General features: G+C 47.4%; 33 protein-coding genes and 7 pseudogenes. 14 read left to right on the forward strand and 26 right to left on the reverse strand.

The genetic code is table 11. The features are described from left to right. Positions 1 to 77: 77 nt before the first annotated feature. A pseudogene (locus tag RTW80_RS13380) lies at positions 78 to 800 on the reverse strand (SbmA/BacA-like family transporter); the annotation flags it as partial. Positions 801 to 1002: 202 nt separating this feature from the next. Here RTW80_RS13380 and RTW80_RS13385 point away from each other — a divergent pair. Beyond that, the gene (locus tag RTW80_RS13385; protein WP_120795387.1) at positions 1003 to 1125 is read left to right on the forward strand and encodes a protein YneP; all 123 of its coding nucleotides are present in this window, start codon (positions 1003 to 1005) and stop codon (positions 1123 to 1125) included. Here RTW80_RS13385 and RTW80_RS13390 read toward each other — a convergent pair. The 15 genes and pseudogenes from RTW80_RS13390 to lsrR form a co-directional block, all read right to left on the reverse strand. Continuing rightward, complete coding sequence (locus tag RTW80_RS13390; protein ID WP_001301030.1) at positions 1091 to 2248, reverse strand: anaerobic sulfatase maturase; 1158 nt, start codon at positions 2246 to 2248, stop codon at positions 1091 to 1093. The genes RTW80_RS13385 and RTW80_RS13390 overlap by 35 nt on opposite strands. Positions 2249 to 2299: 51 nt before the next feature. Continuing rightward, positions 2300 to 3982 carry a sulfatase-like hydrolase/transferase gene (locus RTW80_RS13395; protein WP_001515303.1) on the reverse strand — a complete coding sequence of 561 codons (1683 nt, stop codon included), beginning with the start codon at positions 3980 to 3982 and terminating at the stop codon, positions 2300 to 2302. Positions 3983 to 4383: 401 nt separating this feature from the next. Beyond that, positions 4384 to 5145, reverse strand: a complete 762-nt coding sequence (gene ydeO / locus RTW80_RS13400; protein WP_000060493.1) for an acid stress response transcriptional regulator YdeO — start codon at positions 5143 to 5145, stop codon at positions 4384 to 4386. 74 nt (positions 5146 to 5219) lie between these two features. Further along, on the reverse strand, positions 5220 to 5417 hold the full coding sequence (gene safA, locus RTW80_RS13405) for a two-component system connector SafA (protein WP_000543384.1): 198 nt from the start codon (positions 5415 to 5417) through the stop codon (positions 5220 to 5222). Between the two features lie 247 nt (positions 5418 to 5664). After that, positions 5665 to 7944 (reverse strand): acid resistance putative oxidoreductase YdeP, encoded by a 2280-nt coding sequence (gene ydeP / locus RTW80_RS13410; RefSeq protein ID WP_063119182.1) that lies wholly within the window; start codon positions 7942 to 7944, stop codon positions 5665 to 5667. Between the two features lie 333 nt (positions 7945 to 8277). Next, positions 8278 to 9192: a fimbrial protein gene (locus tag RTW80_RS13415; RefSeq protein WP_000520676.1), complete on the reverse strand. Its 915-nt coding sequence runs from the start codon at positions 9190 to 9192 to the stop codon at positions 8278 to 8280. A gap of 58 nt (positions 9193 to 9250) precedes the next feature. Continuing rightward, positions 9251 to 9754 carry a fimbrial protein gene (locus tag RTW80_RS13420; protein ID WP_000825452.1) on the reverse strand — a complete coding sequence of 168 codons (504 nt, stop codon included), beginning with the start codon at positions 9752 to 9754 and terminating at the stop codon, positions 9251 to 9253. A 12-nt stretch (positions 9755 to 9766) separates the two neighbouring features. Then, positions 9767 to 10297 carry a fimbrial protein gene (locus RTW80_RS13425; RefSeq protein ID WP_000876763.1) on the reverse strand — a complete coding sequence of 177 codons (531 nt, stop codon included), beginning with the start codon at positions 10295 to 10297 and terminating at the stop codon, positions 9767 to 9769. 13 nt (positions 10298 to 10310) lie between these two features. Next, positions 10311 to 11537 (reverse strand): annotated as a pseudogene (locus tag RTW80_RS13430) (fimbria/pilus outer membrane usher protein); the annotation flags it as partial. Between the two features lie 254 nt (positions 11538 to 11791). Continuing rightward, a pseudogene (locus RTW80_RS13435) lies at positions 11792 to 12000 on the reverse strand (helix-turn-helix domain-containing protein); the annotation flags it as partial. A gap of 311 nt (positions 12001 to 12311) precedes the next feature. Further along, entirely contained in the window at positions 12312 to 13634 is a 1323-nt protein-coding gene (gene hipA / locus RTW80_RS13440) for a type II toxin-antitoxin system serine/threonine protein kinase toxin HipA (protein WP_001125439.1), read from the reverse strand. After that, a complete protein-coding gene (hipB, locus tag RTW80_RS13445) occupies positions 13634 to 13900 on the reverse strand; it encodes a type II toxin-antitoxin system antitoxin HipB (RefSeq protein ID WP_001301023.1) in 267 nt (88 codons plus the stop codon). The genes hipA and hipB overlap by 1 nt, the downstream gene beginning before the upstream one ends. Positions 13901 to 14122: 222 nt before the next feature. After that, positions 14123 to 19542: pseudogene (locus tag RTW80_RS13450) on the reverse strand (ECSE_1600 family autotransporter). A 530-nt stretch (positions 19543 to 20072) separates the two neighbouring features. Continuing rightward, positions 20073 to 21665, reverse strand: a complete 1593-nt coding sequence (gene lsrK, locus RTW80_RS13455; RefSeq protein WP_000113144.1) for an autoinducer-2 kinase — start codon at positions 21663 to 21665, stop codon at positions 20073 to 20075. A gap of 78 nt (positions 21666 to 21743) precedes the next feature. Further along, entirely contained in the window at positions 21744 to 22697 is a 954-nt protein-coding gene (lsrR, locus tag RTW80_RS13460) for a transcriptional regulator LsrR (protein WP_000154352.1), read from the reverse strand. A 248-nt stretch (positions 22698 to 22945) separates the two neighbouring features. On the opposite strand from lsrR, the gene lsrA reads away from it, so the two are divergent. Genes lsrA through tam form a run of 7 tightly spaced genes read left to right on the forward strand, consistent with a single transcriptional unit; the run spans position 22946 to position 29560 of the window. After that, a complete protein-coding gene (lsrA, locus tag RTW80_RS13465; protein WP_106735811.1) occupies positions 22946 to 24481 on the forward strand; it encodes an autoinducer 2 ABC transporter ATP-binding protein LsrA in 1536 nt (511 codons plus the stop codon). Then, the gene (gene lsrC, locus RTW80_RS13470; protein ID WP_000911192.1) at positions 24475 to 25503 is read left to right on the forward strand and encodes an autoinducer 2 ABC transporter permease LsrC; all 1029 of its coding nucleotides are present in this window, start codon (positions 24475 to 24477) and stop codon (positions 25501 to 25503) included. Before lsrA ends, lsrC begins: the two co-directional genes overlap by 7 nt. Then, positions 25503 to 26495, forward strand: coding sequence for an autoinducer 2 ABC transporter permease LsrD (gene lsrD / locus RTW80_RS13475; protein ID WP_032247818.1), 993 nt, complete (start codon positions 25503 to 25505; stop codon positions 26493 to 26495). Before lsrC ends, lsrD begins: the two co-directional genes overlap by 1 nt. Positions 26496 to 26506: 11 nt before the next feature. Then, positions 26507 to 27529 (forward strand): autoinducer 2 ABC transporter substrate-binding protein LsrB, encoded by a 1023-nt coding sequence (gene lsrB, locus RTW80_RS13480; protein ID WP_063119179.1) that lies wholly within the window; start codon positions 26507 to 26509, stop codon positions 27527 to 27529. 26 nt (positions 27530 to 27555) lie between these two features. Continuing rightward, complete coding sequence (gene lsrF / locus RTW80_RS13485; protein WP_000774189.1) at positions 27556 to 28431, forward strand: 3-hydroxy-5-phosphonooxypentane-2,4-dione thiolase; 876 nt, start codon at positions 27556 to 27558, stop codon at positions 28429 to 28431. A gap of 23 nt (positions 28432 to 28454) precedes the next feature. After that, positions 28455 to 28745, forward strand: a complete 291-nt coding sequence (gene lsrG / locus RTW80_RS13490) for a (4S)-4-hydroxy-5-phosphonooxypentane-2,3-dione isomerase (RefSeq protein WP_000558527.1) — start codon at positions 28455 to 28457, stop codon at positions 28743 to 28745. 56 nt (positions 28746 to 28801) lie between these two features. After that, the gene (gene tam, locus RTW80_RS13495) at positions 28802 to 29560 is read left to right on the forward strand and encodes a trans-aconitate 2-methyltransferase (protein WP_001286597.1); all 759 of its coding nucleotides are present in this window, start codon (positions 28802 to 28804) and stop codon (positions 29558 to 29560) included. A gap of 3 nt (positions 29561 to 29563) precedes the next feature. On the opposite strand, the gene RTW80_RS13500 is transcribed toward tam, so the two are convergent. From RTW80_RS13500 to sad, 6 genes and pseudogenes are all read right to left on the reverse strand, one after another. Further along, positions 29564 to 30478 (reverse strand): bestrophin family protein, encoded by a 915-nt coding sequence (locus RTW80_RS13500; RefSeq protein ID WP_000637082.1) that lies wholly within the window; start codon positions 30476 to 30478, stop codon positions 29564 to 29566. A gap of 206 nt (positions 30479 to 30684) precedes the next feature. Then, the gene (gene uxaB / locus RTW80_RS13505) at positions 30685 to 32136 is read right to left on the reverse strand and encodes a tagaturonate reductase (protein ID WP_032247816.1); all 1452 of its coding nucleotides are present in this window, start codon (positions 32134 to 32136) and stop codon (positions 30685 to 30687) included. A gap of 226 nt (positions 32137 to 32362) precedes the next feature. Beyond that, positions 32363 to 33349 (reverse strand): annotated as a pseudogene (locus tag RTW80_RS13510) (GGDEF domain-containing protein); the annotation flags it as partial. A 72-nt stretch (positions 33350 to 33421) separates the two neighbouring features. Then, positions 33422 to 33781: a DUF4186 domain-containing protein gene (locus RTW80_RS13515; protein WP_001191019.1), complete on the reverse strand. Its 360-nt coding sequence runs from the start codon at positions 33779 to 33781 to the stop codon at positions 33422 to 33424. Next, positions 33781 to 34707, reverse strand: a complete 927-nt coding sequence (gene glsB, locus RTW80_RS13520; RefSeq protein ID WP_000257409.1) for a glutaminase B — start codon at positions 34705 to 34707, stop codon at positions 33781 to 33783. Before glsB ends, RTW80_RS13515 begins: the two co-directional genes overlap by 1 nt. Before the next feature lie 63 nt (positions 34708 to 34770). Then, positions 34771 to 36159: a succinate-semialdehyde dehydrogenase gene (gene sad / locus RTW80_RS13525; protein ID WP_001338596.1), complete on the reverse strand. Its 1389-nt coding sequence runs from the start codon at positions 36157 to 36159 to the stop codon at positions 34771 to 34773. Positions 36160 to 36259: 100 nt separating this feature from the next. On the opposite strand from sad, the gene ptrR reads away from it, so the two are divergent. From ptrR to ydeA, 3 genes and pseudogenes are all read left to right on the forward strand, one after another. Then, the gene (gene ptrR / locus RTW80_RS13530; RefSeq protein WP_000366502.1) at positions 36260 to 37141 is read left to right on the forward strand and encodes a putrescine utilization regulator PtrR; all 882 of its coding nucleotides are present in this window, start codon (positions 36260 to 36262) and stop codon (positions 37139 to 37141) included. A 77-nt stretch (positions 37142 to 37218) separates the two neighbouring features. Then, positions 37219 to 38335, forward strand: a pseudogene (gene yneK / locus RTW80_RS13535) (putative protein YneK). Between the two features lie 149 nt (positions 38336 to 38484). Continuing rightward, complete coding sequence (ydeA, locus tag RTW80_RS13540; RefSeq protein WP_000210799.1) at positions 38485 to 39675, forward strand: L-arabinose MFS transporter; 1191 nt, start codon at positions 38485 to 38487, stop codon at positions 39673 to 39675. 24 nt (positions 39676 to 39699) lie between these two features. Here ydeA and marC read toward each other — a convergent pair whose 3' ends face one another. Continuing rightward, the gene (gene marC, locus RTW80_RS13545; RefSeq protein WP_000885024.1) at positions 39700 to 40365 is read right to left on the reverse strand and encodes an NAAT family transporter MarC; all 666 of its coding nucleotides are present in this window, start codon (positions 40363 to 40365) and stop codon (positions 39700 to 39702) included. Positions 40366 to 40575: 210 nt separating this feature from the next. Here marC and marR point away from each other — a divergent pair, with 210 nt between their 5' ends. The 3 genes from marR to marB are packed head-to-tail and all read left to right on the forward strand — an operon-like array spanning position 40576 to position 41663. Beyond that, entirely contained in the window at positions 40576 to 41010 is a 435-nt protein-coding gene (marR, locus tag RTW80_RS13550; RefSeq protein WP_000843419.1) for a multiple antibiotic resistance transcriptional regulator MarR, read from the forward strand. Between the two features lie 19 nt (positions 41011 to 41029). Next, positions 41030 to 41413: an MDR efflux pump AcrAB transcriptional activator MarA gene (gene marA / locus RTW80_RS13555; RefSeq protein ID WP_000091199.1), complete on the forward strand. Its 384-nt coding sequence runs from the start codon at positions 41030 to 41032 to the stop codon at positions 41411 to 41413. 31 nt (positions 41414 to 41444) lie between these two features. Continuing rightward, positions 41445 to 41663 carry a multiple antibiotic resistance protein MarB gene (marB, locus tag RTW80_RS13560; RefSeq protein WP_000803522.1) on the forward strand — a complete coding sequence of 73 codons (219 nt, stop codon included), beginning with the start codon at positions 41445 to 41447 and terminating at the stop codon, positions 41661 to 41663. A gap of 56 nt (positions 41664 to 41719) precedes the next feature. Here the strand turns inward: marB and RTW80_RS13565 are convergent, their stop codons facing one another. The 3 genes and pseudogenes from RTW80_RS13565 to RTW80_RS31370 all read right to left on the reverse strand — a co-directional run. After that, positions 41720 to 43159: a 6-phospho-beta-glucosidase gene (locus RTW80_RS13565; protein WP_001741702.1), complete on the reverse strand. Its 1440-nt coding sequence runs from the start codon at positions 43157 to 43159 to the stop codon at positions 41720 to 41722. A gap of 24 nt (positions 43160 to 43183) precedes the next feature. Beyond that, positions 43184 to 43980, reverse strand: a pseudogene (locus RTW80_RS13570) (carbohydrate porin); the annotation flags it as partial. A gap of 17 nt (positions 43981 to 43997) precedes the next feature. Next, positions 43998 to 44057 (reverse strand): IS1 family transposase (locus RTW80_RS31370; RefSeq protein WP_071528444.1); only part of this gene is annotated, 60 nt, incomplete at its 5' end.

Here is a 44057-nt window from a genome sequence, read left to right on the forward strand (position 1 = left end):
GCTGATAGAAACAGAAGCCACTGGAGCACCTCAAAAACACCATCATACACTAAATCAGTAAGTTGGCAGCATCACCCTGCCTGTTTATTATGCTGCACAAGATTAGTTCGAAATGTCGCTTCGCTACGTTGTTTTTCCACATTAAGCGGACGAATACGTTTACCCACCTTATGGGTAAAAAAAGTTCCACCGATCACAATGAGCACGACGGTATAGACCATATACCCCTGGATATTCCATTCTGTTCCACCAACAGTGAATGAGAGCGTACCCGCGCTTTGCCAAAGAATAACGGTAAAGGTGATCAGCATGCTAAGTGACTGGATGAAGCCAAATGAAAGACTGAGCGTTTTGCTGATCAGTAAGAGAATGTCTTCAGCGATACGTTGGTCAGGGTTATCTGTATTTTTATGCTCGCCGTAGATCTGCGTGAAGTAGTAGTTTTTATCTGCAAACCACCGATTAAGGTAGTAATCTGTTAACCATTCGCGCCAGCGAATAGTCAGCAGTTTAATTAACCATGTTTTGTTTACGGATATTAATACAAAGATCCCCAGCAGGGCAGGGAACCAAAGGACAAGCTGCCAAAGCTTATCGGTTTCTTTCTGGCTTAGCGCATTGAAAAAATCATTATTCCAGTCGTTTAACCAGACCTGAATTTTAACCACGCCAAGGATCATTGCGAGGATAATAATGATTAACAACACTGAAGTTTTATTATTCTTACGCAGCCAAAAGGGCTTCAACAGACAGAGATACTTTGCTATCAACATACGAAGCGTAATGGGAATGGTTATCATTAGCGAAAATTGATTGTGCCATCCAATGACTATCTATGGCAATGATTTACTGATGAAATTTATTTAAGTATCATTTAACAATATGAAATATAAAGGAATATTTCATTTTCAGTGGTTATGGTTATGCTATTGATAATCAAGGATATTGCTAATGCCCTGATGCATACCACGTAAGCCAGGATTTTCGCAAGGGAAGATGATGATGACGAAACACCCGACAGGAATTTATGTCGGGTGCCTTGTTAAGGTCATAAGAAGGAGGCTAAGAATGGAGTTAAAAGAGAGCGTTATTAATTATTCTCCATTTGTTTTGCAACATCCATAATGTGGTAAAGCGGTACTCTGTTCTTAGCTAACTCTACCATGGCGTTCATATAAGGTACCATGGTTGAAAAAAGGATTTTATAACCTTCGCAAAAATAAGAAACAGTCTCATTGTTTACTTTAGTAATACGATGCTTAGGACAACCGCCATTGCAGATAGGTTTATATGCACATTGCTGACATTTCGCTGGAATCCGTTTTTTTTGCGCTGTCAGTTGTACACTGTTCATCGTTTTGAGTTCAGATTTATTAATGTTTCCAATTTTGTACTGTGGATAGACAAAATGGTCGCATTCGTAAATGTCTCCATTACTTTCAACAACCAGATTATCCTTGCAGGACTCCTGGAAAATACAACTGGTATGCCCATTCCCCAAAAAACGGCTGACAAAGCTTTCAAACTGACGGATGAAAATTTCACCCACATCGTTTTTAACCCATTGCATAAAAATGGTTGACATAAACTTGCCATAAGCCGTGGGAGGCACAGAAAAATCAATGATACGGAATGTGTTCTCACTATGACCACTGAAATCAATATTCGGCGTCCCGGTTTCTAGCAATTCGATAAATTGCATATGTTTACTGCCGATAGATTTTAAAAAATGATAAACCTCAAGAGGGTAATGGACATTAACGTTATTAATGACGGTTAACGTATTAAACTCTACTTGATATGATTTCAGACGCTCGATGGCTGCTATCACTTTTGCAAAAGTACCATTACCTGAATTACTGCGTCTGTAACGGTCATGTAGCTCCTGGGGTCCATCGATCGAGATACCAACCAGAAACTCATGTTCTTTGAGAAAGGCACACCATTCATTATTCAATAAAATGCCATTCGTTTGTAATGCATTAAAAATACGTTTTTGGCCTGCATAGCGTTGTTGATAGTGAATAACTTTACGGAAAAAATCCAGGCCAGCCAGAGTGGGTTCACCGCCTTGCCAGGTAAAATAGACCTGATTGCCAGACGCTGCGATATATTGTTTGATGAACTCTTTCAGAGTGCTGTCATCCATCCATTTTTCATGAGTAAACTGCGACTCTTTTTCAAGGTAAAAACAGTAATCACATTTGAGATTACATTGAAAACTGGAGGGCTTGGCTGTAACGTGCATCGCTATCTCGCTCAATAAGGCGGCGGAAAATTCCGCCGCATGAAGGTTTAGTTATTTCGCTTCGCTTAGTGCTTTCTTGATATTGTTAAACTTCTCCTGATTTACCTCGCTAAGCGGTGGCTGGCTGCTGTCGATAAACTCTCTTACCACGCCTTGCATCTCTTTAACGACCTGCGGATTGGCGGCGGCAAGGTTATCTTTTTGCTGTAGATCCGTCAGTTTGTATAGACCTAACTGATTGTTTTCTACTGTATAGACAAGCGAATAATCGTTATTTCTCACCGTATAAGAGAATTGGCTTAAGTCCTCAGTGTTGGGGTTATGCGGGTAATCGTCTGACTGATGACGGACAAATTTGTGGTAATTATCCCAGAATGGAATATTTTCCTCATCAAACCAGTGAGAATAAGAGGTTATCCAGGTCAGATTTTTATGTGGCTCGCCTTGTTTCTTATCTTGCAACCAGGGCAGCAAGGAAACGCCATCCAGCTTAAGGTCTTTTGGAATGCTGATATCGGCTGCATCAAGAGCTGTCGGGTAGAAATCCATTGCGGAAATCAGCTTGTCATAATTACCGGGTTGAAGTTTTCCTTTCCACCACATAAACATTGGGGTGTGAGTACCGCCAGGATAGGTCTGACTCTTATAGCCTTTTTGCGCCCCGTTCAGCGGCAGAGGACCATCGATAACCGCACCATTATCGGAGGTAAAGAGAATAATTGTATTGTCATACTGTCCGTTTTTCTTCAGTTGTTCGAGAATGCGTTTTACACCCTGATCAACAGAATAAACGGAAGCGTAGTAGTTATCTGCCGTTTGACTACCGGTATTAAATTGCTTCTGATATTGCTCCGGTGCAGGATTATCATTTGGCAGGTGCGGAGCATTATAAGCCAGGTAAAGCATAAAAGGCTGGTCAAGTGTTTTGGCACGATCAACAACGCCAATTGCCTCATCGGTTAACTGATCGCTGATATAACCTTTTGCGGGGACACGTTCACGATTTTGGAACAGTGAAGGGGAGTTGTAATATGCCGTTCCTGCAGCGTGGAATCCCATAAAGTAATCAAAGCCACGGTTTTGAGGTTGCCATTCTTCCGCAGAAAATGTGGTGAAGTTGTCATGATAGTCACGTGTTTGTTTATCTTCCGGTACCGGCACATTACTGATTTTTGACAAGTGCCATTTACCTACTGCTGCAGTGTAATAACCATGATTCTGGAATAATTCAGGCAAGAAAGTTTCTGTTAGCGGAATACCATCCTGAGCATCGGTATTGGAATAGACACCAAAGCGGGCGGGAGCTCGACCGGTCATTATTGCGGCACGGGAGGGGCCGGAAACACCGTGTGCCACATAGCCGTTAGTAAACCGTACGCCTTCATCCATTAATGAAAGGAGCGTCGGCGTTGATTTTTGTGCAGCTTCAATGGCTTTATCTATCCCTATTTTGTAGGTATCGACAACTTCACGATTTTCCATTGTTTTTGGGTCAAAAGATCCCTTATCAAAAGGAAGTTGTCCATAACCAAGATCATCCATGGTTAGTACGATAATATTTGGCTTTCCTTTGGTACTGTATTCAGTCGGCGTAAAGTCTGAGAAAGCAACGTTTGTTTTGGTTGCTTTCAGCTTTACATCATCTGCCGCATGAGCAGCAAATGCAGCCATACCAGATGCCAGTATCAAAGATATCGAGGTACTTACGACACTTTTCTTTAATGCAGACTTCATAAATGTTCCTCTTCTTATTGTACTTAATTCCGAAGTAATTTTACGAAGAGAAATAAGTGGATGTAAGTGAAGTTAGTCACATAAAGAGATAGCAGATTTAGCTAAAAAAAGGGAAATAACAGTCCATAAAGCGTTGACATTACTTTCTGTTCTATTAAGTAATTTCTCGCCGATAAACAACTAATTTATTGATATTTAATAAATTATTGCATTTTACTGACAAAATGCCGAATTGAGATCATAAATAATCATGCAACAGGTTATGCAAGTGCATAAATATGTGATGGATGTCACTTATTTATTTCAATAAATATATCGCCTAAAAACAACGCGGGGCAGGGAATGGCTGCCCCATATAATTCTTACGTAGCGTGCGTGGTTGACTACTCGTTAGCAAATAATCAAATAGCTAAAGCACTCATCGTGTTGCCCGTATTCATACCCGTGTGACTTTGACAACGGTACTCCTTAGAAACTCTCTTCGGACTGTTGCCGAAATGTTTGCGGAACGCATAAATAAAATAAGATGTACTGGCATAACCACATTGTTCGGCAATTTTATTGACTGAACCTTCTACGCGTATCAAATTTTTTGCGTGCTGCATTCTGGCATCTAATAGAATCTGTGAGAATGTCGTTTGCTCTTGCTTTAGTTTTTTCTTCAACAGGCTTTCACTGATGTACAGGCAGTCACAAATATCTTTCAGCTTCCATGGGTGCGCCAGCTTCATGTTGACAATATTTCTCACTTTTCCGGAAACGGATAGCACACCGTTAGTTAATAGTGTAATGAAACCTTTGCATGCGGCAAAAATAGACAGGCAAGAAAAAAGCAAAAGTTCTGAAAAATTATGATGATTGCGTTCTTCCGAGTTGAGATAAGCAATCATTTCATTAAGCAATCCAGTCGGTACATTTGAAGCACGTAAAAACTTCGCAGGAACAGGCACCGTCACTGTCTGGATGTTAGTGCATTGTAGATATTTTTTAATGGTATTTTCAGTAAATCCGATCTCTTTAAAATGCCGCTCATAAGGTTCAAAATGCGTACGAACAGCGTTATCTACCATCAGGATCTCGCCGTCAGAGAAGGCGTAATCTTTATCTAAAATGTTAGCGTTGAAGGCATGATGAATAAATATAACAGAACAAACGAGCGACATTTTATCTCCTTAAAACAATAAAGTTTTTATCGATACTTTTTTAACATTTCATATTTATAATTTGCTGTTTGTTTTCAGCCTTGCAAACTATTGATAATGAAATGTGTAAGATCTCTTGCAATGCGACCCATTTCTGAAATACTCAGCTGATCAATTGCCGAAAAAATGGCTATCAACGTAAGTGTCAGTAATAAGACAACCACAATTGCAGACATGATTTCTTTATAGTTGTCTCTTTGCGTGATTTTGTTTTTCACTGTGGTCGCATGCATTTCAAATATGTTTATTTAGCGGATAACGTTAAAAATCGTTAATCAGTATGCTTAATATAACAGGCTGGAGAAAAGAGGAAATAGGACTGGTGCTTCAGTACTGAGCGGAGTTTCTTACAGCTGTAGGCAGAAGTTTATATCTTATAGTATGTAGTTTAATTTAATCCATGTGAGCAAATTGCGAAATAATAGTCAATGAGGAATTCTTCTGCTGTGCGGATGACAGCAGAAGAAATGAGAAGAGGCATTAATTTGATGGTTCTAATTCAACCGGAATACTTTTATAGCCAGGAATGCCACTTAATGGATCGTGGTTATCAAGTGTTATCATGTGATTCGATTCTGGAAAATAGGTCACCAGTGAGCGGTCAGCCATAGGGTAAATGACCACTTTTAATCTATCCATGCGGCGTGAGCTGCGCTTACCGTCTGGCGTAAGCGCAATAAGATTAACTCTTTCGCCGTTTTTTACACGGCAAATTTTAGCTTGTTTAGCACTCATAAAGACCACATCTCGTTGACCGAATACCCCTCGATAGCGATCATCCATACCATAAATCGTCGTGTTGTACTGATCGTGGCTGCGTACTGTCGCCATGACCAGCTTACTGTTAAACGCTGAAGATGGATCTTCTAACAGCCCTTTGCTGGTAATGAAATTAGCCTTACCTGACGGCGTCATCCAGCGCCTTTCAGCAGCTGCATTTATCAGGTGAAAACCACCGGGATGACGGATGCGCTGGTTATAGTCGGCGAACTCTGGCAGCACAGCTTCAATGTCATTGCGAATGCGATCATAATCTTCCACCAGATACTCCCAGGCTACCACGCTCTGGGGTAGTGCTGCCTGCGCGATTCCCGCGACCACTGCACACTCTGATTTCAGCATTACACCGGCGGGTTTTAACACGCCACGCGAGGCATGAATCATCGACATTGAATCCTCAACGGTTACCGCCTGCGCACCGTTTTTTTGCATGTCAATCTCGCTACGTCCCAGGACCGGCAGAATATAGCTATGCCGTGCGGTCAACAGATGAGAGCGGTTAAGCTTAGTGGCTACGTGTACCGCCAAATCTAATTGCGTTAACGGTACAGCGCTCGCTTCCCGATCTGGCATTGCCAGCGCAAAATTGCCCCCCATGCAGATCAATGCTCGAGCCTGCCCCGTACATATTGCTTGCATGCTGGCAATTGCAGCATGTCCAGGTGCATGAGGTGGGGTGAAGCCATAGCGCTCACCCAGACGAGCCAGAAACTCTGCAGACGGTTTCTCGGTGATACCGACGGTTCGGTCGCCCTGTACATTAGAGTGTCCACGTAGTGGGCAGATACCCGCACCAGGCTTGCCAATGTTACCTTTCATCAACAGCAGATTGACCAGTTGCTGTACGTTCTGGGTACCATGTTCGTGCTGAGTGATCCCCATTCCGTAACAGATAATGGTGCGTTCGGCAGCGGCATATGCGTCAGCCAGTTCGGCGATTTGTGTCTGACTTAGTCCAGAAATACGTTCGATATCTTTCCACTCGGAATTGAGAACGTCACGGCGTAGCTCGTCAAAGCCGACGGTATGCGTTTGAATAAACTCGTCATCAAGCAATGAAGGCCGACCTGCGGCGCTTGCAGCATCATCGCGCTCAATTAACAGGCGCATCATCCCCTTGAGCAACGCCATATCGCCACCAATGCGCACGTTATAGTAGGCACTGGCCAACTGAGTCTCAGAGTTCGTCAGCATTTCAAACGGGTTTTGCGGTGCGGTAAATCGCTCCAGGCCACGTTCCTGTAGAGGATTGATGGCGATCATTTTCGCTCCCCGTTTCACTAAAGCGCGCAACGAAGTCAGCATGCGAGGGTGGTTTGTACCAGGGTTATGCCCAATGCAAATGACTAAATCGCACTTCTCAAAGTCTTCCAGCAACACGGTCCCTTTACCTACACCGATACTCGCTGCCAAACCCACGCTTGTCGGTTCATGGCACATGTTGGAGCAGTCGGGAAAGTTATTGCTCCCGTATTCACGGGCAAAAAGCTGATAAAGAAAGGCAGCTTCATTGGAAGTGCGGCCCGAAGTATAGAATTCAACCTGATTGGGATCACTATAGCTTTGAAGGCGTGCGCCAATTTCGTCGAAAGCTTGTTGCCAGCTTAATGGCTTGTAACAGTCGCTGACGGCATCATATTTCAAAGGCTGAGTGAGTCGCCCCGCAGCCTCAAGCTCGTGGTCTCCCCAGGTAAGTAATGATTGAACCGTATTCTCAGCAAAGAAAGAGGCGTTTACCTGCTTATCCGTGACTTCCCAGGCGATTGCTTTTGCGCCGTTTTCACAAATGTCGAATGACGCACTGTGCTTAGGATCTGGCCATGCACAACCCGGACAGTCAAAGCCCTCTGGCTTATTCATGTCAAACATGGCAATAACATCCTGGCGTATATCCATCTGCTTACGTACTGCATTCGCTACGGATTTAACAGCACCCCAACCACCTGCAGCACCCTGGTAGGATTCAATTTTTTTCTTCATCTACTTATCCTGTGTGGAAATGAATTATTAGGATTTGTAATAGCGATGATGCACAGTACATACAAAGGGATTATCGCCAACATGGATATATAAGAGTAGGGGACTACTCTCTTTCTATTTTTAATCTATTATCGTTAAACAATAGATTAAATACGATAAGTTAAGCATCATCTCTCATAGTGTTTAAATTAACATATTTTTCAATATAAAAAATAAGACTCTGGCTTCAATTGTGCGCGGATTTTCTTACAGGTGTAGGCTAATAGCCTTCACAAAATAATTATCCGCGCAATTTTCGTGAATGGAGCGCATAGACTAAGGTCAAAATCACAATTATTCATAGATAAAAGTGACACCAATGACTGACTGGACGGTTCCGGCTGAAACCTTGTTTCCTGTTTGTCCATAGGTTGCGCTTAAACCCAGAGGTACTTTGCTTTTATTTACTGTCCCCAGGGAGACATTTTCTCCCGTAGCCAGTATTTTTCCATTACGCATTAGAGTGACACCCACTCCCGATGCTTTTGTTGCATCAGGTGCTGTGTTAGCAAACACTTGTCGGCTACTGTCAGTGGTGGCACCCGAAAGATAAAATGAGAGCTTTTGTTCGCTTGAGCAATATACGCCAAGGGGTATTTCTGCGCTTCCAGGAAAGTCCGGGAGATCCACGGTGACATTACGACTATCAACGGTGCAGCCGCCTGTTGGCATAACAACATTGTTATTTGAAATAATATTCCACGTAAAATTACGCGGATTTCCGCTTCCTAATGTTGCAATTTTATACATATGAATACGGGCAATGACTTCCCCCGCTTTTATGACAACTCCACCGGCCGCCCCAACTGGGGTAATATAGAGTTTTAACGGTAATGGCATCGGTGTCTTATCACCAATATCCAATACGTTGGTATTTGTCGTCAACGGGAAGGGGTAGGTCACATTATTCCAGTACAGCGATCCTTTATATGACTGTAGGGAGCCTGCGAAAGCTGAGCCTTGTACCAGGTTTATATGATCAGTGTCGTACCAGCCGCCGTAATCATTCCAGCAACTTATATGCTGAGACAAGTCTACAACCAGATTCTGGCCCGGCTGTATTACAGGGTCGAGATTAACATAAACAGAGGTTGTACCTGCTCCAATACTTGACCCGCCATCGACATTACAACTGAAGGCAAAAACTTTGCCTGCCATTAATAGAAGATAAATACCGAACAGGACCTTTATACTGATTGTTTTACCCATGATATATCCTAAGGTTAAAAATTGATTTAAAAAGAAGGCTAAGAAAATCGAATCGACGTTATTGCCAGGTGTAGATCACATTGATTAGCGCCTCGATCGTTCCCTGGCTTGCGTTTCCATTCACCGTGATAGCTCTTGCCTTAAGTGGAAACTGTGCATTACGAGTGATCTCATCAACAATAACCGTTTTGCTATCGCCATTTTTTAACGCAGCATCCTGGTCATCCCTCAGCTCTATCTGAATATTTTCGGCAGTACCTTCATTTTTGTAATAACCCGTATTGTCAGTTGAACCTGTCACGATTGCCGTCACTGCACTTGTTTCAACCGGACAATCGGTTAATGACAAAGTAATATTGTGCCAGCCAGATGCAGAACCAGGTTGTTGCAGATTGCGCGTATAAAGATCCCCGAGATTAACGTTAGCTTCTTTGGTTTGAATAGTGCAGGGTTTAGCGACTACCCGACCATTAACAGTGATAGTGACATCGGCGGCCTGGAGAGTTGCTGTGAATAACGCGCAAAACGTAGCTAACAGGAACCTCTTGTGAAGTCTTTTCATATCTGACTCTGATTATTGAAATTCAAGGGTAAAGGTTGCCGAAGCCCTCACCAGTCCCGGATTGACGGACTTCTGAGTTGACTTCAGACGAGCGGAGTAAGGCAAAATATTGTTCTGTTCTGGTACCAGTGGGATCCACTGCATCCCGGCATGAAGATCATTCAGTTTCACCGGACGCATATTTGCGTCCAATATTTCTATACCCAAACCGGAGGCCGTATTGCTTCCTTCATCCAGTTTCAACAAAGTATTATTTTCTGCATCCTCAATACCGTTAAATGCAACCCGAACCCCCGTTGTCCCTTTGCTGCATTCACTTAACGTAATCTGAAAAGGGACGGCTGGACTTGTGCTACCGGTCGTTGGAAATTGTCTGGCACTGTTTTTTTGGAGATCTACGGTAAAATTAAGCGAATCCGATGAGACTGTGCAGCCATAATCGAGGACGCGCCCGCTAATTTTAATAACGCTATCTGCGGATAAAGCAGAATAGGTGGTTAACCCCAGACATAAACCGAGGAAAATAATGTTATTGTATTTCATAATCTATTGTTCCTTAGCGACAGATTGCTGTCTGCTGGTTCAGTAAGGTACCAGGAGAAACTTCAGGAAGCTTGTACTCGACAATACAGTTTGAGTTTTTATCTTTGCCCCATGAAACCTGTAATTGCCCTGACTGTGGAAGTCCAGTCAGATAAACCTGACCATTTTCCGCGACAATGCTGCCATTTTTATTCTCTCCGTGTGTGACAATTGCACCGAATGGAACGCTCTTATTACCGTACTTCAACGTCATTAATACTTTCCCGCCGATTTGTGCATTAAATGTTGCTCTGGCAATAGCACTGTGAGTTGGGATGACAGTGACCACGGTTTCATCCAGTTCAACATTATCTGCAAGGGAATTCGCGTTAAGAGCAACACGGTTTTCTCTATATTCTGTCGCAAATGGTAATATGGCATAGCCACGCCAGTCGGTATGAATTCCGGTCTGGTTCTCTATTTTGACATTATCAGCACCAGGAGCCTTAACCAGAACCATTGTGTCGCCCAGCGGCTGTCCAAAGGTGATGCCATCAGCATGAGCAATAATCCCACCACTCATTCCGTAATAAATCTGGCTGCTGTCACCACTCCGACTGTAACCGACATTAGTATTACCATAAGCTCCACGATAATTAAGAGAACTGTAACCACTGGTGCCAGACGATGTATTACCTCCGTGGGTGTTACCGACCTGAACGCTATAATTCAGGTTATTATCCGGCAGCAGAGTGCCATAAACCCCCGATAGATTGGTCATGCCGCCTTTCAAATCGTTTGACATACTGTAACTGGCGTTTGAATTACGAAATGCCGACTGACTGTCTGTACGCATCCAATGACTGAAGGGAACATTAAGCGTAAAAGCGAGTAAATGATCCCGATCGTTTTGCCATATATTATTGGAATAGCTGTAATTCAGCGAAGTCGTAATATCACCAAACGGCACATTTAATCCAAATGATATTTGCTGGTCGCTGCGTGACGTGTTCCAGTAACTTTGGCGACTGGCACTGAAAAATGTCGTACCGTAATTTCCAAGCTGCTGAGAGATGCTTATTTGTTCCTGACCACGCTTACTGTAGAACAGATTAAAATAATCAATAAATTGTGTCTGCTCATTGGTGTCTCCGGTAGGAGGCTTGACGGTGTAACCACTCATTCGACTGTAGGCACTGTCGGATAAGTTATAAAAACCTTGCGTAGAATAGCGATATCCTGCGACCTGGATATTGGTTCCACAACAAGTTTATTGCTGCACTTGTTGAAGAGAGTATTTGCAAAAACATTTTATGTCGCTAAATAACATGACGATTTCATTATGCATGTTATTTATAAACCGTGACTAAACAGAATATTATTGCGAACAAGGGAAGTGTCAGGAAAGGTCAAGAGCTACCAATGGTTAATATGGCTATAAATCATTAGCTATGGTTAATGTTTGCTTGCTGAAACTAACACCGAATTGCTCTAAACAGATAAGTGCAGGGTTTATTAAAGCTGTCCGACAGACTTTCTTAACCTGGTAATATCTCTCTTGGGTGACTCTCCAAACATCCGCGAATATTCCCGACTGAAATGGGATAGCTTTCGTAACCGACAGCATAGGCTGCTGTGGTGACATCGTAATGTTCATTCAGCATCGGTCTCCTGACTTCATTGAGACGTAGCCATTTCTGATACCGGAGTGGACTCATTCCCGCTTGATCCGTCCTTAAATAAGTAACAGCACCCTCTGGTGTTTTCGTATGCAGTGTCTATGCGACAGACACTGCGCTCTTAGCATGGGGCAGGGAATAACCAGGCTATTTCTCCATGCACAGGCCAATTATGAAAGAGGAGAGGCTTAAGTTCTTGAACCCTGAACGAATAACGACTACCAGAAAAGCACTTCGCATCACTCAGACATGATTTAACATAATATACATTATGCGCACCAATATAAACCAAGGAAGAATCCAGTCGTTGGCGGTCATGATTGTCATGCTCATTAACAATGACCAAACCCCATATCTCACTTACTACCGTATTCTCGGCTTAACCGTCCATGCAACCTCAACACATTGCTTTCAACTGCCGTCACCACGTTCTCCGGAAAATCTGTCGGTAATGAAGTCTTCACGTTATCCAGTGCTGCTGGAATCATTCTGGCAAAGTCACTCAGGATTTCATGCATCTGCACTTCCGGGAATCTCAGCACCTTTGCTGTCGCCAAAAAATGTCGCGGATAAATTTTATCGATTGCCGTTTTTTTGCCTTTGGATGCGTTAAGCCCCATTGCCAGTTTGAGATCGCTGATGTGTATTCCCGTACCGCCAAGGACCGGAAATGCTGAAATGATGTCGTAAAATGGCGTGAGTCGATAACTGCCGCCAGCCTGAATAAATACGGAGAAGTTTTTTGCATGACCGTCCGTTGCGCCAATCAACCACTGGAAGACCTGGAATTTCATAAAATCATAGCGATCTTTCAGCGCCTCGCTGGACCCCATCAAAAAAGCCATGATCCGCGCGATGCCTGGGCCTCCATCTGATTCATATTTCACCGATGAAGGTAAACCGAATGTCTGACACATATCCTCCTGTGGCAAGCGAAGTAAAACCGTTCGCTCAGCATTCCAACGCCTGTCAAAACGTTCGACCGCTAACGCGCGCACATTTCCCGCTTTAATGATTTCTGCGTCCGGAACATTCAACCCAAGTTCTTTCGCCAGCAGCAGACAGTAATACTCATTATCAACGCTTTGGCTGAGATCGAGCGTCGCATTGGGCTGCCTGATTTCGCCAATCGGTAATTTAATGATGTGCGTCGTCGGCGTTATTCCTTTCGGAATGCACCAGTCATTGCCTATTCTGAGCAGTGCTGTCTTCTCCTGTGCGCCAGCAACCGAGATGCGAAAGTCATTTTCTTCTCTAATCATGCCTAGCGGGATATCTGCTTTATAAGCCGTTAATACTTCTTCAAGTCTGGCTTCAGTAAGCTTTTCCCATGCCATTATCGGATGCGTTACGGTTTCGTCTTCGGGTATTAACGTCACGGCACCAACGCTGTCTCGCCCTATTTCTGACAATAAATCAAACGGTTGTCTGGATTTGGCATGATAACGTTTAACGATCCGGTCACGTACAATCGGGCTATCGGGTAACAGGTTATCGAAGAAGTTAAATACGGCATCAGAGGTGATATTCCCCCTCTGCAATGGCAGCGAAAGTGACAACGGTCTGGCATAACGGCTTGCTAACCACTCCGGTGCATACTTAAAGGTGTGCGCGCCGTTGGCTAACTTCGTTAACTCGCCTACCCGCTGGTTGTTCATCCAAGTGACAAGTTTAGGCATTACCACTCCAGATTTTGCTGTTCTGTTGATTCTGGCGAGGCATTTTTCGCGTCGCATAGCGTCATTGAGAGTTCAAGCGACTGTAAAATCTTAAAAAATGTCGTGAGCGTGGTATTGTCAGGGTTGTTTTCGAAATTGGAAATCGTCGCCTGCTTAATACCAATTTTTTTCGCCAGCTCGCTCTGCGTCCAGCCATTTTGCTGGCGAACCAGTTTCATTGCATTCGCCAATTGCGTTGGGCTATAGATCTTCTGAAAGCTCATCATGTCATACGTCCACAGCAAGTTTATCCGCTTAAGGGGATATTATAAGTTTTATCCTTTAGTGAGGATAAGTCAATCTGGAAACACATCTTATCCGCTCTACGGGATAAACGCTGCGATATCCGCGATCGCGGATAAAAAGGAGGATTTAAATAAGGCGTTGATGCGCCGTTTGAAGTCGGCAATATTAAGCCGCATGCCATCTCGACATGCGGCTTATACGGTTTACCAGCTATATTTCACTCCCAGCATGCCCTGAGTATCGCTATAGCCTTTATCACCTAGTTGCACACCGACATTCCCCCACAGGCTAAGGTTGTTATTTACTTTCGCCTCAACCCCGGTACGTACTTCACCGAGATTACGCGCACCTTCACGGCCTACGGTTTGACCATTCATCTTCACGGCGTAGACTTTGCTATTGTTGATCCAGTTCGCTTCAATGTAAGGCTGGAACTCACGCTGTTTACCATCGTCACGCTGGTGATGGCTATTCAGGTAGGTTTTCACCCCAAGTCGCGTTTGCACATTTCCGTCGCCTTCCGTTTCAATGCGCGTTCCGTCTTTCCGGGTATGGTCGGAATCTTTCACACCCATCCAGGTGATTTGCGCCTGTGGCTGGACGTACCAGGTATTCAGCGTCCCTTCGCTGCCGCTAAATGTTCCCGCTTCAAAGGTATACCCACCCTCAACAGAGGCCGTCACACCGCGAGAATCATAGTCGTCAGCAGAACGGTTATCGGAACTGACGCTGTTATCAAACCAGTTATACAGCGCCCAGCTGTCAACATAAGCGCCGGTCTTATTCGCATCGTTCTGATACCAGGTCGCGTACAGCCCAGCGCTGTAACCGCTGATGCGCCCATCCGATTTATAACCCACACGATTACTCTGAGTATTACTGTGCTGATTGGCGTAGCCTGCCATCACGCCAAGATGCCAGCGATCCTGCGCGTTGCTACTCCACTGCGCCAAATCGCCGCCTAGCTGCAATACATAGCGGTTAGCCTGAGTATTTAGCTGACCGTCACCGGCCCTTGAACGTTCATGCCCTCCGACATGACGCATCCACATACTGCTTGCCGACCCCTGAGAATGCAGTGAATCTGTATACTGCGGCTCACCCAGACGGTCGTGTAAACGATGGCTAAACAGCGAGTTGGCTGCGGCAATGTTGCTGATATAGCTTCCGGCCTCCGGGCGATAAACTGATGGGCCTTCCGGATCCACAACAGGGGGATTATTGATGGGATCGGGTGTATCCGCTGGCGTTACGCCGTCCCATTTACTGGTCAGATACCAGTTTTTCTCGTCATTCCCCTTCCCTTTAGCCAGCGTGTAGACGTAAGCCCCAGCTTCGACAGTTCCGGTGGTCAGCGCGAAGTTACCTGCAGAATTACCGCCAACCTCAATGAGTTCAATACCGTTGACCGTTTGTGCACCGACGCCGCCAATGTTATCAACCCGAACGCGAGTGTTCCCTTGGGTATCGCCTTTCACGTTCATCTTATCGGTGGGCGAATTATCGCCGCCCAGCGTCGCGTTGAACGTCATCAGGCCATTGTTTCCGGTATAGTTGCCGTTAACGGTCAGTACATTCCCCGGTTTCCCCCCTTCGCTATTCATTTGAACCGTGCCGCCATTCTCCAGGTTGCCGCTGATAGTGGTTTTAGCGACACGCAGTGCCCCCCCAGGCATAACGTTCATATCACCTGCAGTGGTGACATTTCCCGACATCACACCGCTGTTATGGATATTAATGTGTTGACTTGCCATATTAATGGCAGAGTCGGAACCGAAAGCAATTTCCCCCCCCACGATATCCGTCGTACCCTGATACGCCGCGGAATCGTTGTTAAGAGTCAGGATCCCGGTACCCAGTTTTGTCACATCACCGCTACCGCTGATACTGTGCGTCATCGCCCAGCTACGCTCAGTGGAGATGGTGAGCAGGCCATTATTGATAACGGAAGCATCACCCAGGTTTTTCTGCTCGTTGACGCTGAGCGCGCTGCCTGTATCAATGTTGAATTGCCCCACAAAGCGGCTATTATCGCCATCCAGCTCTACATCTGTCCTGGCGGTTGCGCTCACGATACCCTTCCCGCTTATGCTATTGCGCAGTTCGCCAGTCACGTTTTTTAGCGTTAACAGACCGTCATTGGCAATATTTCCTCTGCCTAACCCCTGCGTATTATCGAGGCTGACTTCCGCATTTGGGCTAATGCTGGTTAACGCATTGTAGCGTGCATTAAGCCCCTCGATAGCCAGCGTTCCCCCTGTAACATTCAGGTTTCCGCCACCTGTCAGTTCACCCTGACTGATCCCACCTTTATTTACCGTCAGCGCCCCCTCTTTGAACAAAACAGTCGAACCCATCTGCCCGGTGAATGTCTCTACCGTCTGCGTCGATCCATTAAGATCGACGATGGCCGCGTTGCTGATGTTCAGTTCCCGGGTGTTGCCAAGTGCACCATCCGCATCGGTACGTAATGTCCCCATCTGAACGTAGGTTGCCCCCTGATAGTCGTTCTGACCGTTGGAAAGCGAAACCTGTCGCACCGTATTGATTGCCAGATCCCCTTCACCACCGATTTTTGCCGACATATCGGCCGTTGCGCCATAGGCTCCGCCATGTTCGGCTAACGTCAGCTTTTGCCCACCATGGATGTTCAGCGCTTTCAGCCCATAGTTAACGTACAAATCATCACCTGGTGCGGTCGTGAGGCGGAATCCATAATCACCCTCGGCGACCACCGTTCCGTTTTGCGCAATGTGTAACGTTTTGTCCGCTTCCACCTCGTCGCCCTGTAAATCACGTAACGTTAATGAGCCACCCGACCCAATAACCGTTTGCGCCTTCACCAGTTGAACGCCGACATGGCTATCATCGTGTTCCAGCAAATTGAGCGTCGTCAGAGGGTTATTCGCCATGGGATCATTCCACGGTTTAGGCACGTCGATAAGCACGTCGCCCGTCCCGTTTACCTGATAGTTACGGCCTTTCCAGGTGTAGTCACCCGCGCCGACAACCAGCGTATCGACGCTGATATATCCCTCTGCAAGCGTCGCAGCAGGAATATCCGTATCGAAAATGAGCGTACCGCCATTCATGGCCAGTCCACCAATGGATTGCTCTCCCACGTTTACCGATGTGGTATTTTCACTGTCAGACTGCAACATCGCGTGAGTAAGCGCAGCGGTGTTGTCGCGTTCCAGAGTGAAGGTACTGTCTTTCAGTTGGGCAACACCGGCGAATTCAGTCCCTGTTGCATGGGTAAAGCCAAATATCTTGTCGGAGGATGACAGCTGCACTCGCATCAAACCATCGCCTTTGAGCGCATTGGTCAGCTTGTAATCTCCTGCACTGTTCGTTGATGCGAGAATGTCGAGCGTACCGGGGCTTGCAATGGTGACTTCACTCGAACCCATGCCCGTTACCCCATCTGCCGTATGAGACGCAATGGTCAGGAGGCCGTCATTGACCAGCGTTTTACCGCTATAAGTATTCCCTGCATTGAACACCGTATGGCCTGCATCATGGATCACTTTTCCGTCTTTATCGTCACCCGTAATCAGCATATCGACCTGGTAGCCGGCATCACTGTTATTAGTATGATTAAAGACAAAAACACCTTCGCCAGAACCAAACTCTACTTTCGTCGCGTTGGTTATATACCCGGCATCTGCCGCCGCCTCACCGTGAGCTGCACCAATGTTTAGCGTTCCTACAGCAGGTTCAAAAACACCTAAGTAAACTTCTCCACCTTCGACATTCAGCGTGCCGCTATTCGTCAGGGTTAACGTACCCGTACCAGATGTCCCTACGTACATATTGAATGTTTCAAGAAGAGAGTTCTGCCCATCCACCCTCACGTCGCCCTTACTTTTGTCATTGAGAGCTATCTGTGTATCACGCGCTTTAACTATACCTCCGGTGGTAATATTCAGTTCACCCGTGCCTAATACACCGACTTGTAGCAATTGGGCGTTAGTAGAAGACGTCTTTAAATTCCAGAGACTATCCGTTGAAATATTAACTATTCCCTTACCGGAGGCATTTCCTCCGATAAATCCATAGCCCGTTGAATTAAGGGTGGCGCCATTACTGACATTTACGATGCCGCTACCAAAATTACCGACATTGATACCCACAGTATCGAACGATGATGTCGCATCCATCAGGTTCAATGTGCCGATACCGCTTGCTTTATCACCCAAAAAGTAATATTTTGCGATACGAACTTACCGCCATCGCTAATATTGAGGTTTCCGACGCCCGCAACACCAATGGTGGTATAGACATTCTTATTGACCTCCCACATTCCCCCCGTGGTGATGCTGACATTCCCGACGCCGGTTTCTCCATAACCGAGTGAACTTCCTCCGTTGCTGACAACAAGCCCCTGATTACTGATATTCATTTCGCCGTGGCCGTCATAACCAAGATTAGTTCCGAGATTAGTGATAACGGAGTTCTTATCCTTAACAGTAATGTTGCCTGTGCCTGTTTCTTTCATCCCCGCAGTGATAATTCCCGAATCTACTTTGCCTTCACTCGAGACATTAAGTTCACCGTCGCCAGCATCACCGATATAGATATAGCGGAAAGCTTCGCCCGTTCCGAGGAAATTCCAATGCCCTTTATCGGTCACGTTGACGACACCGTGGGAACCGTCCTGAACGCCCACCAATGAATATTCTTTGTTATTAATCAGTCCATTATTGGAAATATTGACTGTGCCATTACCGAAATATCCATTATAGAGTCTGCGTACCGTGATGACAGAGTCTTGATCCTGCACATTCAGGGTTCCGATACCGGTGGCATTGCCACCGATAATCGTATTTTCAGCCGTAACCAGCCCCCCCTCGCGAATAGTCGCCTCCCCAGTTCCTTGATTACCAATTTGAAATTCAATTGAGGAATCATTATTTTTTATTAGCCACTCGCCACCCTTTTCAACGACAACCTGGCCATTACTGCCCGCCTGATAGCCTAAAATGGCGACGATTGAACTCGTGACGTAACCCTTATCCGTAATATTTAATGAACCTGTGCCATAGCTACCTATTTCGAATAATTCGGTCGTCAAAACCGAGTCCTCTCCCTCAACATTAACCGTCCCGACGCCTGCAGTTTGAGTACCTAATCTTAAATAGCCTCCATCGACGTGACCCTTCTGTTTAATATTCAGCGTCCCCGTTCCGGATTGACCCACATTTAAAGGCCTTGCATTATTTCCGCTATCATACAATCGCCAGGTGCCACCCAAAACATTAACGGTACCCTCCGAATCCTCATTACCGCCAATGACGCTGGTAGTAATAGTGGTTAAGGCGGCATTACCGCCAGCCAAAATATTAAGCACTCCAGTGCCATACCAGCCAACCAGGTAGGCATCATAAGCAACATCAGTATCAATATTGGTAATCTGACCATTATCAACTTCCAGACTCGCACCAGACACTGAACCGCTTAGTGCCAGCAAAACACCCAGCGTCAATCTACTGAATTTCGTTGTCAGTCCAGAGGATTTACGCAAATTAACCGTTGATGTTTTACCTACCCTGCGAGTTAATTCAGAGCAGGCCTGAAATACCTGTAGAGTGCAATTCCATATCACGCGATAGATTCTATTCATATAAACGCTCCATATACAAACAATACAGCCACGAAAGAGATGAGTCGTCAGACATTAAAAATGAAACTTATTAAATTGTCAGAGGTCTGTATTGAGTGTTAGTTGGAGGTGCGAAGGTGTCAATTTGGCTAATTTGCTAATGCTTTCGAATTGATAGATTAAAAATTGCATAGTTCTTATTTTATTTAAAAATGAATCATGAGTTATTGCTGCTTAATAAGAATACTGTTTCCTTCAATAAGAAAATTATCATCATCATATTTAACAAAGAATAGCACTAATTGCTAAAAACCAAGGTTTATTAAACCCCTTCTTCATCCATTAGTGCCTTTAGGAATTTTCGTTATAAAATAAGGGTTATGCTTAATGCTTTAAGAAAAATAGCAATTTCCCCTTGAATATATTACTGGTGATGGAAGGATGAATCTGGAAGCTGGCATTTAACAAGCCAGTTCTAAAAGAAGGGAAATAAGAATAACTATACTCAAAAACTAACAGCCACGGTCATCATGATGTGGCTGTCAATGAAACTATAACCCAGGCGCTTTCCATAACGACGTCGTCAGTCCATGATCAACCAGCCCCAGCTGATCCTGATAAACTGCCTGCCACTTATCGCGTGAATCCTGATAAAGTTCATGCTTTTCCGGGGCTGGTGTGTGCGTCCGTTCCCAGCGAACCAGCCGTTCTCCGGTTTCTGCCATTGATGAAAAAATTCCGGCACCGACGCCAGCTGCAATGGCACATCCTAATGCAGTGGCTTCTTTGACCACCGGAATATTGACGGGTAATCCCGAGACATCAGCGAGAATTTGACTCCATAATTTCCCTTTTGAACCTCCGCCTGCAAAGACTAACGATGAAGGATGAATATTCGAAAAATCAGCAATTTGCTGCAAGTTACACGCTGAAACAATCGCCGCATTTTCTTCCAGCGCACGGAACAATGTCGCTTTGTTACATTTATCCGGGTCAATGGACAAATTAATAAAGGAAGGCGCAGCGTGATACCAGGTTTTAAAGCGCATTCTGTCGGAGAAGATCGGCATTACGCCCCACGACCCAGGCGGCACCCGACTGGCCATCTCTTCCAGCAGCGTATAGGTGTCGATGCCTAAACGTTCGGCAATCAATTTTTCTTCGGCACAGAAAGCATCGCGGAACCAGCGCATGGTGAGTCCGGTAAAAAAGCTTATAGATTCAGCTTGTACCATGCCAGGAATTACATGGGGATTAACGCGCACGTTCATTTCTGGGTCTGTCACCGGCGCGGCTAAGTTTACAACTTGCTGCCAGAATGTGCCGCCAAGAACCGCGGTTTGTGCCGGACGCACAACGCCTAACCCCAGGCAACCAAGCTGCACGTCGCCTCCTCCAACGACCACAGGAGTGCCCGCCTTCAGACCGCAGAGTTCCGCCGCTTGTGAACTTACCACGCCCAGCAATGTGCCGGTTTCTTTGACAGGAGAAAGAATATCGGCACGCAGGCCAGCCATATCCAGCAATGCAGGTTTCCAGTCACGGGTGGTTAGATCAAGAAGTCCCGTGGTGCCAGCGTTAGAGGGATCCACCGCAAGTTCGCCGCTGAGCATATAGGCCAGCCAGTCGCTGATCATGGTGATGGTTGATGCCTGACGGTAAATATCGGAACGATGGTGCGCCAGCCAAAGTAATCTGGGGATGGCACTTAAAGCCAGTGTTTGTCCGGTCGCGCGATAAACTTCGTTTTCAAAGGTATTGTTGTGCAGTTCTTTAAGTTCGCTAACTTCGCGCGCCGCTCTGGCATCCACATTGGCGCAGGCCCAGATCGGTGTTCCTTCATTGTTATATAAAACAATGCCTTCACGCATCGAACATGCCGAAACGGCAGCGATATACTCCGGGGCTATGCCGGCGTTGTGCAACGCCTGGCGCATACACTCACACGCCAGTTGCCAGTTTTTGTTGAGATCAAATTCCATAGAACCAGGAACGTCCGGTACTGCCAGATGCCGCCACTCCGCCTGTCCCACTGCTATTTGATTGCCTTCCAGGTCGAATATCACAGCCCGAATACTTCCGGTGCCTGCATCCAGCGCCATCAGGTAGTACTTTGATTCTGAAGGGGTAAAGAGTCGAGCCATTAGATTATCCTCGGCTTATGCGTTCTGTCTGTTCCTCTATACGTTCTCCATTATTCCCGGTAATAAGGTCATGCAAATTTAACTACGTAAAATCGCCGCTGCTGTGTCCTGATCGGTAACCAGTGCGTTGATATAACCGCCTTTCATTGCAGCGGCAATTGCTTCGGCTTTATTTTCTCCCCCTGCCACGCCAACCCGGACGGGTATGGTCTTCAGCGCGCTTAAAGGTAAGCCAATCAGTTCGTTATGTATTTTGATATCCGTGACAACGTCACCTTTTGCATCAAAAAAGTAGCCTAAAATGTCGCCAACCGCCCCTTTTCGGCCAATCATTAACTGTTCGCCCTGGCTGATATAACCGGAGCGAATGATCGTCGCGTCGTCTTGTTGACTCACGGCCCCAATGCCGACAATCGCCACATCCGCTGCTTGCGCGGCTAGCAGAACATCTTTGACGCAATTTTCATTTTTTAGCGTACGGGCAATGTCAGCGGAGGATGCCCGCAACGGAGCCGGAATAATATTCACACTGCACGCCGCGTTAAGCTGCCCGATACCCGTCATATAAGAACCGACGCCACCGGAGAGCGTGACCAGGCGAATTTGCTGTGACGAAATAAAACCACTTAAGCGTTGCAGCGTATTCATGGTTGCCTCGCCAAAACCAATCGCCAGCATCTGTTGTGGTTGAAGTAAACTCATCAACATATGCGCCGCGCCTATCCCTAGTCGCCCGCCGACATCAGCATCCGCAAGCCCAGGGATCACCCGGACATGTTGCAGCGAAAACTGACGACGTAATTGAGTTTCATATTCCAGACAGCCTTCAAAGCGAGAATTAATCTGTACGCGAATAATGCCGGACTGATGCCCTTTCTCCAGCAATCGCGATACTTTCAAACGTGTCAGGCCGAGACGATCGCTGATCTCACTCTGGGTCAGCCCGTCGTGGTAGTAAAACCACGCGATCCGCGCGACCTGTTCTTCTTCACACATTCCCTGTTCTGAAATTACCGAATCGTTGATTGTCATAATTCATTCTTCACTTTGAACATATTTAAATCTTTAATGCAATTGTTCAGTTCTTGCGCATTTATATCTGTGATGGCAACCACAGTTTGACTCTACGAGTATGAACAAACGCAACCGTGAAAATCAAAATAGCATAAATTGTGATCTATTCGTCGGAAATATGTGCAATGTCCACCTAAGGTTATGAACAAATTAAAAGCAGAAATACATTTGTTCAAAACTCACCTGCAAAACTGAACGGGGGAAATATGCAAACGAGTGATACCCGCGCGTTACCGCTACTTTGCGCCCGCTCGGTTTATAAACAGTATTCAGGGGTCAATGTCCTGAAAGGCATCGATTTTACGTTGCATCAGGGGGAGGTCCACGCCCTGCTCGGCGGCAATGGTGCCGGTAAATCGACGTTAATGAAGATTATTGCCGGTATTACCCCTGCTGATAGCGGTACGCTGGAGATTGGGGGCAACAACTACGCCAGATTAACGCCAGTTCATGCTCATCAGCTGGGTATTTATCTCGTTCCCCAGGAACCGCTGCTTTTCCCAAGCCTGTCGATAAAAGAAAACATCCTGTTTGGGCTGGCAAAAAAACAGCTCTCCATGCAGAAAATGAAGAACTTGCTGGCGGCGCTGGGCTGCCAGTTTGATCTGCATAGTCTGGCAGGATCGCTGGATGTCGCCGATCGCCAAATGGTGGAAATCCTCCGCGGGCTGATGCGCGACTCGCGGATTCTGATCCTCGATGAACCTACCGCCTCGCTTACCCCTGCGGAAACCGAACGCTTGTTTACTCGCTTGCAAGAGCTGCTTGCTACTGGCGTGGGTATTGTTTTTATCTCGCATAAGCTGCCGGAAATTCGCCAGATTGCCGATCGAATTAGCGTGATGCGCGACGGAACCATCGCCTTAAGCGGCAAAACCAGCGAACTGTCTACCGACGACATTATTCAGGCCATCACGCCAGTGGTACGGGAAAAATCGCTCTCTGCCAGCCAAAAATTATGGCTGGAGTTACCTGGTAACCACCCACAACATGCCGCCGGAACGCCGGTGCTGACACTGGAAAATCTGACTGGCGAAGGCTTCAGGAATGTCAGCCTGACGCTCAATGCCGGAGAAATTCTGGGCCTGGCTGGGCTGGTGGGAGCCGGACGCACAGAACTGGCCGAGACGCTCTATGGTCTGCGTACTTTGCGTGGCGGACGCATTATGCTGAATGGTAACGAGATCAATAAATTATCCACTGGAGAACGTTTACTGCGCGGTCTGGTTTATCTGCCGGAAGATCGCCAGTCATCAGGACTGAATCTCGATGCTTCGCTGGCCTGGAATGTCTGCGCCCTTACTCATAACCTTCGTGGATTCTGGGCGAAAACCGCGAAAGATAATGCCACCCTGGAACGATATCGTCGGGCGCTGAATATTAAATTTAACCAACCGGAACAAGCTGCACGGACATTATCCGGTGGCAACCAGCAAAAAATCCTCATTGCCAAATGCCTGGAAGCCTCGCCGCAAGTATTGATTGTCGATGAGCCGACGCGCGGCGTGGATGTCTCGGCGCGTAATGATATCTACCAACTGTTGCGCAGCATCGCCGCACAGAATGTGGCTGTGCTGCTTATCTCCTCCGACCTGGAAGAGATCGAACTGATGGCAGATCGCGTGTATGTGATGCATCAGGGCGAAATTGCCCACTCTGCACTGACCGGGCGCGATATTAATGTCGAGACTATTATGCGCGTTGCCTTCGGCGATAGTCAGCGTCAGGAGGCGTCATGCTGAAGTTTATTCAGAACAACCGTGAAATCACGGCACTGCTGGCGGTGGTGCTGCTGTTTGTATTACCCGGTTTTCTCGACCGCCAGTATTTAAGTGTGCAAACGCTGACCATGGTTTATAGCAGCGCGCAAATCCTGATCCTGCTGGCAATGGGCGCGACGCTGGTAATGCTTACGCGCAATATTGATGTTTCAGTGGGTTCGATTACCGGAATGTGCGCGGTGCTGTTGGGGATGTTACTGAACGCAGGATATTCACTACCTGTTGCCTGTGTCACGACTTTACTGCTTGGTTTGCTCGCGGGATTTTTCAACGGTGTCCTGGTCGCGTGGCTAAAGATTCCTGCCATTGTTGCCACCCTTGGCACGTTAGGGTTGTACAGAGGCATCATGTTGCTGTGGACTGGCGGTAAATGGATTGAAGGGTTACCCGCCGAACTGAAACAGCTCTCCGCACCGCTGCTGTTTGGCGTTTCCGCGATTGGTTGGTTGACGATAATTCTGGTGGCATTTATGGCCTGGCTGCTGGCGAAGACGGCGTTTGGACGCAGTTTTTATGCCACGGGCGATAATTTACAGGGCGCTCGTCAACTGGGCGTTCGTACGGAAGCCATTCGCATTGTGGCATTTTCGTTGAACGGCTGCATGGCGGCACTGGCGGGAATTGTGTTTGCTTCGCAGATTGGTTTTATCCCCAACCAGACCGGTACCGGGCTGGAGATGAAAGCAATTGCAGCCTGCGTGCTGGGCGGCATTAGTTTGCTCGGCGGTTCCGGTGCGATCATCGGTGCGGTACTCGGCGCATGGTTCCTGACGCAGATCGATAGCGTACTGGTGCTGTTGCGCATTCCGGCATGGTGGAACGATTTTATCGCGGGCCTCGTGCTGCTGGCGGTGCTGGTGTTTGATGGACGCCTGCGTTGTGCGCTGGAACGTAATCTACGGCGGCAAAAATATGCCCGCTTTATGACGCCACCGCCATCCGTTAAACCCGCTTCGTCAGGTAAAAAACGGGAGGCCGCATAATGCGTATTCGCTACGGTTGGGAACTGGCTCTTGCCGCACTGCTCGTTATTGAGATTGTCGCATTTGGTGCAATTAACCCGCGGATGTTAGATCTCAATATGTTGCTGTTCAGCACCAGTGACTTTATCTGCATTGGCATTGTCGCCCTACCGCTGACGATGGTGATTGTCAGTGGCGGGATCGATATTTCGTTTGGTTCGACCATCGGCCTCTGCGCCATTGCATTGGGCGTACTGTTTCAAAGTGGTGTGCCGATGCCGCTGGCGATACTCCTGACCTTACAGCTCGGCGCATTGTGCGGGCTGATCAACGCCGGATTAATTATCTATACCAAAGTTAACCCGCTGGTGATTACGCTTGGCACGCTGTATCTGTTTGCCGGAAGCGCTCTGCTGCTTTCCGGTATGGCCGGAGCGACGGGGTACGAAGGTATTGGTGGATTCCCGATGGCGTTTACAGATTTCGCTAACCTGGATGTGCTGGGACTCCCCGTTCCGCTGATTATCTTCCTGATATGTCTCCTCGTTTTCTGGCTCTGGCTGCATAAAACCCATGCCGGACGTAATGTGTTTTTGATTGGGCAAAGCCCGCGCGTGGCGCTTTATAGCGCGATTCCAGTTAACCGCACCTTATGTGCGCTCTATGCCATGACGGGGCTGGCGTCTGCGGTCGCCGCTGTGCTGCTGGTATCGTATTTTGGTTCAGCACGTTCCGATCTCGGTGCGTCGTTTCTGATGCCCGCCATCACCGCCGTGGTGCTTGGCGGTGCCAATATTTATGGTGGTTCCGGTTCCATTATCGGCACCGCCATTGCGGTTTTATTAGTGGGATATTTGCAACAAGGTTTGCAAATGGCAGGAGTGCCAAATCAGGTGTCCAGCGCCCTTTCCGGTGCGCTACTTATCGTCGTTGTCGTAGGTCGTTCCGTTAGCCTGCATCGCCAGCAAATTAAAGAGTGGCTGGCGCGTCGGGCCAATAACCCATTGCCATAAAGGATATCTTCATGACACTTCATCGCTTTAAGAAAATCGCCTTACTTAGCGTTCTTGGCATTGCCGCAATCTCTATGAATGTGCAGGCCGCAGAGCGTATTGCATTTATTCCCAAACTGGTTGGCGTGGGATTTTTTACCAGCGGTGGCAACGGCGCACAACAAGCGGGTAAAGAGCTGGGCGTTGATGTGACCTACGACGGGCCGACAGAACCCAGTGTTTCTGGTCAGGTACAGTTGATTAATAACTTCGTCAATCAAGGTTATAACGCCATTATCGTTTCTGCGATTTCGCCTGATGGCTTGTGTCCGGCACTGAAACGCGCCATGCAACGTGGTGTGAGAGTGCTGACCTGGGACTCTGATACTAAACCGGAGTGCCGCTCTTACTACATTAATCAGGGAACGCCCGCCCAGTTGGGAGGTATGTTGGTGGATATGGCGGCGCGTCAGGTGAATAAAGACAAAGCCAAAGTCGCGTTTTTCTACTCAAGCCCCACCGTTACGGACCAAAACCAGTGGGTGAAAGAAGCGAAAGCGAAAATCGCCAAAGAGCATCCTGGCTGGGAAATTGTCACTACGCAGTTTGGCTATAACGATGCCACTAAATCATTACAAACCGCAGAAGGAATATTAAAAGCGTATAGCGATCTCGACGCCATTATCGCCCCCGATGCCAACGCCCTGCCCGCTGCCGCACAAGCCGCAGAAAACTTGAAAAATGACAAAGTAGCGATTGTCGGATTCAGTACGCCAAACGTGATGCGTCCATATGTGGAACGCGGCACGGTGAAAGAATTTGGCCTGTGGGATGTGGTTCAGCAAGGCAAAATTTCAGTGTATGTCGCGGATGCATTATTGAAAAAAGGATCAATGAAAACGGGCGACAAGCTGGATATCCAGGGCGTAGGTCAGGTTGAAGTCTCGCCAAATAGCGTTCAGGGCTATGACTACGAAGCGGATGGTAATGGCATCGTACTGTTACCGGAGCGCGTGATATTCAACAAAGAGAATATCGGCAAATACGATTTCTGATGTGCATTACTTAACCGGAGTAAGTTATGGCAGATTTAGACGATATTAAAGATGGTAAAGATTTTCGTACCGATCAACCGCAACAAAATATCCCTTTTACCCTGAAAGGTTGCGGTGCGCTGGATTGGGGAATGCAGTCACGCTTATCGCGGATATTTAATCCGAAAACGGGTAATACCGTGATGCTGGCCTTTGATCATGGTTATTTTCAGGGGCCGACTACCGGACTTGAACGCATTGATATAAATATCGCCCCGCTGTTTGAACATGCCGATGTATTAATGTGTACGCGCGGCATTTTGCGCAGCGTAGTTCCCCCAGCGACCAATAAGCCGGTGGTACTGAGGGCGTCAGGTGCGAACTCTATTCTGGCGGAATTAAGTAATGAAGCCGTGGCGTTATCGATGGATGATGCCGTGCGCCTGAACAGTTGCGCGGTGGCGGCGCAGGTTTATATCGGCAGCGAATATGAACATCAGTCGATCAAAAATATTATTCAGCTGGTTGATGCCGGAATGAAAGTGGGAATGCCGACCATGGCCGTGACTGGCGTGGGCAAAGATATGGTGCGCGATCAGCGTTATTTCTCGCTCGCGACTCGAATCGCCGCTGAAATGGGGGCGCAAATTATCAAAACCTATTATGTCGAAAAAGGTTTTGAACGGATTGTTGCCGGATGTCCGGTACCCATTGTTATTGCTGGCGGTAAAAAATTACCGGAGCGCGAGGCGCTGGAAATGTGCTGGCAGGCTATCGATCAGGGCGCTTCTGGTGTGGATATGGGGCGTAATATTTTCCAGTCTGACCATCCGGTGGCGATGATGAAAGCCGTACAGGCGGTGGTTCACCATAACGAAACGGCTGATCGAGCATATGAACTCTATCTGAGTGAAAAACAGTAACTGCGGATCTAAGGAGAAGAATTATGCACGTCACACTGGTTGAAATTAACGTTCATGAAGACAAGGTTGACGAGTTTATCGAAGTTTTTCGCCAGAACCACCTGGGCTCTGTACAGGAAGAAGGCAATTTGCGCTTCGATGTCTTACAGGACCCGGAAGTGAATTCGCGCTTTTATATCTACGAAGCCTATAAAGATGAAGACGCAGTGGCGTTCCATAAAACCACGCCCCACTACAAAACCTGTGTCGCGAAACTGGAATCTTTAATGACCGGGCCGCGTAAAAAACGTCTGTTCAATGGTTTGATGCCGTGAGGCGAATTTATCAATTTTATCTACAATTGGGGTAACGCGCTGACGGGAGTAAAAAAATGTCTGACTGGAACCCCTCTTTATATTTGCACTTTTCCGCTGAACGATCGCGTCCGGCGGTGGAGCTGCTTGCCAGAGTGCCGCTGGAAAATGTCGAATATGTTGCCGATCTTGGCTGTGGCCCAGGTAACAGCACCGCCCTTCTACAACAACGTTGGCCTGCGGCCAGGATAACAGGCATCGACTCGTCTCCGGCGATGATTGCTGAAGCGCGCAGTGCTTTGCCAGACTGCCAGTTCGTGGAAGCAGACATCCGCAACTGGCAACCGGTACAGGCACTCGATCTGATTTTTGCTAATGCCTCACTGCAATGGCTGCCCGACCACTACGAATTGTTTCCTCATCTGGTTTCTTTACTTAATCCGCAGGGCGTGCTGGCAGTACAGATGCCAGATAACTGGCTGGAGCCGACCCATGTGCTCATGCGCGAAGTTGCCTGGGAACAAAACTACCCGGATCGCGGGCGTGAGCCGTTGGCTGGCGTTCATGCTTACTACGATATTTTGAGCGAAGCCGGATGTGAGGTCGATATCTGGCGAACCACCTACTATCACCAGATGCCGTCACACCAGGCGATTATCGATTGGGTGACTGCCACTGGATTACGTCCGTGGTTACAGGATCTGACCGAGAGCGAACAGCAGCTTTTTCTTAAGCGCTACCATCAGATGCTGGAAGAGCAGTATCCACTGCAAGAGAACGGACAGATACTGCTGGCATTTCCGCGTCTGTTTATTGTTGCCCGGCGTATGGAGTAAATATCACGTCAGCTGGTAATGACGATCGGGAAGAATTTTTGCTGGAATTTCGGCTTCATCGTTCATCTGTAACAGGTCAATTTCAATAGCGTTGCAGATGGCATCCAGTGGTAAATCATTGTTTTCAGTACCGAACGGATCTTCCAGTTCTTCCGCCAGACAATCCAGCGAAATAAAAGTGTAGGAAATCAGCACAGAGATAAAAGGCGTCATGTAATGCAGGTCCACGACCAGCGCGAACGGCAGCATGATACAAAACAGATAAACGGTACGATGCAAAATCAGGGTGTAGGCAAAGGGAATTGGCGTGTAGGCAATGCGCTCACAGCCTGCCAGAACCGCTGAAATATCATTAAGCCGATCGTTGAGGCTAATAAACAGGATATCTGAAAGCTGCCCATTGCGGCGCTGAACCGCCAACCACTCCCCCATTATTAACAAGATACGGTTAGCTGGAGAGTTCGAAGCCAGTACAGGCTGAAGATCTTCAGTCTTGAGATAATGAGCCAGCACTTCCGCCTGTGGCTGTTTGCGTAATGTCATGCGTAAACAGTGGGCGAAGGCGATTTGCAACCGGGCAAACTCCCTTACACTTGCCGAATCCGGCAATGTCGTTTTTACCTCGCGCAGTAACGACCGTGAGGCAATCATCAACTGCCCCCAAAGTTTTCGCGCTTCAACGTAACGGGCGTACCCGGCATTATTACGAAAACCAAGAAAAATGGCGATGGCGACACCGAGAATGCTGAACGGTGCGAGGGTGAATTTGATGCCCAGATGCGTGTACCAGGGCAGCATGAAAATAACAGCGATAGAAAAGAGAAAATTGAGTAGTAAGCGCGATGATATCTTGGATAATACTGAGCCGTGCCAGACAAAAATACGGCGCAGCCAGTGTTGTTGTGGACGAACAATCATGGTTATCTTCAGGCGTGAAAAAGTCGCCCTATTAAACGTGATTACGATTACATTCTCAAGACGCTACTTACAAATTACCTACAAGCTTACAACATTAACAGGCGCTGCATGTGGCATCTGTTAATGATAAAGGCACATAGGATGTTGTAACTAATATAGTGAAATAAGAAACCCGGTCGAAACCGGGTTCAGAAGTAACGGTGTTATTAGCACAACGGACGTACAGCTTCGCGCATCCCTTTTTCAAGAATCGCATCCAGGTCATTAGCAACCTGCTCGACCAGACCAGGCACTTGCGTCAGGTCCTGCTCCCAGTGGTCTTTTTCTGCCAAAACAATCGCTACCAGTTCCTGGGTGCCGATAACACGGTCACGATGCTGGCTCCAGAGTTGCTGATAACGTTCCAGCCAGTGTGCATCGTCCTGTACCGGATATGTTTCTCCGTTACGCTCACCGCGATAGAAGGCAATCAATGCCGCTAATGCGAAAGTAAGGCGCGCCGGAAGTGTGCCTTTTGCCTTCTGCCCTGCCAGCAGCTGCGGCAGGATGCGAGTGCGGAACTTGGTCATACCGTTGAGCGCGATAGACAGCAGCTGATGCTTAATGTACGGGTTACGGAAACGCCCGGTGACTGCACTGGCGAAAGATTCCAGTTCATCACGAGGCAAATCCAGTACCGGAATAATTTCTTCGTAGATAGCTTTTTCAACGAATGCGCAAATTTCAGCATCGTTCATCGCTTCACCTACGGTATCCAGCCCTGCCTGGAACGCCACCGGCACCAGCGCGGTGTGCGCACCGTTGAGGATTGCCACTTTGCGTTCTTTGTACGGTTTAATATCGTCAACAATCAGCACGTTGAGCGGATATTTGTCCAGACGCAGTTCAGTCGCTAAGAATTTCGGTCCCTGAATCACAAACAGGTAAAAGTGTTCAGCGGTGTCGAGAAAACCATCGTGATAACCCAGTTCTTCTTCCAGTTTAGCCACTTCATCGCGCGGATAACCGGTAACGATACGGTCCACCAGCGTAGAACAGAAGCTGTTAGCCTGATCCAGCCATTGAATAAATGCTTCTGGCAGTGCCCACTCTTGCGCATAGCGCAGCACCAGTTCACGCAACGCGTCGCCATTGTAGTCAATCAACTCACACGGAATGATGATCCAACCTTTATCCAGCGCACCGTTGAAATGGCTAAAGCGTTCGAACAGCAGACGGGTCAGTTTTGCCGGATAGCTTACCGCTGGCGCGTCATCGAATTTATCGCCCGCATGGTAGCTGATACCCGCTTCGGTGGTGTTAGAGAAAACAAAGCGCATTTCCGGGTTGTGCGCCAGTTTCAGGAATTCATCGTATTCACTGTAGACGCTGATTTCACGATTAACCGAGCGAATCAGACGCGCGTCGCTGACCGCTTCCCCCTTCTCATTCAGGCCACGGATAATGGTGGTGTACAGACCATCCTGCGTGCTCAGTGACGGCGGGAATGAAGTTTCAATCGGACGAACAACGACCACGCCAGAATTCAGATCGGTGTGCTCATTCAGGAGATCGATTTGCCAGTCAACAAAGGCGCGCAGGAAGTTACCTTCACCAAACTGAATGATACGTTCTGGATACTGTGCACCGGGAAAATCGCGACGATTTAGTGTTTTCACAATGGGTTCCCTTCTGATTAGTCATACAACCTGTTTGAATTGGTACGACAGGTTAGCAAACTTTAATACGCCGAACCCCTGTTTTGATCAACTCCTGATGATTAATGAGCAGTTTTATGAGAAAAGTGTGGCGCGGATCATGGTTTAATCGAGGAAAAACGCCTTTTCCTGGATCATAAAGTGGTAGAACACATTGCATTCAAATCGCGCGTAATGAATAAAGATGTCAGACAACTTCCTCACCGTAACGCATAGTGCTGGTACGGTTGCGCCCATCTTTCTTCGAGCGATACAGACACGTATCGGCTTCGACCATCAATTTATTAAAGTCATCGGTCAGCGTTCGGTACGATGCGCGACCACTACCGACGCCAATACTTACCGTGAGATAAAGCGTTTTTTGTTGCCAGGTGAATGGTTGCAGTTCAACGCCTTTACGGATTTTTTCCGCCATTAGCAGACCATCGACAGGATTCACCGACGGCACTGCAACAGCAAATTCTTCGCCGCCCATTCGCGCCACCAGCCCCTTATCACCGACAATCTTCTGAATATGCCGGGCAAACACGCTTAACACTTTATCGCCACATTCATGTCCATAGTTATCGTTAATGCTTTTGAAATAGTCGATATCAAGCAGCATGACAGTCAGATGTTGTGTCTGTTTCAGCGATGGACTTTTCAGCGCCTCATAAAGACCGGACCGTGAGTAAACCTGAGTCAGAAAATCAAAGTCGGCTCGCAGCGCAACTTGCTTCATTAGCGAATTGATCGCTGCCACGCTAAAAGAAACCATAATTGGGCATATCGCCATCGTGGCAATACCGAGACGTGCGGAGAACATTTGCGGAATGGAGAACGGCGAACCGACCGAGATATCAATCACCGAATTTGCCACCAGTACGATTTCCACCGCACCGGTGACAAAGGTCAACAGACATGTTACCTGCGGCGTATAGCGCACTGCACACCAGATTAATGCAGGCAGCGGGAACGCCAGACTCCCCGCTCCGCCAATGACTACCGAGGCAATAACCGACACAATAAGCGCGATGGCGGGCATCATCTGTTCTGCTTTAAAGCGCGGCAGCACTCCAGGAATAGCCAACGTCAGCATACAAGGCACGATCAACACGCCCGTTGAGAATTGCTCACTGAACCAGTCCGCAAGCAAAGGCCAGAAATCCAGACTATCAATACTGACCGAACCAAGATAGCATGTTCGCTGACAGCGGCGGCAAATAAAGGTACCCTGGGAATGCTATTTTGTCGTTTTCCGCAATTCTCATGGCTGATTCATCTGTACAACCAGCCAGTGATAGATTACCGCCACGATATAACGTTGTTGTTCTTCGCTTAACGAAACACCCTGCGGAATGTTATGCCACTTAGCCAGACAACCGCGACAGCAGGTCGCGGTGGCGTGCTGAGCGATAAACACCGGATGCCCGCGCATGGGGGTTTGCTTACCGTCATTAACCGGTAATGCCGCAGCAAGACGTTTAGCGACAAAATCCGCCGCATGTTGTTCGATGACTGGCGCGCCTTTCTCCAGACAATACTGACGCTCTTTCATGCCCAAACGAAAGCGAGAGCGAAATTTTGAACGGGATAAACGCGCGAAGAGTGGATCGAGAGACTGCATTAATAAACCGAACGCCCTAACTGTTTCGTTAATTGTTCAAGAACGGCGATACCCGCAAGCGAGTTACCTGCATCATCCAGTTCCGGACTCCAGACTGCGATGGCCATTTCATGCGGAACAATCGCCACAATACCGCCCCCAACGCCAGATTTCGCCGGTAGTCCCACCCGCCAGGCAAACTCCCCCGCGTTCTGGTACATACCACTGGTCGCCATCAGCGCGTTAATTTGCCGCGCCTGCATTGGCGTCACCACTGGTTCATCAATATGAATAGCTTTCCCCTGATTAGCCAGAAAGACAAACGTCCGGGCCAGCTCTACACAGCTCATTTTCAGAGCGCAGTAATGAAAGTAGTTTTGCAGAACGGTTGTCACGTCATGATGGAAATTGCCAAACGACTTCATCAGCCAGGCGATAGCCGCATTTCGCGCGGAATGTTCAAATTCGGAACGCGCTACCACCGTATCGTAGGAAATATCAGACACACCGCTTAAGCCGCGCACGACTTCCAGCATACGTTGCCGTGGTGCGCTTAATCGCCCTTGCAACATATCGCAGACCACCAGCGCACCGGCATTAATGAACGGATTACGCGGTATACCCTGCTCCATTTCCAGTTGCACTAAGGAATTGAACGGTGATCCAGACGGATCTTTGCCGACGCGTTGCCAGATTTCCTCTTCGGAGTAATGACGCATGGCGACAACGAGACTCAGCACTTTGGAAATAGACTGAATGGAAAAACGTTCTTGCGCGTCTCCGGCCTGAAAAAGCTGTCCGTCAACGGTACAGATAGCAATCCCCAATCGGGAACCGTCTACTGTAGCCAGCGCCGGAATATAATCCGCGACTTTACCCTGACCAATGAGCGGCCGCACTTGCCGCAAGATGTTTTCTAAAATTGCATTATCCATGGCGACTGCCACTTTCTACTCCTGGACCGCAGGTCTGAAAAGACCTGCGAGTATATCAGAGCTGAATATGTCGCGTCAGATCCGGTCTTTCCACACCGTCTGGATATTACAGAATTCGTGTAAGCCGAAATGGGAAAGCTCACGACCAAAGCCACTCTTTTTCACGCCACCAAAGGCCACTCGCGCGTCGCTGGCACAATAACCATTGATAAACACCCCACCGCATTCCAGACGTGCCGCCATATGTCTGGCCTGTGTTTCGTCAGTGGTAAAAATGGTCGCTGAAAGGCCGAACTCACTATCATTAGCCAGTTCCAGTGCATGTTCTGCATCTTTCGCAATGGTGATTGCCGCAACGGGGCCAAACATTTCTTCCCGAAACGCGGTCATTTCTGGGGTAACATTCGCCAGAACCGTTGGCGGATAGTAGTTACCTGCCCCAGCCATCTTTTCCCCGCCCAGTAACAAACGCGCACCCTGCGCCAGGGTTTTCTCCACCTGATGATGCAGCTCATCACGTAAATCAAAACGAGCCATTGGTCCGAGAGCGTTCTCTTCGTCACGGGGATCGCCCATTTTCAAGGCTGCCGCAGCTGCCACAAAACGTTCGGTAAATGCCGAAGCAATTCCCTCTTCGATAATAAAGCGTTTTGCCGCTGCACATACCTGTCCGGTATTCTGATAACGTCCGGCTACCGCCGCTTTCACCGCCAGTTCCAGATCGGCATCGTTAAGCACAATAAACGGATCCGAACCGCCCAGTTCCAGTACGCATTTTTTCAGTGCCGCTCCAGCCTGTGCGCCAATAGCCGCTCCCGCACGAACACTTCCGGTCACCGTGACAGCAGCAATGCGCGAGTCTTTAATCATCTGACTGACACCGTCGTTGTCGGCATTCAGCCAGCCATATACGCCTTGTGGGATACCCGCATCTTTAAACACCTGGGCAATGAGCTGTGCACAGCCCATCACATTCGGCGCATGTTTAAGTAAGTAGCCGTTACCTGCAAGAATGATGGGAACAGCGCCACGCATCACCTGCCATAACGGAAAATTCCACGGCATAATCGCCAGAATCGTCCCCAACGGTCGATACTCAATAACCGCCTGCTGATTTTCCACCAGCGTAGGTTCCGCCTTCAGCATTGCCGGACCATGTTCTGCATACCAGTCACACAAATTCGCCGATTTCGCCACTTCAGCGCGCGCCTGGTTGATTGGTTTGCCCATTTCGCGGGTGATCATTTGCGCCATTTCTTCGCTACGAGCGCGCAGAGCCTTACCGATATCACGCAGTTTTTCAGCACGATAATCTATATTTGTCTCGCGCCAGTCGCGAAAGCCTGCTGCCGCCAGCTGAAGTGCGTTTTCGATATCGTCAGCGCCAGCCCACGGCAGCACAGAAAGTTGTTCACCCGTGGCAGGATTTATCGAAATTGCATGAGTTGCCGGAGTAATGGTCATCGGGGTATCTCCTTTATGAGTCATGGTATGAAGATACGCAGATTTACTCTTGCTTTAAAATGAATAATATTAAGCCACTTATTCACGAATCGAGAATGCTATGGATCTGACCCAACTGGAGATGTTCAACGCGGTTGCCGAAGCTGGCAGCATAACCCAGGCTGCAGCAAAAGTGCATCGCGTGCCGTCGAATCTCACTACCCGTCTGCGCCAGCTGGAAACAGAACTGGGGGTTGATCTGTTTATTCGCGAGAATCAGCGTTTACGTCTCTCTCCTGCCGGGCATAACTTTTTACGCTATAGCCAACAAATTCTCGCGTTAGTGGATGAAGCGCGGAGCGTTGTCGCTGGCGATGAGCCGCAAGGTTTATTTTCTCTTGGTTCGCTGGAAAGCACCGCTGCAGTGCGCATTCCAGCCACGCTGGCGGAATTCAACCGTCGTTATCCCAAAATTCAGTTTTCACTTTCCACCGGCCCTTCCGGCACTATGCTGGATGGTGTACTGGAGGGAAAACTGAATGCGGCGTTTATTGATGGACCCATTAACCATACTGCCATCGACGGGATACCGGTATACCGCGAGGAACTGATGATCGTCACGCCACAAGGATATGCGCCAGTAACCCGTGCCAGTCAGGTTAATGGCAGTAACATTTATGCCTTCCGCGCCAATTGTTCGTATCGTCGCCACTTCGAGAGCTGGTTTCATGCTGACGGTGCCGCTCCGGGAACTATCCATGAGATGGAGTCTTATCACGGAATGTTGGCCTGTGTGATCGCAGGAGCAGGCATTGCGCTTATTCCGCGCTCTATGCTGGAAAGTATGCCGGGGCATCACCAGGTTGAAGCGTGGCCGTTAGCTGAGCAATGGCGTTGGTTAACAACCTGGCTGGTCTGGCGTCGTGGTGCGAAAACGCGCCCGCTCGAGGCATTTATTCAACTGCTGGAGGTGCCTGACTCGGCAAGACAGGGATATCAATGAGCTATTTTTGATAGTTCTTGCGGCTAATATGCTCTATATAGTGATGTTCCGATGACTTATGACTATATGGGGCAAATATGGTTACGCCAGTAAGCATCAGCAATTACATATCTCTTCCTGATGATTTTCCCGTACGTAATATTGCACCTCAGGTAAAAGAAGTTTTAAAGGATTTTATTGATGCACTCAGTACCATAATATGTGATGAAGAGTGGCGCACGTCTTTAAACATCAAATCAGCCACAAAAAAGATATTTAATAACCTTGACAACTTATCATATATTCAGAGGACTTCTTTTCGGGGTAACGACACACTATACAATGAAAAGGTTCAGTTTAAACTCACTTATCCCGTCAAGAATGGAAGACACAAAGAAAATATTGAATTTCAGGTAGTAATAAATTTAAGCCCTATTTATTTAGATAATTTTCGCCATGATGGAGAAATTAATATTTTTTGCGCTCCCAACCCAAAGCCTGTCACTATGGGGCGCGTATTTCAGACCGGCGTCGAGCGTGTGCTCTTTCTGTTTCTGAATGATTTTATTGAACAATTTCCAATGATCAACCTTGGCGTTCCCATCAAAAGAGCGCATACACCACATATTGAACCCCTGCCTCCGGATCACCATACCGCTGCAGATTACTTACGCCAGTTTGATTTGCTTGTCCTGAATTTTATCTCTCGCGGTAATTTTGTCATACTCCCCCGATTATGGAGTAACTCTGAGGTTCACAGATGGTTCGTCAATAAAGATCCTAACTTGATCACCGCCATTCTCGACATAACAGACGGCGAATTAAAAGAGGATTTATTGCAAAGCCTGATGGATTCATTAGGTTCTAACAAACATGTACTACCCGAAGTCTGCATCTGCTTTTTATCCCTTTTAGCAGAACAAGAATCTCCTCATTTTCAGGACTTTTTTTTTATTTTTCGCCAATATGTTATTGCACTATCACCAATTTATGAATCCCAATGAAAGTGATCTGAATGACGTGTTGATGCCAGCATCATTAAGTGATGATAAAATTATCAAACATATGGCGCGCAGGACCCTCAAACTGTTTGTAAAAAATGAAACGCCGCCAAAAGTTACTCACGAAGACCTGGTGAAAAACAGGCCTCGCTCCCCTGTCAGACCACCTATACCCGCAACCGCCAAAACGCCAGACCTTCCTGAACGTCATTAAACCGTGATGTTACCGACTCTCTGACGCGGAACAGAATCAGCGTCAGAGAAACGGAAAACGCGATCCAGATCACAAATGCATTGTATTCACATCATTAACCGTTTTAAGATCATTTCATCACTTTTTCGCAACTCACCCGATAATCTGTTATGACAACAAACACTGTTTCCCGCAAAGTGGCGTGGCTACGGGTCGTTACGCTGGCAGTCGCCGCCTTCATCTTCAACACCACCGAATTTGTCCCTGTTGGCCTGCTCTCTGACATTGCGCAAAGTTTTCACATGCAAACCGCTCAGGTCGGCATCATGTTGACCATTTACGCATGGGTAGTAGCGCTAATGTCATTGCCTTTTATGTTAATGACCAGTCAGGTTGAACGGCGCAAATTACTGATCTGCCTGTTTGTGGTGTTTATTGCCAGCCACGTACTGTCGTTTTTGTCGTGGAGCTTTACCGTTCTGGTGATCAGTCGCATTGGTGTGGCTTTTGCACATGCGATTTTCTGGTCGATTACGGCGTCTCTGGCGATCCGTATGGCTCCGGCCGGGAAGCGAGCACAGGCATTGAGTTTAATTGCCACCGGTACAGCACTGGCGATGGTCTTAGGTTTACCTCTCGGGCGCATTGTGGGCCAGTATTTCGGTTGGCGAATGACCTTCTTCGCGATTGGTATTGGGGCGCTTATCACCCTTTTGTGCCTGATTAAGTTACTTCCCTTACTGCCCAGTGAGCATTCCGGTTCACTGAAAAGCCTCCCGCTATTGTTCCGCCGCCCGGCATTGATGAGCATTTATTTGTTAACTGTGGTGGTTGTCACCGCCCATTACACGGCATACAGCTATATCGAGCCTTTTGTGCAAAACATTGCGGGATTCAGCGCCAACTTTGCCACGGCATTACTGTTATTACTCGGTGGTGCGGGCATTATTGGCAGCGTGATTTTCGGTAAACTGGGTAATCAGTATGCGTCTGCGTTGGTGAGTACGGCAATTGCGCTGTTGCTGGTGTGTCTGGCACTGCTGCTACCTGCGGCGAACAGTGAAATACACCTCGGGGTGCTGAGTATTTTCTGGGGGATCGCGATGATGATCATCGGGCTTGGTATGCAGGTTAAAGTGCTGGCGCTGGCACCAGATGCTACCGACGTCGCGATGGCGCTATTCTCCGGCATATTTAATATTGGAATCGGGGCGGGTGCGTTGGTAGGTAATCAGGTGAGTTTGCACTGGTCAATGTCGATGATTGGTTATGTGGGCGCGGTGCCTGCTTTTGCCGCGTTAATATGGTCAATCATTATATTTCGCCGCTGGCCAGTGACACTCGAAGAACAGACGCAATAGTTGAAAGGCCCATTCGGGCCTTTTTTAATGGTACGTTTTAATGATTTCCAGGATGCCGTTAATAATAAACTGCACACCCATACATACCAGCAGGAATCCCATCAGACGGGAGATCGCTTCAATGCCACCCTTGCCCACCAGCCGCATAATTGCGCCGGAGCTGCGTAGGCTTCCCCACAAAATAACCGCCACCAGGAAAAAGATCAGCGGCGGCGCAACCATCAGTACCCAATCAGCGAAGGTTGAACTCTGACGCACTGTGGACGCCGAGCTAATAATCATCGCTATGGTTCCCGGACCAGCGGTACTTGGCATTGCTAGCGGCACAAAGGCAATATGGGCACTGGGTTCATCTTCCAGCTCTTCCGACTTGCTTTTCGCCTCCGGTGAATCAATCGCTTTCTGTTGCGGAAAGAGCATCCGAAAACCGATAAACGCGACGATTAAGCCGCCTGCAATTCGCAGACCGGGAATCGAAATGCCAAATGTATCCATCACCAGTTGCCCGGCGTAATACGCCACCATCATGATGGCAAATACGTACACCGAGGCCATCAACGACTGACGATTACGTTCGGCACTGTTCATGTTGCCTGCCAGGCCAAGAAATAACGCGACAGTTGTTAATGGGTTAGCTAACGGCAGTAACACCACCAGCCCCAGGCCAATTGCTTTAAACAAATCTAACATTGGTGGTTGTTATCCTGTGTATCTGGGTTATCAGCGAAAAGTATAAGGGGTAAACAAGGATAAAGTGTCACTCTTTAGCTAACCTTGCATCGCATTGACCAAAACTTGAACCGATTTAGCAAAACGTGGCATCGGTCATTCATTCATTTGACTTATACTTGCCTGGGCAATATTATCCCCTGCAACTAATTACTTGCCAGGGCAACTAATGTGAAAAGTACCAGCGATCTGTTCAATGAAATTATTCCATTGGGTCGCTTAATCCATATGGTTAATCAGAAGAAAGATCGTCTGCTTAACGAGTATCTGTCTCCGCTGGATATTACTGCGGCACAGTTTAAGGTGCTCTGCTCTATCCGCTGCGCGGCGTGTATTACTCCGGTTGAACTGAAAAAAGTGTTGTCGGTCGACCTGGGAGCACTGACCCGTATGCTGGATCGCCTGGTCTGTAAAGGCTGGGTTGAACGGTTGCCGAACCCGAATGATAAGCGCGGCGTACTGGTAAAACTTACCACCAGCGGCGCGGCAATATGCGAACAATGCCATCAATTAGTTGGCCAGGACCTGCATCAAGAATTAACAAAAAACCTGACGGCGGACGAAGTGGCAACACTTGAGCATTTGCTTAAGAAAGTCCTGCCGTAAACAAAAAAGAGGTATGACGATGTCCAGACGCAATACTGACGCTATTACCATTCATAGCATTTTGGACTGGATCGAGGACAACCTGGAATCGCCACTGTCACTGGAGAAAGTGTCAGAGCGTTCGGGTTACTCCAAATGGCACCTGCAACGGATGTTTAAAAAAGAAACCGGTCATTCATTAGGCCAATACATCCGCAGCCGTAAGATGACGGAAATCGCGCAAAAGCTGAAGGAAAGTAACGAGCCGATACTCTATCTGGCAGAACGATATGGCTTCGAGTCGCAACAAACTCTGACCCGAACCTTCAAAAATTACTTTGATGTTCCGCCGCATAAATACCGGATGACCAATATGCAGGGCGAATCGCGCTTTTTACATCCATTAAATCATTACAACAGCTAGTTGATAACGTGACAACGTCACTGAGGCAATCATGAAACCACTTTTATCCGCAATAGCAGCTGCGCTTATTCTCTTTTCCGCGCAGGGCGTTGCGGAACAACCCACGCAGCCGGTTGTTACTTCCTGTGGCAATGTGGTGGTTGCTCCTCCATCGCAGGAACAACCGCCGTTTGATTTAAATCACATGGGTACTGGCAGTGATAAGTCGGATGCGCTCGGCGTGCCCTATTATAATCAACACGCTATGTAGTTATTGTCAGGCTCTGATCACAGAGCCTGACATCTCCGTAATATCTTTCTGAAGTCTCAAATATTTTCGCCATTGTTGGCGATGAGATCCCGATACCAGTAAAACGACGCTTTACGTATCCTTTCCAGCGTTCCCTTCCCTTCGTTGTCTTTATCGACATAAATCATTCCGTAGCGTTTTTTCATTTCCCCTGTTCCGGCAGAAACCAGGTCAATGCAGCCCCACGGGGTGTAGCCAATTAAGTCAACACCATCTTCGACTACGGCTTTTTTCATTTCACGAATATGGGAAGCAAAGTAATCAATGCGATAGTGATCGTTCACTGTGCCGTCAGCTTGTCTCTGGTCAACCGCACCAAATCCATTTTCGACAATAAACAGCGGCAACTGGAAATGATCCCACAACCAGTTGAGTGAATAACGTAGCCCTGCCGGATCAATTTGCCATCCCCATTCGGATGTATCGATATAAGGGTTGCTGACCAAATCTCGTGGTTCAACATAATCCAGTTGCGGGTTATCGGGCGAAAATTGTGTCGTAAAAGACATGTAGTAGCTAAAACCGATAAAGTCGACACAACCTCTGGCAAGAATCGCGTTATCTTCTGGTGTGATATCGAGGTTGAATCCTTTCCTGGCAAAGTAATTCAGCATATGTTGCGGATAATATCCACGAGCATGAACATCAGTAAACCAGTAACGACGATGCATCGCTTTCGTCGCCATCATCATATCGTTGGGTGCACACGTCAGAGGATAGATGGGGCACATGGCGATCATGCAGCCGATATTAAATTCAGGATTAATCGATTTTCCAGTCTGTACCGCCAGGGCACTGGCAACTAACTCGTAATGTACCGCCTGGTACATTATTTGTTCGCGCTCATTGATATCTTCCTCTGGCGAATACAAGATACCGGAATTAGTAAATGGACACAGGCTTTCGCTGAAATTCACCTGATTATTGATTTCGTTAAACGTCATCCAGTACTTTACTTTTTCTTTATAGCGCGTGAAGACCGTTGATGCGAAGCGGATAAAAAAGTCGATCAGTTTACGGTTTCGCCAGCCACCATATTTTGTCACCAGATGATAAGGCATCTCAAAATGTGAAAGCGTCACCACAGGTTCCATTCCCTGCTTAAGGCATTCATCGAACAGATCATCATAAAATTGTAAACCCTCTTCATTCGGCTCCTGTTCGTCACCTTGCGGAAAGATTCGTGTCCAGGCAATGGAAGTTCGAAAGCATTTGAATCCCATCTCGGCAAATAACTGAATATCTGTTTTATAGCGATGATAAAAATCAATTGCTTCATGATTGGGATAATTAAGCCCGTCGATAACGCCTTCTGTCACTTCACGCGGCACCCCGTGAGCGCCAGCAGTCATCACATCAGCGATACTGATGCCTTTTCCTCCTTCATTCCAGCCACCTTCCAACTGATGCGCGGCTACCGCGCCGCCCCATAAAAAACCTTTTTTAAATCCTGACATACACAACTCCTTAACTAAAATAGATTACCACCAGACTTCCGCCTGGATGCCGGCCATAAACTCGTCTTTGCTGTTCTCATTAAACTTAAAATTCGATAATTCGTTATCCAGAATATTGATATACGTTCCATAGAAGCGAATTTCTGGTCGTGAACCTAAAATGCTTTCACCCACTTTCAATGCATGCCAGAGTGTCGTTTTATAAGCCGATTCATTTAGTGTTACACCCTGCTGAGTTTTGTTCTGTTGCTTAAACCAGCCTAATTCAAGCCCCGTCTGATTCCATGTATTCCAGATCAGGCCGGTCTTATTACAGTGCGAATACTGTCAAAATCACTATGAGCACCACTTTCATAACTATAAACATCTTCGCCGTGAGAATAGACAAGCGCGTTAGCCATAATAATATTGTCAGTAAGATACATCTCGCCCTGAGAGATTAAACGCCAGGCGATCCCATTGGTATGATCACCATAGTAATAGCGACTATGCGCCATCGTATTACTGGCATCTGAGAAACTGGCAAAACTGCTGGCATAGGAATTATTGGCAACCTGTAACGTAAATTCATTAAACGTATCGCGTTGCAGGTTTTGCCGTAAAACAGAAGTCAGCATCCAGCTATCTTTCATTTCAAAATAACTGTTGTCATTTTCGTTATCTTGTTGTTGATCCGTTTTATTAGGTGCGGAATATTTAGCCATTAATGATAATGTCGCATCATCCCATAACGGGATATTGCGATAACGAACATCCACAGAATTGGTATTCATCTGGCTGGTACGCGAAAAATCACGAGAGTAAACATCGACATCATCACGGCGGTAATGACTCCAACTTATTGATAGTGTTTTATGTTCAGATAATGCCCGATGACTTTGTCATGCAGCTCCACCGA

The sequence above is a fragment of the Escherichia sp. AM3 genome, from assembly GCF_032029835.1.
GTDB classification, from domain to species: domain Bacteria; phylum Pseudomonadota; class Gammaproteobacteria; order Enterobacterales; family Enterobacteriaceae; genus Escherichia; species Escherichia coli.

Coding starts and splice junctions, on each gene's coding strand:
- RTW80_RS13385 (WP_120795387.1), top strand. CDS start 1,003: ATGACGAAACACCCGACAGGAATTTATGTCGGGTGCCTTGTTAAGGTC.
- RTW80_RS13390 (WP_001301030.1), bottom strand. CDS start 2,248: ATGCACGTTACAGCCAAGCCCTCCAGTTTTCAATGTAATCTCAAATGT.
- RTW80_RS13395 (WP_001515303.1), bottom strand. CDS start 3,982: ATGAAGTCTGCATTAAAGAAAAGTGTCGTAAGTACCTCGATATCTTTG.
- ydeO (WP_000060493.1), bottom strand. CDS start 5,145: ATGTCGCTCGTTTGTTCTGTTATATTTATTCATCATGCCTTCAACGCT.
- safA (WP_000543384.1), bottom strand. CDS start 5,417: ATGCATGCGACCACAGTGAAAAACAAAATCACGCAAAGAGACAACTAT.
- ydeP (WP_063119182.1), bottom strand. CDS start 7,944: ATGAAGAAAAAAATTGAATCCTACCAGGGTGCTGCAGGTGGTTGGGGT.
- RTW80_RS13415 (WP_000520676.1), bottom strand. CDS start 9,192: ATGGGTAAAACAATCAGTATAAAGGTCCTGTTCGGTATTTATCTTCTA.
- RTW80_RS13420 (WP_000825452.1), bottom strand. CDS start 9,754: ATGAAAAGACTTCACAAGAGGTTCCTGTTAGCTACGTTTTGCGCGTTA.
- RTW80_RS13425 (WP_000876763.1), bottom strand. CDS start 10,297: ATGAAATACAATAACATTATTTTCCTCGGTTTATGTCTGGGGTTAACC.
- hipA (WP_001125439.1), bottom strand. CDS start 13,634: ATGCCTAAACTTGTCACTTGGATGAACAACCAGCGGGTAGGCGAGTTA.
- hipB (WP_001301023.1), bottom strand. CDS start 13,900: ATGATGAGCTTTCAGAAGATCTATAGCCCAACGCAATTGGCGAATGCA.
- lsrK (WP_000113144.1), bottom strand. CDS start 21,665: ATGGCTCGACTCTTTACCCCTTCAGAATCAAAGTACTACCTGATGGCG.
- lsrR (WP_000154352.1), bottom strand. CDS start 22,697: ATGACAATCAACGATTCGGTAATTTCAGAACAGGGAATGTGTGAAGAA.
- lsrA (WP_106735811.1), top strand. CDS start 22,946: ATGCAAACGAGTGATACCCGCGCGTTACCGCTACTTTGCGCCCGCTCG.
- lsrC (WP_000911192.1), top strand. CDS start 24,475: ATGCTGAAGTTTATTCAGAACAACCGTGAAATCACGGCACTGCTGGCG.
- lsrD (WP_032247818.1), top strand. CDS start 25,503: ATGCGTATTCGCTACGGTTGGGAACTGGCTCTTGCCGCACTGCTCGTT.
- lsrB (WP_063119179.1), top strand. CDS start 26,507: ATGACACTTCATCGCTTTAAGAAAATCGCCTTACTTAGCGTTCTTGGC.
- lsrF (WP_000774189.1), top strand. CDS start 27,556: ATGGCAGATTTAGACGATATTAAAGATGGTAAAGATTTTCGTACCGAT.
- lsrG (WP_000558527.1), top strand. CDS start 28,455: ATGCACGTCACACTGGTTGAAATTAACGTTCATGAAGACAAGGTTGAC.
- tam (WP_001286597.1), top strand. CDS start 28,802: ATGTCTGACTGGAACCCCTCTTTATATTTGCACTTTTCCGCTGAACGA.
- RTW80_RS13500 (WP_000637082.1), bottom strand. CDS start 30,478: ATGATTGTTCGTCCACAACAACACTGGCTGCGCCGTATTTTTGTCTGG.
- RTW80_RS13515 (WP_001191019.1), bottom strand. CDS start 33,781: ATGCAGTCTCTCGATCCACTCTTCGCGCGTTTATCCCGTTCAAAATTT.
- sad (WP_001338596.1), bottom strand. CDS start 36,159: ATGACCATTACTCCGGCAACTCATGCAATTTCGATAAATCCTGCCACG.
- ptrR (WP_000366502.1), top strand. CDS start 36,260: ATGGATCTGACCCAACTGGAGATGTTCAACGCGGTTGCCGAAGCTGGC.
- ydeA (WP_000210799.1), top strand. CDS start 38,485: ATGACAACAAACACTGTTTCCCGCAAAGTGGCGTGGCTACGGGTCGTT.
- marC (WP_000885024.1), bottom strand. CDS start 40,365: ATGTTAGATTTGTTTAAAGCAATTGGCCTGGGGCTGGTGGTGTTACTG.
- marA (WP_000091199.1), top strand. CDS start 41,030: ATGTCCAGACGCAATACTGACGCTATTACCATTCATAGCATTTTGGAC.
- marB (WP_000803522.1), top strand. CDS start 41,445: ATGAAACCACTTTTATCCGCAATAGCAGCTGCGCTTATTCTCTTTTCC.
- RTW80_RS13565 (WP_001741702.1), bottom strand. CDS start 43,159: ATGTCAGGATTTAAAAAAGGTTTTTTATGGGGCGGCGCGGTAGCCGCG.